The sequence below is a fragment of the [Zimmermannella] faecalis ATCC 13722 genome (assembly GCF_000381765.1).
Lineage (GTDB): Bacteria > Actinomycetota > Actinomycetes > Actinomycetales > Microbacteriaceae > Gulosibacter > Gulosibacter faecalis.
Window position 1 is genome coordinate 1 of record NZ_KB907082.1, and the last position, 57,671, is coordinate 57,671.

A 57,671-nucleotide genomic window follows, 5' to 3' on the forward strand; every position below is an offset into this window, starting at 1 on the left:
CCAATGCCGCCGCGCACGTAGTGAAGGTCGGTGTGGCAGACGCCGGAGGCCTGGATGCGCACGACAGCCTCGCCCGGGCCCGGGTCGGGCACGTTGATCGTGACGAGTTCAACCGGAGCGTCTTTGGCTCGGGAGATCACTCCCTGTACCTGTTGCATGGGGTTCCTTTGTTCGAGATGGGGTCGTGTAACTGGAGAAGGGGCGGGCCGATCGTGTGATCAGCCCCCCACTCTCGTTCAGGGGTTACTTGCCGCGAAGCTTGTCGATGCCGTCCGAGATGCCGTCCTTGACATTCTCGAGGCCCTGCTTGAGGCCAGCGCTGGCCTGGTCGGCCTTGCCCTCGCGCTCAAGGTCCTTGTTGTCGGTTGCGGCACCGACTCCTTCCTTGCCCTGTCCAAGGAGTTCTTCGCCCTTGTTCTTTGCGTCGTCGAGGAATCCCATACGTGCCTCCTTCAATTCGGTTTTCACCACCAAACGGCGTGTCTCAGTGATCGTGTCAGGTCAGTCTGGGCGAAACCTTGGCCCCGCCGGTCAGGCTCACCACAACGGTGAACGCTACTTGGCGGCGGTGTCGCCCCGTGGCTCGTCGTCGTTCCCGAGCTTGCCGTCCTTAATGTCTTCGATGAAGTCGCCGGCCTTCTCCTTCGCGTCGTTCACGAAGTTGCCGACGTTCTCTTTCGCGTCGTCAAGAAATCCCATGGTGTCTCCTTTGATCATGTGGCTCGCCACGTCTGTGACGAGGGCATAGTTCCACGGCGACCTGGGAGCGAAATTGAGATTTGCACACCGATCGAATTGCGCCGCACGGGGGCGCTCACTCAGTACGCTGGTGCGAACCGACGTTCCCTTCACCGAGGCAGGACCACCAAGATGACCCAGTGGCGCATCCGCGATCTTCAGCCCACCGACCTCGACGGGTTCCTTCGGCTCTGGGAGGAGTACACCGCGGCCGGCGTCGAGCCCGTGTACTCCCTCAACGAGGTGCTGGCCTCGACGCGTGCCGACACCGCGGTCGTCGCCGTCGTCGGTGACGAGGTGGTCGGTGCGACGGTGGCTCGAGCCGCACACGACCAGGCCTGGATCGTCTTCTTCGCGGTCGACGCTCGCTGGCGACGCCGCGGGATCAGCGGCGCCATGCTCAGCGCCGTCGAGCGTCGGCTCGCCTCGCAGGGCATCCACCGGGTCTCGGTACTCGTGCCCGACGGCGAGGAGCACGTCGGCTCACTCACGCGCGCGGGCTTCGCTGACAAGCGGCACCTGCGCTATTTCGAGCGCACGATTCCGATTCGGCAGGAGGAGGTGCTCGTGCTTCGCGAGCTCGGCGGGCGGATGCTCGGCCGAGACCGCTGGGACTCGATCGGCGGCATGCGGCACGAGAAGCAGGTGCTCGAACGTCGGCTCGTGCTACCCCTTGCCGACCCGGATCTCGCCGACCAGTTCGGTGTCGTACCGCCGCGCGCGATCGTGCTGTTCGGCCCGCCCGGCACCGGCAAGACGACCTTCGCAAAGGGCATCGCCTCGCGGCTCGAGTGGCCGTTCGTCGAGGTGTTCCCGTCGCGGCTCGCGGCGTCGCCGAAGGGCCTCGCCGGCGAGCTACGCGAGACATTTGAAAAGATCGACGACCTCGACCACGCCGTCGTGTTTATCGATGAGGTGGAGGAGATCGCGGTGCGCCGTGGCGGCGAACCGCCCTCGCCGATGCAGGGCGTCACGAATGAGCTGCTGAAGATCATCCCGGCGTTCCGCGACAAGCCGGGCCGCCTGCTCATCTGCGCGACCAACTTCATCCGCGCCCTCGACCCCGCGTTCCTGCGGCACGGACGCTTCGACTACGTGATCCCGATCGGCCTGCCCGACGCCGAGGCCCGGCGTGCCATCTGGCAGGGCTTTGTGCCGGCGAGTGCGGGCGACGCGCTCGACTTCGACGCGCTCGTCGAGGCGTCAGAGGGATTCTCCCCCGCCGACATCGAGTTCGCGTCGCGGAGCGCGTCGCAGTCGGCGCTCGAGCGTGCCGTGTCCGAAGGCGGCGAAGCGCTGCGCGGTGGGCCCACGCAGGACGACTTCCTCGCGGCAACCAGACAGACCCGCACGACGGTGTCGCGCGAGGTCGCGGCCGAGTTCGAAGAAGACATCGCGTCGATCGCGAGGCTCTAGGCACCGGCATGGATTCAATCCCACAGGCTGGCTCGCACGCCGCCACTCCCCTCGTCTTCGGCGACACCGTCGACTCGCAGACCCGCTGTGTGCACTATCACACCGAGGTCGATGTGATCGCGATCAAGTTCTTCTGTTGCGGGCAGTATTACCCGTGCTTCGAATGCCACGAGGCGCACGCGGGGCATGCGGCGGCACGGTGGCCAGCCGAGCGTTTTCACGAGCGCGGCATTCTCTGCGGTGTGTGCAAGTCCGAGCTGCCGATTGTCGACTACCTGGGCGCACCGTCGTGCCCCGAGTGCGACGCCCGATTCAATGATCGCTGTGTGCTCCACTACCCCCGCTACTTCGCCGTCGACGGCTGAGTCAGGTCGGGAGGACCACTCGTGCTTCGTGCACTTCGTGCGTCCCGGGTAACACTTCACCTTCGAGCACCGCGAGCAGTAGCCGTGCGGCGGACCGACCGTACTCACGCGCACGTAAGTCAGCCCCAACGAGGCCCAGCGTCCCGGGTTCAGCCGCCATGGTCGCCATGATCAACCCGCTCGCGAGATCTGCGGCGAGTGCGCGGAGCACGAGAGACTGCGCGACCCAGACCACGCTGTCGCATCCCGTATCACGTACGGTGCCCAGCGTACGGCGAAGGTCATCCTCATCTGGGTCGAGACTTAAACGAACTACCGTCGATGTCACTCCGCGAGCGGCGCACCAGGCGCTGTATCCACGGCTGACGTCGTGTGCCCAGGCAGGTTCACGGTCCTCGGGCAAACCGATGAGCGCCGGGGTGCGCGCCCCCTGCATGACGATTCCATCAAGCACCTCGCCCACGAGAGCAACGTGGTCAGCGGCGATCCATGCGGCGACTCGATCACTGTCGTCGCCGCGATACTCACCGACCGTAACGATCGGAGCGGAGGCGACGCGCTCGGCCAAGGGACCGAACGATTCCGGTGTCGGATCGACGATGATGACTCCGTCGAGGCTCGGCCGCCTCGCGCCGGCCGGGGCATCGGCCAGCAGCAAGAGGTCACTTCCCGCTTCGGCCGCGGCGGAGGCCGCCCCGAACGCGAGCTCCATGTAGAACGAGAGCTCCCCCACGTCGGCCGGTACGCTCAACCCGATCGCTCCGTGTCGGCCGCCCCGCAGACGCTGCGCAGCGCGGTTTGACACATACCCCATGCGCCGCGCTTCATCGAGTACGCGAATGCGCGTCGACTCCGAGACCCGACCGCCCCCGTGCAGCGCAGCCGACACCGCCGTCTTCGAGATGCCGAGCGAGCGAGCAATGTCGATGATCGTTGCCCCGGTCTTCTCCATAACGACCAGTTTAGGCACCGGCCGCGGGGCTTCGTACTTGTGCGTCAGCGAGCGCCGACGTAGTCTTCAACGCAGTGCGGGAACGTTCCCGCACCTTCGCTGGAACTACCCCGAGCGACCTCAAGAGCCGACAGAGACGAAGGAGTCCCATGTCCACCCAATCTTCAGCGACGGGCAACACCGCCGTACCCCCGGTGAGTGGTCTTGCCGCACTCACTGGACGGGTCATATTCGGATTCGTCGGCACGTGGGTGTTCGCGCTCATGGCGGCGAACCTTGTACCAGTGCTCATCGCGGCCATGCTCAAGGACCTCGGCATCGACATCGCAACGGCGGGCGCACTCGCCACCGGTATGACCGCCGGCTCCGCGCTCGCGATGTTTGTCACCAACCGATTCATCGCCCGTGCAGATCGGCCGAAGCTCGGTCGTCTCGGCCTCTTGCTCATGGTGGTCGGGTACGGCCTGCCCTCGGTGATCCTAACTACCCCAACCGTGATGGTCGGCCTCATCGTGGGAGGGATCGGTGCGGGCATCATGATCGCGACTGGCACGGCCGCGGCCGCATCAACCCGTAACCCCGATCGCACCGTCACGCTCGTCATGGTGATCAACCGCCTCGGCGCCACCGCCCTGCTCGCGATCGCACCTATCTTCCATAATGACCTGCGCACCGTGCTGATCGTGATCACCGCGCTGGGCGTGCTCGGTCTAGTCCTCGCCGGTGGCTTGCCAAACCTGCCCACCAGCGCACTCGAAGCCACCGGAGCCATCTCGACCGCTGACGGCCGCGTGCGTCGCACCATCGGTACCGCAGCCATCGTCTTCGGCGTCTCAATTCTGTTCTGGTCGCTGACCGAAGACATGGTCTATTCGATGACCAGCGTGCTCGCGCAGCAGTCCGGCATCGACCCTGAGACCAATAGCGCGCTTCTCGCAGGCAAGGTGTTCGGCGGTCTCGTCGGTGCTCTCCTCGCTCCACTCGCGCTGCGCTTGTTCGGGCGCAGCTGGTCGCTCGTCGGCATCATCGCCATCAGCACGGTCATGAAATTCATCATGGTAACTAGCACTTCACCGGTGGCCTACATCGTCGGCATTCTCGTGTGGGGCGTGATGTACGGGGCAATCCTCGTGCTGTTCACCGGTCTCGCAGCGATCATGGACGTGACGGGTCGCACGGGCGTATTCGTCTCCGGTTTCTACCTCGGCGGCGTTGCGTTCGGGCCCCTGGTCGGTGGCCAGCTCGTGGGCGTACTCACCCCGCTGCAGTACGCAATCGTCGTCACGGTACCGAGCGTTCTTTTCGCGGCCGCTCTGTTCGTTATCGCTCGCCGGAATCGCAAGTTCGAGCAAGGCAACACCACCGCGGTGCCGGTTGCGCAGGCTGCGGCCGCCGGAACTGAGTCGGGTGCTAGCACCTCTGCCGCAAAGCAATGACCGCCCACGCCCACCTCACCATCCCAGAACTGGAGCTCGCCAGATGACCCCACACACAGTCACCACAATCGCCGATCGTCTCATCCTCGGCGAGCGCGTGCACACCCTCGACCCCCAGGCCCAGAGGGGCGAGGCAACTGCCATCGCCACCCGCGACGGCCGAGTGCTCGCCGTCGGTTCCCACGACGAGCTCGCTCAGTACGTTGATTCCTCAACGGTCGTCGAAGAGCACCCCGGTGCCACCATCGTGCCCGGCCTCGTCGACGGACACACACACATCGTCTTCGGCCTCGAACTCGCGCGGGGGGTCGAACTCACCGATCTCACGCTCGAAGAAGTGCGGGAACGGCTCGCCTCCGCGGCAGCCGAGGCTGCCCCCGGATCCTGGATTTTCGGATGGGGCACCGACCCGAATATCTTCACCGAGACGGGCTTCACCGGGAAGCTGTTCGACGAAGCGACGGATGGCCACCCCGCGTTCCTGCGAATGCGCGACGCACACTCAGCCGTGGTCAACAGCGCCGGCATCGCGGCGTCGGGCCTCACAGGCAAAGAGACCTTCCCCGACGAATCAGCCGTCGGCGTCGACGAGTTGGGAGAACCGACCGGCTATCTGCTCGAACTCGCCGCGATGAACCTCGTGCTCGAGCAGGTTCCTCTCGAGTCTCACGAAGAACTTGCCGACCGACTCGAGGTCGTACTGCACGGCATGGCGTCAACCGGGATCACCGGCACACACGTCATGGATTTCAACGATGGCAGCAGAGAGGTGCTCGAGATTCTCGAGTCGCGTGGTGACCTGCCTATTCGGCTCCGGTTCTCCCCGATGGTGATTCCAGGATCGACTCAAGCGATGCTCGAGGAAATCGCCGCACTCCAGGGCACGCATGGCCGCCGCTGGCGTGTTGAGGGCGTCAAGTTCATGATCGACGGCACTGTCGACAATGGATCGGCCTGGTTGCACGAGCCCGACTGCTATGGGCAGGGGCGGCGGTCGATCTGGACCGATCCCGAGGCCTACCGCCGTGCCCTCCGCTTCTTTGCAGAGCGCGGGATCGCCACCGCAACGCACGCGATTGGCGATCAGGGCGTCTCCTTTGTGCTCGACGCGATCGAATCGCTCGGTGACGTCCGTCAGCGGTCCGCGCACCGCATCGAGCACATCGAGACAATCCCCGACGAGACGGTGCCGCGCTTCGCTCAGCTTGGTGTAGCCGCCAGCATGCAGCCGATCCACGGCACGCGCCACACCCGAGCCGACCGCAGCGACAACTGGTCGGTGCGTCTCGGGAACGAGCGGGCATCCCGGGGCTGGCGCTGCCGCGATATTCGAGACTCCGGTGCCGTGCTGGCGCTCGGCAGCGACTGGCCAGTCACGCCCTACGATCCACGGGTAATGATGGCCGAAGCAATCTTGCGGTACCCCGTCGCTCGGCCTGAGCTCGCTCCGATCCAACCCGAACAGGCACTCACTGTGCGCCAAGCGCTCGAGGGATACACGTCGCAGGCGGCATTCGCCATCGCTTCAGCCGAGGAGGGAGTCATTCGCCCCGGTGCGCGCGCCGCGTTCACGGTGTTCGCCGCGGACCCGCTCACCCTCAGTGCCACCGAACTCGCCGAGATCGGCGTCGTCGGCACTTACGTCGATGGAGAGCCTGCGTACCGAGCCTAAGACGAAACCTGGGGCGTGAGGCGCTCCCAGCACCTCACACCCCTGAGGCGCGCCAGTCGGTTCGTTCTTTGAAGAATCGCGGCATGCCAAGCGAAACGAAGAAACCCGGAGTCGTTATGACTCCGGGTTTCTGTGCCGCATCTGCGGAATTGGTTGCGGGGGCAGGATTTGAACCTACGACCTCCGGGTTATGAGCCCGGCGAGCTACCGAACTGCTCCACCCCGCGGCACAAGAGATAACACTACCGGGTGTTCGCTGGAATGTCTAGTTCGAGTCAGATCGACCGAAAAATACCTGGTCAGCAACGTGGCCGGCCGCCCAATCGAGTTGGGACGACCGGCCACGAGCACGCCAGCCCGGCGACTATTCGCCGCTGTCGATGCGTTCCTGCGCCTCGGCCGCGCGTTCGAGCGCCTCGGTCATGCGCGCATCCGCCTCGGCCGCCGCGACGAGATCGTTGTCGGCGTAGGCCTGCGTGCGATCCTCGAGGGCCTGCGTCGCGTCGGCGAGCGCCGCCTCGAGGTCGGCCTGCGCATCGCCCGAGCTGCCACCCGTACCGCCCTGGGTCGGAGCCGGGGTCTCGGTCGGCTCGGGCGTCTCACTCGGCGAGGTCGTCGCGTCGGGGTCGGTGGTCTCGTCAGGGATGTCCTGCGCGTTGTCACCGCCCGTGTCTGGCACGATGACGTTCGGGTCGTCATCGGTCACCTCGTCGGCGTTCTGGTCGCCCGCGTCGGCGCCCGCATCGCCCGCGAACAGGGTGTCGAGCGCCGCGTCGAGCGTGTCCTCGAACGCGATCTTGTCGCCGAAGGCCACGAGCACTCGCCGCATGAGCGGGTAGCTCGTCTCACCGGTCGACTTCACGTACACCGGCTGCACGTAGAGGAAGCCCTCGCCCACGGGAAGCGTGAGCAGGTTGCCTCGCAGCACCTGTGTCTGCCCGCCACGCTCGAGCAGGTTAAGTTCCTGCGCGACCGTCGCGTTCGAGTTGAAGATGTTCTGCACCTGACCCGGACCATTGACCGAGTCGTTCTGAATCTTCAACAGCGTCAGCCGGCCGTAGTCGTCGGACACCTGCCCCGCCGTGGATCCGGCATTCGCATTCGCCGAAAGATACCCGGTGAGCACGTTTCGCGTGTTCGCGTCACCCGACACCATCGGAATGTAGGTCGAGTAGATCGAGAACGCAGGATCCTGGCCCGGCATCTGCATCGTTAGGTAGTACGGGGGCTGCCGCACGGTCGAGTCTTGCCCCTGCGTCGGGTCAACCGGCAGCTGCCACGCGTTCGTCTGGTTGTAGTACTCGCCCGCGCTCGTGACGTGATAGGTCGAGAGCATCTGGCGCTGCACCTTGAAGTAGTCCTGCGGGTAGCGCACGTGGCTCAACAGGTCGGCCGACATCTCCGACACGGGCTTCAACAGGCCGGGGAAGATCTTGTCCCAGGTCTGTAGAATCGGGTCATCGGTGTCCCACGCGTAGAGCGACACGCTCCCGTCATACGCGTTGACGGTCGCCTTCACCGAGTTCCGCATGTAGTTGATCGGCGAGACGGTGCCCGTCGGGCCGGGGGTGTTCGAGTCGGTCGCCGCCTGCTCGATCGACGTCTGGGTCGAGTACGGATACGCGTCGCTGGTCGTGTAGGCGTCGACGATCCACACGAGCTCGCCGTCGACGACCGAGGCGTACGGGTCGCCGTCGATCGTGAGGTACGGCGCAACCGACTGCACGCGCTGGGCGGGGTCACGGTCGTAGAGAATCTGCGACTCGGGGTTGATCGCGTCCGACAGCAGAATCTGCTCCGACTGGAACTTGATCGCATAGACGAGTCGGTTGAACCAGTTACCAACCGACGGGCCGCCGTTGCCCGAGAACGTGTAGTAGCTCTGCGAGGCGCCATCGGCACCCGAAACGTGGTCGAACTCGACGTCACTCTCGCCGTTGCCACCGACGATCGAGTACTGCGGCGAGTTCTCACCGAAGTAGACGCGGGGCTCGAACTCGTCGAGCACGCCCTCCTGCGGCATGCCGGCCTCGAAGAAGAGCGGCTGGCCGTCGGGGCCGCGCTGCGAACCGTACGACGCGACGAGGCCATAGCCGTGCGTGTAGACGATCGCCTGGTTCACCCACGACTGCGCGTCGGCACCGAGACCCTCGACGTTGATCTCGCGAACCGACATGACCGCGTCCTGGGTCTTGCCGTCGATGTCGTAGCGGTCGACGTCGAGCATGCTCGGGAACGCATAGTACGCGCGCTCCTGCTCGAACTGGGCGAAGGTGTCGCTGATGAGCGCCGGGTCCATGATGCGAATGTTCGCGGTGGTTTCCGCGTCCTCGCGCAGCTGGCCGCTCGAGGCCTCGGTGACGCCGGCGTACTCGACCTCTTCGACCCCGTCGATGTCGTAGGCGTTGCGGGTCGCGTCGATATTGCGCTGAATGTACTCACTCTCGAGCGACTGCTCGTTCGGGCCGACCTGCAGGTTCTGCACGAACCACGGGTACGCGAGCCCGACCACGAGGCCGACCACGAGCAGGCCACCAACACCGACCGCGGGAAGCGTCCACCGCCCGGCAATCGCGGCAAAGAAGAACAACAGCGCCACAATGATCGCGATTCCCGCGAGGATCGTCAGACCGGGGATGCGCGCGTGCACGTCGGTGTAGAGCGCACCCGACCAGCGTCCGTTCGACTCGGTGAGGCTGTTGTAGCGGTCGAACCAGAACGACACGCCCTGCGCGAGCACGAACAGGCCAGCGACGATCGCGGTCTGGATGCGCGAAGCCTTCGAGATGACGACCTCACGGCCCGAGATGTGGATGCCGCCGTATAGGTAGCTCACGGCGACCGTGAGCACGAGGCAGACGAGCAGGGTCGAGCTCACGAAGGTCACCACGCCACGCCAGAAGGGCAGCTGGAAAATGTAGAAGGCGACATCGTGCCCGAACTCGGGGTCGGTCACGCCAAACGGCGTGGCGTTGAAGAACGTGAGCACGGTCTGCCAGCTGCCGGCGACCGACAGGCCGCCGAGGATGCCGAGGAAGACGGGAATCACGATGAAGACGATTCGGCGCACTGGCTCGAGCGCGCGCTGGTACTCGCCGAGCTGCTGCGACAGCTTCGCGTAGGTGGGCCGGTTGCGGTACGCGAGCGCGAGCATGAGGTAGCTCGGCACGGCGAGCCCGAGGAGGCCGAGCACGAACATCGCGCCGGTGGCGATCCACTGCGTGAACAGCACGCGCTCAAAGCCGAGTTGCTGGAACCACAGCACGTCGGCGTAGATGCCGGCAAACCAGAAGAAAACGACGATGATCGCGACGACAATGCCGATCGTGACGATCAGCGGCCCAAATCGCCGCGGGCGTCCCGTCGCCTCACCCCCGTTCCCAGAAGAGCCTGCGGGTGGACGAGGGGCTGCGGTTGCGCTCACTGAGGTCCTGTCATTTCGCTGTCGCCGTCGACACCACAGGCACGTCAGTTCGTCGCGAGCCCGCGGCGTTGTTCTCGGTCAATGATACCGGGCCGTAGGGGCACCGCGACCCGCGGCGATTATGACTGTGGCACGCCCGCCGCGACGGCGTCTTCGCACGTGCGCAGCTCGGCGGTATCGGCGTCATCGGCGTTCGTCTCGACGACCTCGAGCGCCTCGTCGAGGCTGTCGACGGCGTAGACCGTCATGTCGCCCGGAATGCCACCGTCGAGCACCTCGGCGCAGTTCGAATCTGGCGCAATGAAGTAGTCGGCACCGAGCTCGACCGCCTGGTAGAGCTTCTGGCGGATACCGCCGATGGCCCCAACCGTGCCGTCGTCCGAGATCGTGCCGGTGCCGGTGACGTTGTCGCCGCCGGTGAGCGAGCCTTCCGTGAGCTTGTCGTAGGTTGCGAGCGCGAACATCATGCCGGCGCTTGGGCCGCCGACATTCCCGAGCTCGATATCAACGTCGATCGGGAAGTCGTAGGTGAACTGCAGCGTGATGCCGAGAAGGGGCCGCGCCTCGGGGTCAGCGTCGTTCGCCTTCGGCGTGATCGTCTCGGTGACCTCTTCGCCACCGCGCATTACGACGACCTCGGTCGGCTCTTCCGTGAGTTCCAGCGCCTGGAGCTGCTCCATATTCGTCACGGGGGTGCCCCCGATCGTGACGATCTCGTCGCCGACCTTGAGCGCATCCACCGCCGCGCCGTCGTCGGCGACCTCGGCGACCGTCATCTGCTCGCCCACCTCGTACCCGAGCTCGGTCAGCGCGGCCGCGATCGCCGTATCCTGCGCCTGCGTCATCATGAGCGCCGTCTCTTCGTTGCGCTGCTCGATGGTCGTACCGTCGGGGTAGTACGCCTCCACCGGCAGCACATCCTTGCCAGGCGTGAGCCACGCCCCGAGCACCTGCAGCCAGTTCGGCTGCGACTGCGGGGTGCCGACAATGTTCACCGTCATGACGTAGAGCGAGCCGTCACCCGTGTCGTAGGTCTCGGCTCCATCGATCTGAATGACCTCTTGCGAGCCGCCGTCATCGGTCTCTTGTTCACCGAGTGCGTTGAACGCGGGCCCGGGCTGTCGAATGACGTAGGGCGCGGGCGTGAGCGTGAGCACGACAAGCAGCACGACCCCGACGATGAGCAGCCACTTCCCGATGCGCTCGCTCCCCCACCGCCGCCGATTCGGGTGCTCACCCTCGATGGTCGTGAGGGGTGGCCCCTCGGGGCGCGGGTCGCGTTCGGTCATTCGGGATGCTTTCGGGTTTCGGATGATCGCCCTCGGTGAACGCGGCGGTTTTCCCGGCCGCCGCCGATGGCACGCTGGCTACTCTAGAGCGAACCGCTGAGAGGAGCGAAGCCGATGTCGGATCGCGACACCCCGAATAACGACGACAATTCGACTCCCGAGGAGGAGATGCGTCGGATGCTCGAGCAGATGCTCGGGGGCGGCGGTATTGACTCAAGCAAGCTGGCCGGTGCGGCCGGGCTGCCGGTCGATCCGCAGGCCCTCACGCACATGCTCATGCAACTGCAGCAGGCCATGCAGCACCCGAGCGACGGGGTCAACTGGGACCTCGTGCGTGACGCGGCCCGACGGGCTGCCGAACCGAACGTCGAGGTCTCGGCCGACGACGCCCGCGCCTATGACCGCGCGTTCGGCGTCGCGGCGCTGTGGCTCGGCGACGCCACGGGCGACACGATCGGCTCGTTCTCCGGCCTGCCGCAGACGATCACCCGGTACGAGTGGCTCGAGCTGACCCTCGACGGCTGGGCTGAGCTCACGAATCCGGTCGCGACGAGCATCTCGAACGCCCTCGTCGAGGTGCTGAACGAACAGGCGCCCGAAGAGATGCGCGAGATGATCGAGCGCTCGGGCCCCGTCGTGCGTTCGATGGGCCAGTCGATGTTCGCCATGCAGCTCGGCCAGGTGCTCGGGCAGCTCGCGAAAGAGGTGCTCTCGGGTGGCGACATCGGTATGCCCGTACTCCCCGACAACAAGGCGGCGCTCACGCCCCAAAACCTCGACGACTGGTCGGCCGACCTCGAGCTCGACCGCGACGAGGTGCTCATCTACTTCGCGGTGCGTGAGCTGGCGCACGCGCACCTCTTCGCGCATGCCCGTTGGTTGCGCCTGCACCTCGTCTCGTCGATCGCCGAGTTCGCGCGCGGGATTCGCATCGACACCGACCGCATCGAAGAGACGATTCGCGACCTCGACGTGTCGAACCCCGAGGAGATTCAGCTCGTGCTCAAGTCGGGCCAGCTGATTCCGCCCCGCACGCCGGAGCAGGACCAGGCGCTCGAGGGCCTCGAGACGGTGCTCGCCCTCATCGAGGGCTGGGTCGACGTCGTGACCGAGGATGCGACCTCGCGGCTCCCGAACGCGGGCGCGCTCGCCGAAATGGTGCGCCGACGCCGGGCGACCGGCTCCCCCGCCGAGCACGCGTTCGGCTCGCTCGTCGGGCTCGAACTGCGCCCGCGCCGCCTGCGCGAGGCGATGAGCATGTGGCGACTCGTCACCGAGAAGCTCGGCGCCGAGCAGCGCGACCAGCTCTGGGGCCACCGCGACGCGCTCCCCGGCGCGAGCGACATCGACGACCCGTTCGCGCTCGTCGAACGGCTGCAGGGTGGTGCTGGCGAACCCGACGAGCTCGACAACGACCTCGCCCGCCTGCTCGGCGACCCGTCATCGTTCGGCGACGCCCCCGCCGGCGGCGACACGAGCGACAAGGGCCCAGATACCCCACCGAACGCGTAGTCACCGCGACTGGATTCGGTAGTCGCGTCGGCGCCTGTGGAAAACTCCGCGGGCGCCGACGCGGTTTCCGGCATGATGCGGGTGTGCGCTACCGACTTCCTGCCGAGACCCCCGTCACCTGGGTGGGCGAAGACCGACTCCGGGTCGGCGGCGTCGTGCGCGCCGTCACGGTGCCCGACACCCAGGTCACCCACGATCTCATCGGCGAGCTGCGGAAGGGTGCGACGCCCGAGCACCTCCGGCGGATCGCCAAGCTCACGCCGAGAACCGCTGAGAGCGCCACCGACCTCGTCGCCCAGCTCGTCTCAGTGTGCGACCCCGCCCCGCGACGCACCTCGAGGGCGCGCGTCGTTGTGCGGGCTCCCCGCTCCGCCGAGGCGTTCGGCCGCCGCCTCGCCGCGGAGTTTGCTCGCCGTGGCGACGCGGTCGTCTTCGCGGGCGCGGAGTACCGCCCGCCGGCCAACACGAAGCTCGTTGTCGAGGTGGCCGAGCGCGTGCTCTCTCCTCGCCGCTACTTGCCGCTCATGGGCGACGATCTGGCGCACCTCATCGTCGCCCGTGACGACGACGGGCTCCTGCTCGGCCCCCTCGTAATTCCCGGCAGAACACCCTGCCTGCGCTGCGACGACCTGCACCGCGCCGAGGCCGACGCGAGCTGGATCGCGACGGCGACCCAGCTCCACGATCTGCCTACACCGCGCACACCCGAGGAGCTCGAGCTCGTCGCCGCGCTCCTCGCCGCCGACTCCATGCGAGGGTTCCTCAGCGGGGTTGATCCCGAACCCGGCGATGCGCTCACGTTCGTGCGTGAGCGCATCACCTCCCCGGCTCGCGACCGCCTTCCGGTGGAGTTTCAGGTTGGATGCGGTTGCCGAGTTCCGCGAGGAACCGAGTCGGACGCCCCTCAGCCGAGCCGTACGAAAGCTGCAGCCGATCCCGTGCCCGCGTGATCGCGACATAGACGAGGCGCCGCTCCTCACCAACCGCCTCGTCGTCACCAACCGTGCTCGCGGTCGGCACGAGCCCCTCGCGAAGTCCGGACACATACACGCTCGACCATTCCAGACCCTTCGCCGCGTGCATCGTCGAGAGCGTGACCGCATCGATCGTCGGCTCGAACTGGTGCGCCGCACGTTCGCGCAGCTGCGCGTTGAACTCGGCGAGCGACGTGCCCGCGGGAGCTGCATCCGCGAGGCGCATGATCGCATCCATCGCGGCCCAGGCGTCGCGCTCGGGCCCGGGGTTCGCCGGGCGGTCTTGCTGCCAGCCGCGCGACCGCAGCACATTGCTCACGGTCTGGAACAGCGGCCCAGCGTCTTGCCCCGCGACGACGGCGGCGTGGATGCCCGCGACGACGGCCCGCACCTCGGGCCGGTTGAAGAACGTCGGGCCCCCGTTCGTGCGATAGGGCACGTTCGCCTCGCCCAGCGCCCGTTCGAGGGCTGGCACCTGCGCGTTCGTGCGCACGAGCACGGCGATCTCGGCGGGCGCGCGGCCGGCCTCGAGCTCGGCACGGATCCGTTCGGCGACGCCCCGTGCCTCCGCAGCATCGTCGGGGTACGCCGTCACGACGGGCTGGGGCGATCGGCCGGCCGAGGGCCGAAGCGGGTCGAGGGAAATCGCGTGCGGGATGTGCCTCGCGAGCTCGTTCACGGCGGCGATGATCGGCGGGCTCGAGCGATACGACCCATCAACCCGAATGATGCGCGCGTCGCCAAACTCACTCGCAAAATCGGTGAGGTAGCTTGCTCGAGCACCGGCGAAGGAATAGATGGTCTGGGCGGGGTCGCCGACAACGCAGAGTTCGCGCCGGTTCCCGAGCCAAAGCCTCAGCAGCTTGTGTTGGAGCGGCGAGATGTCCTGATACTCGTCGACGACGAAAAACCGGTACTGCTGCCGCACCTGGGCCGTGATCCACGGCTCACTCTCGAGCATGCCGGCAGTTGCGAGCAGGATGTCTTCGAAGTCGAGCTGCCCACGCGACTCCTTTGCACGCTCGTACGCGACGACGAGGTCGTGCACCTGCGCGTCCGCGAGCCCGGTCGCGTGCTGCCGGCGACCGCTCGCAAGGTCGGTCGCGTACTCCTCAAGTGTGCGCTCCGAGACCTTGCGCCACTCGACTTCCTCGGCGAGGGCGCGCAGCTGCGGTGGGCGCAGCCGCACCCCCGTGCGGTCGGCGGCCTCGCTGAGAATCGCCGACTTCCCCTGCACGAGCCCCGGCAGCTTGCCGCCGATCACGGTCGGCCAGAAAAAGCTCAGCTGCCGAAGCGCCGCCGAGTGAAACGTGCGCGCCTGCACCGCCGAAGCACCAAGCGCGCCGAGCCGACCCCGCAGTTGCCCGGCCGCGCGATTCGTGAACGTGAGGGCAAGCACGCGCTCCGGCGCATAGACGCCGGTGCGAACCCCATAGGCAATTCGCCGGGTGATGGTGTGGGTCTTGCCGGTACCGGGCCCCGCGAGGATGCACACGGGCCCGACGACGGCGAGCGCGGCCTCACGCTGGGAGGAGTTGAGGTCGGCGAGCAGGTTCCCGCCCGCGTGGTCAGTCGATGGGCCCGCCATACCACTCTTCGATAATCGCCCGGGCGATCGAGATGCGTCCCGGCAGCTGATCGACGTGGTTGACGATCTCATCGCGGGTGAACCAGCGCACCTCGACGAGCTCGACGCCGTCGCCCGCCACCTCGGCGGGGTCTTGCTCGGGGTCGAGCTCGGCCAAGAAGCCGACCATGAGGCTCGCGGGGAACGGCCACGGCTGCGAGCCGAGATAGCGCGGGTTCACGACCCGAGCACCAGATTCCTCGCGCACCTCGCGAATCACGGCCTGCTCGAGCGACTCCCCCGGCTCGACGAAACCGGCGAGTACCGAGTAGCGCTTCGGGGTCCAGTTCACGTTCGCGCCGAGCAGGATGCGATCGTCGGCGTCGACAACGCCGACGATGATCGCGGCGTCGGTACGCGGGAACGTGGGCGCGCCACCGTCTTCACCACGCACGACCCAGCCGTTGTGTTCGGTTACGGCGCGGGCTCCCGTCGCCGGCGAGAACCGGTGGGCGGCGGTGAAGTTCCGCATCCCGAGCGCCTGCGCCGCGAGTCCGGTGTCGACGTCATCGAAGTCGGCACCGTGCTCGCGGAGGGTGATCCATCGATCCCCATCGGGTTCGAGCTCGCCCGCGTCGAAGTCCGAGATCGCGACGGCGAACACCCGTGTGCCCGCGGGGTCGACCCGGCCGTCGGGGTTGCGGCGGTCGGCGATGAGCCGACCGAGGTAGATGGGTTCGGCCCCGTCGCGCAGCGCCTCGGCCCCGCCGAACTGGCCGACTGCGCGCAGGTCGAGGGTGGGATGCGCATCCGGTTCGCTGCGCCCGACGAGCACGGCGTCGCGGCGCTGCACCAGCAGTCGCGTCCCGTCGGCGTCGAGCAGCGTCGGGTCGTCACGATGGGCATCGTCACGATCGTGGGTTGATCGCGAAAGTGGCAGTCGCTCGAGAAACTCGCTCATGATTCCGTCAGTCTAGGCCGCGAGGGTTGCGAGGCTGCCGACGGTGCTGGGGCGCCGAGTGGCGCGTCGTCCCCGTGGCACGTGCCGGTGTGGCACCGCGGCGCACGCCGCGACACGCCCTAGGCTTGCCGACATGAGTGGTCTGTTCCTTCAGCTTGCCGGCCTCGCGACCGCGGCGATTCCGAACCTGCACGTGACGGAGGCCGCCGACTGGGGTCACGACGACACTCGCGACTACGACTCGGCGCTCCTGCGCACCCGTGAACACGGCAACATTCTGGTGCGTCGGGCGGCCTCGCCCTCGGCCGCGCAGGAACTCCGGAGCCGGAGCGCGGCGCTCACCGCAATTACCGAGGGCGTTCGGGCTCGGCTGCCGTTCGCGGTGCCGAAAGAGGTCGGCACCGGCCTGCGGGCGACGCCGCCGTTCGCCGCCTACACCTTCATTAAGGGCAACTCGGCCGATCGGGTCCCGCTCGACTTCGACTCCGAGCTCGTGCCCGAAATCGGCCGCGCGATCGCGGCGATTCACGGGCTGCCGAAGCAGACGCTGCTCGACGCGGGCCTGCAGCAGTGGTCGGCCGCAGACGTGCGGGAGTCCACCGAGTCGCTGATCGATCGGGCGGATGCGACGGGCAAGCTCCCGGGCGCGCTCGCCGACCGCTGGGGCAGCGCCGTTGACGACCCGCAGCTGTGGGAGTTCTCCCCCACCGTGATTCACGGCTCGCTCGAGCGATCGTCGTTCGTGGTCGCGGGTGCGACGGTGTCGGGCGTGCTCGGGTGGAGCGACCTGCGCGTGGGTGACCCGGCCGCGGATATCCGCTGGGTGCAGACGCTCGACGGCGCCGTCATGCGCGCGCTCCTCGATGAATACACGGATGCCCGCGGCGTCTCGGTCGATCGGCAGCTGCGGCAGCGGTCGCTGCTCTACGCCGAGCTCGAGCTCGCCCGGTGGCTGCTCTACGGCGTCGAGCACCGGAACGCTGACGTGCTCGCCGACGCCGAACAGTTGCTCGACGGGCTCGTGACGCGCGTGCGCGGCCTCGATGACGCCGAGCTGCGGCACGAGACCCTGCCGGTGCTCGACCTGCAGGAAGTGCAGCAGTTGCTCGCCGACGCCGGCGACCGCTCTCGCAGCCAGCAGATTCGTCGGCGCGCCGACGCGCAGGAGGCGCCCGAGGTGCTCGACGACGACCTCACCGACGCGGAGCGCAGCGCCACCGAGGGCTTGACCTCCGAGGGGTTTGGCGCCGAGGGCTCCACCGCGGTTCAGCGCCCCGACTAAGCGCCGACCCGCGCGCACATCACGGCGCCGTGAGCGACCCCTCGGCCGCCCGCAGGCGCTGCAACAGCGCATCCGCACCGAGTACCTCGCGCACCGAGATCTCACGGTCGTGCGCGACGTAGTAGAGCGTCGCGCGGATGCGCTCGAGCGGCACGTCGTACGCGGCGGAGTAGGCGTGGGCATAGCTCATGAGCTGCAGTTCGCGACCCGCGCGCTCGTCGTCGGTCGTGGGCGCGCGGCCCGTCTTCCAGTCGACGATCTCAACCGTGCCGTCGGGTTCCACGTAGACGGCGTCGATCTTGTTCACGATCGTGTACTCGCCGAGCGGGGTATCGACCGGGAGCTCGACCGCGTCCGGGCGGCGGCCGTCGGCCGTGAATCGACTCGCGAGGAACGTCGCCTGCAGCTGCTCGAGCTGCTGCCGATCGTCGTCGCCGAGCTGCGTGAGCTGTGCGTCAGCGAAGTCCGGATCGTCGAAGTCGGCGCCCTCGAGTGCTGCGCCGCCGCCCGCCACCTCGCGATACAGCCCCTCGACCCAGGAGTGAAACAGGTTGCCGACGAGCGTCGCGCGATACGGCCGCTGCGGCATCGGCCTCGCCGCGTTCTGGGCGATCGCCGCGGGATCGTCAAACAGGTCGTGGAGCAGCGACGCACCGAAGCGGCGCGGCAGCTGCAGCGCGGGCCCACGCTCGTCACGCTCGCGTTCCGCGAGCAGCATTGTCGTGAGCTCGTCGTACTTCGATGTCGCCGCATCGTCGCCACGGGCGAGCTCGACCGCGGCCGCGAGTTCGTGGAGCTGCGCGAGGTGATCGGCGCGCATGGGTGGCGCGGGCCACGCGCGCACCTCGGCCTCGCCCGCGAGCGGATTCGCGCTCAGCTGTTTGTTGAGCTCCTTGAGGTCGTCGCTGTCGAGCGCACTCGTGAACACGACCGGCGCGCCGTCGATGGTCGCCCAGGCAGCGTCCCGTTCGGTGTGCTCGAGCTCGATGCTCGGGCGCAGCTCGAGCAGAAATGGCGAGGGCGTGAGCGGCCTCGACTTGCCCTGCTGCCAGCGCGAGCTTGTCAGCAGCAGGCCGTGCTTCGCCCTGGTAAACGCGACGTAGGCGAGGCGGCGGTCTTCGCGCACGAGTTGGAGCATGCGCTGCGTCGAGTACGACGCCTTCGATTCGTCGAGGCTCGTGTCGGTGTCGTCGTCGACCGTCAGCTTGAACTGCGCCTTCAGGTCGTCGAGCGTCTCGATTTTCTCGAGCGGAAAGTGCGGGAGGTCGTCGCGGTCTTCGCGCAGCGCGTTGGGCAGCTCGCCGCTCGAGATGAGGGAATGCTTGCCGTCGGAGTTCGGCAGCTTGCCGTTCGCGAGCTGTACGACGGCGACGTGATCCCATTCGAGGCCCTTCGACGAGTGGATGGTCGTGAGCTGTACGACGCCCCGCTTCGGCGGCGTCGGTGCGAACTCGCTGAGCTGGTTTTCGGCGAACGTGAGCTCGAGCCAGTCGAGGAACTCGTGGATGTCGCTCGACGGCACCGACGACGCGTAGTCGGCGATGGCGTTCACGAACGCGTCGAGGTTCGCCCGGCCCGCGAGGAGGCGCGGGTTCGCCGTGGCCTCGTCGGCGAGCCGCGAGAGCTCGATCGTCTGCGTAACCCAGTCGACGAGCGGGAGGTCCATGCGCGACCGCACCTCGTGCAGCAGCTGGGCCGCTTCGCGAAGCCGCGCGCGGCCCTCGGCGGTGAGGGTCGAAGCCCAGCTCTCGACCGTCGCGTCGCGCGCCGTCCGGACGAATTCGAGCGCCTCGGCGAGCGAGACCCCGGTCTCGCCGTCACGAAGGTCGGCGCGCATTGCCGCGCGTTCCGCGTCAGCGAGTTCCTTCGAGTCGGCGCCGCGCCGCGAGAGCTTCTTCGCGAGGCCCGTGAGCGCGTCGATGTCGGCGAGCCCGAGCTCGAAGCGCGCGCCGAATAGAAGCCGCAGCACCTCGTTGCCCGCGTACTCGTCGGCCGCCGCACGTAGCAGCGCCGTGAGGTCGACGATCTCTGGTGTGCGAAGCAGACCGCCGAGGCCGATGATCTGGTGCGGCACGTCGGCGGCACGCAGTGCTTCGGCGAACATCGACATGGGCCGGCGAGTCCGCACGAGAATCGCCCCGGTGGCCTCCGGGTTCGCCGCGAGGTGCCCCTTGAACCACTCCGCGACCGCAGCGGCCTCGTCGGCGTCGGTCAGCAGGTGCCGCACCGCGACGTCGCCCTTGTCGGCGCTCGGCGAGGCGACGAGCTGCGCACCACGCTCGCCGGCGGGAAGGTTCCCGGCGATCGTGTTCGCGAGCTCGAGCACGGCGCGGTCATTTCGCCACGACGTCGTGAGCGTGTATGCACCGCAATCGCCTCCGCGGGCGAAATCGTACGGGAACCGCTTCATGTTCGCGGCGCTCGCGCCGCGCCAGGCATAGATCGACTGCTTCGGGTCGCCGACCGCCATGACCGCGCGCCCGCGGAACAGGTCAGCAAACAGTGTCGTCTGCCCCACCGAGGTGTCCTGATACTCGTCGAGAATCACCTGTTGCAGCTCGCCGCGCACCTCGGCGGCGATGCCCTCGTCGAGCGACACGATCTGCGCGGCATACGCGACCTGGTCGCTGAACTCGACGTAGCCGAGCTCACGCTTGCGGCGCTGATATTCCTCGCCCAGCCGGGCGCTCAGCACGAGCCGCTCGAAGCGATCGGGCCGCACATTCTTTTCTCGCAGCTCTTTCGTGAAGAGTTCAAAGTCGCTGCCGCCAAGCTCGCGCATCTGGCCAAGCACCTCCTCGGCGTGCGCCTCGACGTCGGCGAGGGTGCGGCCGTTCTCGCGCATCGCGCGGGTGATCCCGAGGGCGCCGCGCGCAATCGATGCGACCGACGTGGTATCGAGTCGGCCGAGGGCCGGCTCGTCGGAGTCGAGCACGACCTGCCGCATCAGCGAGAAGGCGCTCGGCTCGTCGAGCAGCATCGCATCGGGCTCGCGACCGACGAGGAGTGCGTACTGCTGATAGATGCCGCTCGCATACGAGTTGTAGGTCGACACCTGAGGCAGGTTGAACTCGTCGACGTCGATCCGCCCGGCGCGCCGCAGCCGCTCCAGCCCCTGTTCCACGCGCTCGCGGAGTTCGCCCGCGGCCTTGCGGGTGAACGTCAGGCCAAGAATCTGCGAGGGGGCAATTCCGCGGTTCGCGACGAGCCAGAGGATGCGGAGCATCATCGTGTGGGTCTTGCCACTCCCCGCGCCTGCGGTGACGAGCGCCGGGGCGAGCGGTGCGTCGACGATCGCCTGCTGTTCCTCGGTAATCGGATACACCGGCTTGCCGGGTTCGGTCGTGAGCTCGGCGAGCTCGGCAAACGTGAGCGTCATTCGGTGACCTCCGGGAGTGCGTGGATGAGGCAGGGCGACCCGTTCTCGAGGCAGTGGCCCTCGGGGTCGTGCAGAAATGCCGCGGGCGCGTCGACATCGGGTGCGTCGCCGTCGAGGCCGTAGCCGGCCTGCTGAATCGCGATCGTGACGAACTCGTCGATGACGTCGGCGAGGGTCGCGTCGTCGAGGCGCGGCTGCACGTCGGCAGCCCAGGGCACGCGTGCGTTGGGCCGTCCACTCGAGATGCGCGGGTACACGAGCGCGGCGCCCTCAAGGTACTCGTGCTCCGGATCGTAGCCCTCGATACCGCCCCCGAGTGCCGCGACCTGGTAGGCGCGAAGCTGGTCGTTCTCGGCGTACTTCGGCACCTTGAATTTGCCGGTCTTGAAGTCGACGATGCGCACTCCGTCGTCAGCATGGGATTCAATGCGGTCGATGCGTCCGCTCAGCGTCACCTCGACCTCGATGTCGCCCGACCGTCGCAGCTCGTGCTCCATCGCCCGCTCGTTCGCGACGGCGCGCACGCCCTCTCGGCGCACGTAGTCCCAGAGCGAGGCAGCCGCGTCACGAACGATCGTGCGGTTGACCTCGGCGAGCCACGGTGCGTCAAACGTCACGCCCTCGAGCAGGCGCTCGGCGTAATCAACCATCTCTTCGAGGCGTGAGAACTCGGCCTCGTGCTCGGCGGCGGCGTGGAGCACGTTGCCGAGCGTCATGGCGAAGCTACCGGTGCCGCCCGCGTGCCCCTCGACGAACCAGTTCACGCCACACTCCTTGAACTTGGCGATGCCCGAAGGGGAAAGGCGCAGAGAAAGCACGCCGTCGGTGATCGGGACGAGCGGGGCCGTCGTCGTGCGCCCGCGCACGCCGAACCACTTGGTGGGGTCGGCCGCCGCGACGTCGTGGCCCGCGAGCCGTGCGAGTGCCCGTGCCCGCTCGCCGCGCCCGGTCTCGTCGTCGTCGGCCCAGCCGCGCCGGAGTCGTGCCGCGAGCTGCCCGAGGCTGAGCTCGCGGTACGTGACGCCGCCAGCTTCACCAAGTGCGAAGGTCGCTTTGAGCTCCGGGAGGTCGAGGCGGTGCACGAACTGCGATGGCATCGTCTCGTCGTCGCGCACGGCGGTGACGAGCAATCGTTCCGTCGCCCGCGAGACCGCGGCGGTGAGCATCCGCTGCTCGTCGGCGAGCACCTCGGCGCGCCGGTCGAGCGCGGCAACCACTCGGCCGGGAAGCAGCGCCTCGTCGAGCCGACCGGCGCCGAGCAGGGTGTCGCGCACGCGGAGGTTTGGCCAGACCCCATCGTTCATGCCCGCGACGACCACGACGCGCCACTCGCGGCTCACCGCGCCGGCCGGGGTCGTGAGCGTGACCGCGTCGACGGTGCCCCGACGCGCGAGGGAATCGTCAACGACGCTGTCGCGGCGCCAGTCGGCGAGGAACGACTCGAGCGAGACGGTGGGTTCGCGCTCGACGATGCGGCGCGCCCGGTCGAACAGCGCGACGACGGCGTCGAGGCGACGGTTCATCGGGGTCGCCTCGTCGCCACCCGAGAGTGCGACCTCGCGCCACCGTCGCTCACGCGCGTCGTCATGCCAGGCCTCGTAGAACACGGCGTCGATCGTGTCGCCGCGCTCGTGCGCCGCGCGGGTGCGCGTGAGGGCGGCGAGGAGTGCTCGCAACTGTTCGGCGGCGCGCTCGGCGGCGGTGCCCTGCAGCGTATTGAGTGCCTCGACCACAGTGGGGTCTTCACCACCAGCAAGCACCGCGCGCACGTGCGCGACGAGCACCTCTCGCCCGCCTCGACCCGCGACCGCAGTGCCGTCGGCGCTCGAGAAATCCGCCAGGTAGCAGGCGCGGCGCAGCCTGCGTAGCAACAGCGAGTCGACGCGATACAGCGGTGAGGCGAGCACGGCCTCGAGTTCATCTGCCGAGAGCTCGCCGCGGAGGGCGCCCTCGGTGATCGTCAGGAGTGCCCGCACGGTCGCGTCGCTCGCCGCGGCGATCGGTGCCGAGTCGGTCGCCGCGACACCGGCACGGTCGAACCCGCGACTCAGCTGCTCGAGCCGGCCCGCGTTGCGGGCGATTACGGCCATGTCGGCCCACGGCACGCCGTCGACGAGGTGCAGCCGGCGAAGGTAGCCGGCGATGAGCTCGGTCTCGTCACCGGCGGAGTCGAGCACGGCGTGCTGGGCCGCCGGTTCGACCTCGGCCCCTGAGCCGGCCCCAGAGGCATCCTCAGACTCGGCCGCAGACCGCTCCGAGTCGCCGTCACTCGCTTCCGCGAGCCGCCGCTGCGAGGGCCCAAGCGCGGGGAGCCCGTTCGTCGCCGCCCGCACGACGGCGCGCAGCTCGGGCCCATGGCGGTGCACGGCCTCAAGCGTGTGCGTGGGTGGCGCCGCGTCGCCCGCGTCGCGCCAGTTCACGGCAAAGCGTGCCTCGCCGCCGTGGAAGCGACCCGTCGCGACGTCGGGGTCGCCGAAGGTCACGACGCGAGCGCCCGTGCGTTCGAGCTCCGCGACGAGCGCGCGGGCCGACTCGGTGAGTTCCTGTGCGTCGTCAACGAGCACGAGCCGCACGGTGTCGAACACCCGCACCCCTCGGCGCCCGGGCGCGCGCTCGGCGACGAGGCGCCGGGCGAGCGCGAGGGCGCTCGCAACGTCGAACGCTTCGCGCTCGTCGGGGCCCGAAATCGTGCGGTCGAACCGCGAGTTCTCGTAGTCACGAATGAGCTGCGCGGCGGCTGCCCACAGCGCCCGGTGGCGCTGGCCCGCCGGTGGGAGGTCGTTCGGAGGCAGAGCGAGCCGCGCGAGGTCGTCAGCGCCAAGGCCGCGTTCGGTGAGGGCAGTAATGAGGTCGCGCAGCTCGCTGCGGAAGCCGGCGAGCCGCATCGACTCGCCGTGGAACCAGTCCGGCCAGGGAAGCTCGCGGCCGAGGCGCGCCATCGTGCCGTCGAGATACCCCTCGATGAGGTCGGCGAGGATGTCGTCTTGCGCCGAGCCCGTGAGCAGTACCGGCCGTGCGCCGCCCGTGCGGGTGCGCACATCGGCGATGATCTCCATCGCCACCGAGACCGGCGTGCGACCGAGCGTCGCGCCGCGCGTCGCCCGCCCCAGTCTCCGCGTGAGCCTCTCGCGGAGCGCGTCGGCCGCCCGACGGTTCGCGCCGAGCACGAGCACCTCATCGGGCGCGAGCCCCGACTCGACCGACGTCGCCGCGAGTTCGACGAGGGTCGTCGTGCGCCCCGATCCCGGAGCGCCGAGTACGCTGAGTGACCCCTCGGACGCGAGCACCGCGTGCTGACTCTCTTCGAGCATGCGCCTCCCCTTTCGTTCGCCTGCCACGCTAGCGCCACCCTGCGACACGAATTGGTGCACGCCACCGGCGAACGGTGCGCGAGTTTCAAAACTCGGGCAAGTAGGCTTTGGGCGACGCCGCAAACCGGCGATGACGCACAACGAAAGGCTTCCCGTGGAACTCCGCATCGGCATCCTCCACTCCCCCCGCGAGCTCTCGTTCGAGACGAACCAGACGGCCAGCGAGGTCGAGAAGGCACTCGAGCAGGCCATCGCGAGCGAAAACGGAGTCGCCCGGTTCACCGACGACCGCGACCGCGTCTACCTCGTTAACACTGAGAAGATCGCGTTCGTCGAGATCGGCGAAGAGTCGCAGCGCCGCGTCGGGTTCGTCGCGTAGTCATGGAAATCTTCTTCGCCGGTATCTTCGGCATCGTGATCGGCCTCGCCGCCTTGGCCCTTGCACGTCCGCGTGAGGCCGTTGGCAGCGCGCTCCTCCCGGCGCTCGGCGGCATTGTCGCGCTCGCCTGGTGGGTCATTGCGACCTGGGGCGCCGCGCTGCTCGGCCTCGGCTGGCTGCGCTACGACGCGTTCTGGATCTGGGCGCTGCTCGTCGTCATCACGGCGGCCGTCTGCATCCCGACCGCGATCGCCCTGCCCCGCAGCCGCGCCGCTGGCGACGCCGACCTCCTCGATCGACTCAGCCACCGCACCCGCCTGCGTGCGTAGTCTGTTCGCATGGCGAATGACGACGTTGATGCTGTAGCCGCCGCCCGCGAGGCGCTTGAAAAGGCCCAAGCCGAACTGGCCGCCGCGGAGGCGGCCGCAGCGGCCAAGGCACAGGCCGAACCAGAGCCCGAGGCCGCGCCGGACGGCGCTGCCGAACCGGAGGCGGAAGCCGACGCCCAGTCCGCTGACCCGGCGCCGGCCGAGCCGACATCCTCCGAGGGCCCGCTCACGGGTGAGCAGGTCGAGACGATTCGGGTCGGCTACGCGTTCGACGAGCCAGCGCTCGAGCTCGGCGCCCTCGTGAACGGCGATGCCGACGCGTCGGTGCCCGTGCGCATCCCGATCTCGAAGACCAACCGCCACGGCCTCGTCGCCGGCGCCACCGGCACCGGCAAGACGAAGACCCTGCAGGTGATGCTGGAGCAGCTCTCGGCTGCCGGGGTTCCCGTCTTCGCCGCCGATATCAAGGGCGACCTCTCGGGCGTCGCAGCTCCCGGCACGTCGAGCGACGGTCTGCTCGCTCGAACCGAGTCGATTGGCCAGGATTGGCAGCCCCTGGCAGCGCCCACCGAGTTCTACTCGCTCGGCGGCCGCGGCACCGGCGTGCCGATTCGCGCGACCGTTTCGAGCTTCGGCCCCCTCATGCTCGCGAAGGTGCTCGGGCTCAACGAGACGCAGGAATCGAGCCTCGGCCTCGTGTTTCACTACGCCGACTCGAACGGGCTCCCCCTCGTCAACCTCGACGACGTTCGCTCGCTGCTGCAGTACCTGACGAGCGACCTCGGCAAGGCCGAGCTCGAGGGCATCGGCGGCGTCTCCAAGCAGACCGCCGGGGTGATCCTGCGCGAGCTCACGAACTTCGCCGCCAACGGCGCCGACGTGTTCTTCGGTGAGCCCGAGATCGACACGAGCGAGTTCCTCCGCACTGCGGCCGACGGGCGCGGCATTGTTTCGCTGCTCGAGCTCCCTGGCGTCGCCCAGCAGCCGCAGTTGTTCTCGACGTTTCTCATGTGGCTCCTCGCCGACCTCTACGGCTCGCTCCCAGAGGTCGGCGACCTCGACAAACCGAAGCTCGTCTTCTTCTTCGACGAGGCGCACCTGCTGTTTGCCGACGCGTCGAAGGACTTCGTCGCCCAGATCGTGCAGACGGTACGGCTCATTCGTTCGAAGGGCGTCGGCATCTTCTTCGTCACGCAGACGCCGAAGGACGTGCCCGACGACGTACTCGCCCAGCTCGGCTCGCGCGTGCAGCACCAGCTGCGCGCCCACACCCCGAATGACGCCAAGTCGCTGCGGGCGACCGTGTGCACGTACCCGAACTCGGCCTACGACCTCGAGCAGGTGCTCACGCAACTCGCGACCGGCGAGGCGATCATCACGGTTATGAACGAGAAGGGCGCGCCCTCGCCCGTCGCGTGGACGCGCCTGCGAGCACCGCAGGGCTCGATGGACCCGATTCCCGCGAGCGAGATGGAATCAGCCGTTGCGGCATCGCCACTGCTCACGAAGTACGGCACGGCCGTCGACCCCGAGTCGGCGCACGAGATTCTCACGGCGAAAATGAACGCCGCCGCCGAGGCCGAGCAGGCGGCCGCCGAGCGCGAGGCCGCGCAGAAGCAGGCCGACGCCGACGCGAAGGCGCGCGAACGTGAACAGCGCGAGTGGGAGAAGGCGCAGCGGGCCCGCGAAAAGGAAACCCGTTCGCGCACCACCTCGAAGCGCAACAAGTCGGTCGTCGAAGAGGTGCTCGGCTCACGCGCGGCGCAGAACGCCGTGAAAGAGGTCGTGCGCGGCGTCTTCGGCACGCTCTTCAAGAAGCGCTAGCTAGTCGCTCACCGCTGCTGCAGCACATCCTTCGGGTCGTGTAGGTCGACCCGGTGGCCGTCGAGGCCGAGTCGCCGCACACCTTCCGTGAGCATGCGCAGCCCGACCCCATCGGCCGACGACACCCGGGAGAGGTCGATCACGACGTCGCGCCCGTCAACCGGGATGTCCTCGAAGGTGCGCAGCGCGCGCTCGGTCTGCGCAAATCGCAGGGCCCCCTGCAGCGCGACGAGCACGTGCTCGCCCCTCGAATCGTCGGCGAGCCGGAAGGTATGCACGACGCCATCGCCGGCCGGCGGCACCCCCATGATGTGCATACCCATGTCGCGGCTCAGCCGTTCGAAGAGCCGCACGCCGCGCACCGAGTTCCCGAAGCGGTCGAGCCTGGGCGAGAACGTTGCAGCGCCGACCTGCCCCGGCAGCACGCCGAAGATGCCACCGCCGACACCCGACTTCGCTGGGATTCCGACGTCGGTCATCCAGTCGCCAGAGGCGTTATACATCCCGCAGGTACTCATGACCGACAGCACGCGCTGCGCGGTCTCTTCGCTCACGACACGCTCACCCGTGATGGGGTTCACCCCACCCGAGCCAAGCGTCATCCCCATGACGCTGAGATCCCGGGCCGTGACCCGAATCGCGCACTGCCGCGTGTATCCAGCGACAACCTCGCTCGGCTCGAGCGTGAAGTGACCGGTCGAGCGCACGAGGTACGCGAGCGACATATTGCGGTACGAGGTCGCGATCTCGGAGTGGTAGACGTCCGCATCAACCTCGAGCTCGCGGCCCGCAAACGCCGACATGCCGGCGCGGACATGCTCGAAGCGCTCGGCGGCCGACCAGTCGTCGGGGGTTGTGAGTGCGTAGGTCGTGATCGCGCCGATGTTGATCATCGGGTTGTCGGGGCGGCCGTCGAGCTCGTCGACGCTCGCCGAGTTGAACGGGTCACCACTCGGCTCGACGTTCACGTGTTCTTCAACGCCCGCGGCGCCCCGCTGCTCCACCGCGAGGGCGTACGCGAACGGCTTCGATGCCGACTGAATCGAGAACTCGACGTCGGCATCGCCCGAGGCGTACTGCGTGCCGTCGGGGGTACAGATCGCGATGCCGAACTGGTCGGGGTCGACCTCCGCGAGCTCCGGAATGTAGTCGGCGACCGCGCCGCCATCGGCGCAGTCGAGCATTGCCTCTTCGAGGTAGTCGGGCAGTGGAGTTTTCATGCGCGCCGCGGCCCCAGGGTCACGCGGCGAGCGCGAGGCTGTTCATGCGGCGGGAGTGGTTCGCGAACAGCGCCGCGGCGAACCGTTCGGCGTCGGGCTCGGCGCCCTCGGCAACCGTGTCGGCGCTCGCGCCCTCGGGAATCCCGGCAAGGCTCCGCGTCCACAGCACCGCGTCGCCCGCGATGCGCCGGCCCCACATGGCGAGGCGGTCATCAATGTGCTTGTCGCGCTCGAACAGGGCCCGCAAGAGGTTCACGATTTCGTCGTGCCAGCCCGACCAGTCGAGGTCACCTTCAAGGTCGACGACCGGGTCACGCAGCTCACCGTAGGCGACGAGTGCGTCGCGCACGACCCCATCGGCGAGGTAGAGCGACAGCAGCTGTTCGTACGGCGTGCGACCGCTCACGCGGGCCCACAGGGCGTCGAGGTGCGTCGTCGCCTCGTCGGTTTCGTCGTCGCCGGCCTCGGGCAGCGCCGCGAGCACGGCACGAATGTCCTCGCCCTCCGCCGTTGCGTCGAGCTCGCTCGCGAGGTCGGTGAGGGATGCGCGGGCCCGGCGAATCGTGCCGGCGGCGATGCCGCGAAGCAGCTCCGGCGCGGGCGCTAGAGCGGCAAACGCGTTCGGCTCGGCGGCCGCATTCTGGTTCTCGTCGTCAGTGCTCACCGCGAAATCATCTCACGACGCGACTGCGAAAACTGTGGCCAGAGTAGGCTGGTCGGCGGTGCTGCAGACGGCACCCGAGCGCCCTGGAGAATTCGGGCGCCCACGCATCCCAGCTGAATAGGGCTTTTTAGTGAAGTTTTCTGAACTCGGAGTCGCGCCCGATCTCGCCGCGACACTCGCCGACCACGGCATCACCGACGCGTTCCCCATCCAGGAGCAGACGATTCCCCTCGCGCTGCGGGGCCAGGACATCATCGGCCAGGCGAAAACCGGTACGGGCAAGACCCTCGGCTTTGGCCTGCCCCTCCTGCAGCGCCTCGGCGAGAACCCCGAACCGGGCATCCAGGCCCTCGTCGTCGCCCCGACGCGCGAGCTCGCGATGCAGGTGTTCGAGGATCTCGACCGCGCCGCCACGAATCGCGCGACGGTCGTCGTGCCGATCTACGGCGGCAAGGCCTACGAGGGCCAGATCGACCAGATCAAGGAGGGCGCACAGGTCGTCGTCGCGACCCCCGGCCGCCTGATCGACCTCATGAATCAGCGCATCATCTCGCTCCGCAACGTGCGCGAGATCGTGCTCGACGAGGCCGACAAGATGCTCGACCTCGGGTTCCTCCCCGACATCGAGAAGATCTTCGCCGCGGTGCCGCAGGTTCGCCACACGATGCTGTTCTCGGCGACGATGCCGGGGCCGATCCTCAACCTCGCCCGCCGCTTCATGACGCAGCCGGTGCACATCCGCGTCACCGACCCCGACGAGGGCGTGCTGCAGAAAAACATTCGGCACATTGTGTACCGCGCGCACCCGCTCGACAAAGACGAGATGATCGCGCGCATGCTCCAGGCAAACGGCCGGGGCAAGACCGTCATCTTCATGCGCACGAAGCGCGCCGCGGCGAAGCTGCTCGAAGAGCTCCGCGACCGCGGCTTCGAGGCCGCCGCGGTGCACGGCGACATGAACCAGGAGCAGCGCGAACGCTCCATGGCGCAGTTCAAGGGCGACAAGAAAGACGTGCTCATCGCGACCGACGTCGCCGCTCGCGGCATCGACGTCGACGACGTCACGCACGTCATCAACCACACGATTCCCGAAGACGAGAAGGCCTACCTGCACCGCGTGGGTCGCACCGGCCGCGCGGGACGCACCGGTATCGCCGTGACGTTTGTCGACTGGGACGACCTGCACCGCTGGTCGCTCATCTCGAAGGCGCTCGAGCTCGGCGAAGACGAGCCGCGCGAGACCTACTCGTCGAGCCCCCACCTGTACGAAGAGCTCGACATTCCCGAGGGGACGAAGGGCCGTCTCCCCGGCGCCTCGACGCGCGGCAAAGACACGCCGCCCAAGGAGGCGACTCGCTCGCGCTCCCGTTCGCGGTCGCGCAAGCGCACCTCGGGTGACGCCCCGAAGTCGGGCGACTCGGGCTCCGGCGAGGGCTCGAACGCCGAGGGCGGTTCAACCTCCTCGTCGAGCCGCCGTCGCCGCCGTCGCCGCAAGACCTCGGGCGACTCGGCAGCGCCTGCCGCCGAATAGTTCGGCTCGACGCCGCTAGCCGCGAGGCTTCGGATACACGGGCTCGGTGCCCGTCGCACGCGCGATGATCTTCGCGAGTTCGGCGGGCGCCGTCGTGTTTTCCCCGAGCTCGTTCGGCTTTCCGGCGCCGTGGTAATCGCTCGAGCCGGTCACGATGAGGTCGTGCTTGCGGGCATAGCCGCGCAGGAGCGACCGGGCGACGTCATCGTTCTCCCGGTGCGCGATCTCGACCCCGTCGAGACCCGCCTCGACGAGTTTCAGGAAGTTGCCGTCGCTGATCGCCCGCCGTCCGCGGCTCCCGCCGTGCGCGAGCACCGCGACTCCCCCGGCGGCGTGAATTAGCCGAATCGCCTCGGTCGGGTGCGGCGCGCGGTGCGGCTGGTAGTAGCCGCCTCGCCAGTGCAGGATGGTGGCAAAGGCCTCCCCGCGATCGGCGACGAGCCCCTTCCTGGTGAGCGCGTCGGCGATGTGCGGCCGCCCGATCGTCGCGCCCTCCTGCGCCTCGGCGAGCACGTCGTCCCACCGCAGCGGGAAGTCAGCACCGATCGCCTCAACCATGCGCTCGGCGCGCGTGAGGCGGTCGTTACGAATGCGGTCGAGCTCGCTCGCGAACTCCTCGTTGTACCGGTCGGGCAGGTAGCCGAGGATATGCACCGACGCGTACTCGATCTGCGTCGAGAACTCGATGCCGCGGATCAGGGTGAGGCCGAGCTCGCGGGCCCGCGTGCTCGCCGCATCCCACCCCGCCATTGTGTCGTGATCGGTGAGCGCGACCGTGCCGAGGCCCGCAGCCGCCGCATCCGCCATGACCTGGGCGGGCGAGTCGGTGCCGTCGGACTCGTTCGAGTGCAGGTGCAGGTCGATCGGAAGCTCGGCGTCGAAACGGTTCGTGGTCATGCTTCATGGTAGGCCGCGGCGGCGACGCCGAGTTGCACCCACATTCACGCAGTAGCCTGGTGCCGACATGTCGAAACGCAAACGGATCTCGCCCGCCTGGGGCATCATCGGCGGCCTGCTCGCGGTCGCCGTACTCGCCTGTGGCGGCCTGCTCATTTGGCCGCAGGCCGTCGGCCTGCAGCGCACCCTCCCCTTCACGCAGCTTGTGTCGTTCCGGCTCGTCGGGCTGCTCTGCCTCGCCGCGGCGCTCGTGCTAGTACTTATTCTCCTACTCGTGTCGCGGCAGGCTCGCGCGCTGTTCGGCGCGACGGCGATCGTGTTGACGGCACTGCTCGTCGCCGGCAGCGGGATTTATCTCGTGCGCGGCGTCGCGACCGTGGTGCCCGCCTCGAATGCTGACGACGCGATCCGGGTGCTGTCGTGGAACACGCTCGGGAACGAGCCCGGTTCACCGACCATCGCGCAGCTCGCGATCGAGCACGAGGCCGACGTCGTCATGCTGCCCGAGACGACCGAGGAGATGGGCATCGAGATCGCGGGGCTCATGTCGGAGCAGGGACGCCCAATGTGGGTGCTCTCGAACACCGGTGCGCCCGGCTACGCGGCGGCCGAGACGACACTGCTCATCTCGGCCGATCTGGGTGAGTACGAGCTGAACACCGAGCTCGGCGACACCTCGGCGCTCGCCACCGTCATTGCCGAACCGGTCGACGGCGACGGGCCGCGGCTCATCGCCGCGCATCCGATCGCCCCGACGCCGTCGAACATGGATAAGTGGCGCAGCGACCTCGAGTGGCTCTCGACCGTTTGCGACGGCAACACGATCCTCGCGGGCGACCTCAACGCGACGCTCGACCACCTCTGGGGCCTCGGCACCGTCGACGGCGCCCAACTCGGCGAATGCCTCGACGCCGCACAGCAGGCCGGCGCAGCGTCGTCGGGCACGTGGACGAGCGGCCGGCCGACGACCCTCGTGCCCGCGATCGATCACGTCATGGCGACCTCGCAGTGGGAGGTCACGGGCTTCGAGGTCATCACCTCGGCAGACCGTGCCGGGAGCGATCACCGCCCCGTCTTCGCCGAGCTGACGCCCGCGTCGTAGCCGCGCCGCTCCCGACGTCCCGCCGAGATTTCGGTGGGATGATGGAGAAATGAGCGAGACAGCAACCAATAAGTCTGACCAGCGCGCGCCGGAACGGGAGACCCCCGACAACGCGGCGAAGAACGCGAATCGCAGCACGACCCCCGCGTCAAACTACTTCCGCGAGTTTCTCTCGCAGGGGTGGGATGTGCGGCACGACGAGCCGGTCGAGGAGGCCGAGGTCGCGAGCTACGCTCGCGCGCGTCGCGCGGCAATCTCGGCGCTCCACACGGGCGAACGGCTCGTGATCGCCGCGGGCGACACGAAGGTTCGGTCAAACGACGACGACTACCCCTATCGGGCTCACTCGGCGTTCGCCCACCTCACGGGGTGGGGTTCGTCGACCGTGCCCGGCTCGCTCCTCGTGTTCGAGCCGGCGGCCGACGGCCACGACGTCACCCTCTACTTCCGCAAGACCGCGGGCCACGACACCGACGAGTTCTACGCGAACTCGGCGATCGGCGAGTTCTGGACCGGCCCGCGCCCCACGCTCGAGCAGGTGAGCGTCGAGCTCGGCATCGCGACGCGCGACCTCACCGAGTTCGAGTCGCGCCGGGGCGACCTCACCGAGACCGACCCGCAACTCGCGCAGGAACTCAGCGAGCTTCGACTCGTGAAGGATACGTGGGAGGTCGACGAGCTGCGTCGGGCGGTTGCAGCAACGTCGAACGGATTCGACGATATCCTCGCGCATCTCGACCGCGCCAGCGCGCATCCTCGTGGCGAGCGCGTCGTTGAGGGTGCGTTCCACGCCCGCGCACGCCTCGAGGGCAATCACGTCGGCTACTCCACGATCGCGGCGTCGGGCCCGCACGCCTGCTACCTGCACTGGTCGACAAACGACGGCCCCGTGCTCCCAGGCGACCTGATTCTCGTCGACGCCGGCGTCGAGGTCGACTCGTACTACACGGCCGACATCACCCGTACCGTGCCGATCAGCGGCACGTTCACGCCCGTGCAGCGCCGCGTCTACGAGGCCGTGCTGCGCGCCGCCGACGAGGCATTCGCGATAGTACGACCCGGTATCACGTTCCGCACCGTGCACGAGACGGCACTCGCTTCGATCGCGCGCTCCCTTGACGAGTGGGGCGGCATTCTGCCGATGTCGCTCGAAGAGGCGCTGAAGCCCGAGCACCAGCCGCACCGGCGGTACATGGTGCACGGCACGAGCCACCACCTCGGCCTCGACGTGCACGACTGCGCACAGGCACGACGCGAGATGTACCTCGACGGCGTGCTCGAGCCCGGCATGGTGTTCACGATCGAACCGGGGCTCTACTTCCACCCGGGCGACCTCACCGTGCCCGAGGAACTGCGCGGCATCGGCGTGCGGATCGAAGACGACATCGTCGTCACCGACACGGGCGCCGAGAACCTTTCGGCGGGCATCCCCCGCTCGGTGGCCGACGTCGAGGCCTGGCTCGCCAACCGCCCCTCCTAAGAAAAACACCAGTTCAGTGGTCGATTTTTGCTGTTTTGCGGCCGCAAAACAGCAAAGATCGACCACTGAACTGAGAGTGGATGGGCAGGGTTAGCGGGCGTCGTTCGTGTTGCGGATGCTGTTGACCAGCACCGAGACGAAGGCGAACAGCACGCCCGCGACCGGCCAGATAATCCAGCTGCGCCCCCAGGCATCCCAGCCGAAGCTCCACACGAGGAACACCGCGACGGTGAGGAGCCAGTAGGGCCCCGCGATTCGACCGATGATGCTGTTCGAGCGCTCCTGCTCGGGGCTGACCGGCGCAAACTCCCCGGCACCGAGCAGGCGGTCGAGCGAGGCACGGTGCACACCGGCGTGCACGAGCAGCGGCACACCCAACGCGACGCCGACGAACACGGTGGCCGCGCTGTAGCTCTCAACCCCGAGGCCCGAGAGAATCGGCGTCGCCGCAACCCCGAGAATGATCAGGATGACGCCCGCGGCAATCTGGAGGGCGAACCCGAGCTGGCCCCCATCGCGGCGGTGTTGCAGCTCGCGCTCGTAGTCGTCCGCGATCCGCACGCGCTTTTTCTCGAGCTCGCGAAATCGGTTCCCCGTAAACCCGCCGAGGATGAAGAAGCCGACGGCGACCGCGACAGTCACAAGGAAGATGCCGCCCGTGAGCCCGTCGGGCGCGAGGTCGCCCTCGTTCAGCAGGATCGTCGCGATGAGTCCGAGCATGATCACGACGATGCCGCCGCCGATCAGGAGCGCCATCGTCGTTCGGTCGCCGAGGAATCGCTCCCCGGCCTCGCGGCTCACGAACAGCGATTCGTCTGGGTCGTCGGCGCGATCGACCTGCTCCCGAATGCCGAGGTCGTCGGCGAGGTCGTCGAGGTTGCCAAACTGCGAGATCACGCGGCCGACGGCCTCGTGCTCGCTCACACCTTCGGCGAGGAGCTCCTGGTAGCGATCGAGACTCATCTGCTCGAGCTCGCCCCGGGCCCGCATCACCTCAGCAGTGCGCGGCAGTCCTCGGAACATGTGGTCGAGGTAGGTGGTGATGGCGTCCATGATTAGGCTCCCTGTTCCTGTGTGGACATGCGGTCATGCGGCAGGTCGTGAATGAAGCGGCGAATGAGGTCGACGGTGCGGTACCACTCGTCAACCTTCGCGCGGTAGTGGGCGACGCCCGCGTCGGTGAGGCGGTAGTAGGTGCGCGCCCGGCCGTGGGTCTGCCCACCTTTGAACGACGTGATGAGTTCGTTCTTCTCGAGTCGGCGCAGCGCCGAGTAGAGCGTGGTTTCTTTCAGCTCGTACTCCCCCTGCGCGAGCAGCTCGATGCGACGCGAGATCGCGTACCCGTACGACGGCTCTTCGAGCAGTGCCTCAAGCACGAGCACGTCGACGTAGCCGCGAATAACATCTGCGCTGATCATGCTGGCTCCTATGTCTGACGTAGTAGTTACCCTGTCACACGTACTACGTCAGGTCAAGTAATTCTTCAACGCCTCGCAACTTCTCCCCGGAAACGGCAGGTGCGCCGGCGGGAACTCGTGGTCCCACCGGCGCACCGTCTTGCCTCGCGTGCCGCGCCCGCTATGACTCGGGGCTCGCGTCGCCGCGCTCCTCGCGGCGACGCAGCTCGTCTTGCATCTCGCCGTACGTCTTCGGCGGACCCGCCGGTGCCGTTGGCGCCGGTGTCGCAGCTTCGCCTGCCCCCTGCGCGGTCGGCGTCGGGGCCTGCCCCGACGCACCAGCCTGCGGTTCGCCCGACGGCGGCACCGCGTGGCCGAACGGATGCTGTGGCACCTGCGAGGCGTGCGCCTGACCGTCGTGCAGGTGGTTGCCCGCGGCGCCCGCGCCCCGAAGGATCTCGGCGGCCTGACGCGCGATTTCGTTCGGCACGACGAGATCGAACCGCCCCGCAGTGAGCTGCATCGCTGAGGTGAATTCGCGCTTGTTCCGCGTGAACGTGTACACGACGAGCGACCAGATCACACCGAACGCGATCGAGAGCAGGAACACCCCGACGATCACGAGGAAGTCACTGATCGGGTTGACGATCATCCACATGAGCGACATGAAGAGGCCGATCATGACGCCGGTCATGACGCCGTTCAGCGCGGCGCGGCCAGCGCTCATCCGCCCCGTCACCCGCTCGACCGAGCGCAGGTCACTGCCGACGACCGAGATCTGGTTCACCGAGAACCCCTCGTTCGCGACGAGCGCGTCGACGGCGGCTTTCGCCTGCTCGTACGTCGAGTACGACCCAACGGACGTGCCCTGCGGGAGGGTGGGGAACTGTGAGCCGAGGCCGACGCCGGGAGATGTCATACCCGAATTATCGCGCCTCACCAGGTTAAGTTGCTGAGGGCGGCACTACGATTGGGCGAGTGAGTGCTTCGAAGGTTTTTGTTGCTCGCCTGGCCAATACTTCGGTGTTCGATCCGAATGGTGACCGGGTGGGCCGACTTCGCGATGTCATCGTGAACTACCGTTCGGAGCACGCCCCGCACGTCAATGGGTTGCTCGTCGAGCAGTCGGGCTCGCGCCGTCTCGTGTTTGTGCCGATGCAGCACGTCGTCGCGATCGGCTCGGCGCAGCTCATCGTCGAGTGGGATGAGATCGATCAGCGCACGTTCGAGCAGCGCGGCGAAGAGGTGCGCGTGCTCTCCGACCTGCTCGACCGCACGGGCGTGCTCGCGGACAAGCGCGTGCGCGCGACGATCGAAGACGTCGCGATCGAGGAGGACGACGCGGGCGACTGGTCGATCGGTGAGCTCTACCTGCGGCTCCCCCGCACCTCAAAGTTCACGTTCGGGAAGGCGCCGACGCGCCGCGCGACCTGGGACGAGCTCGAGCTCGACCTCGAGCCGGGCGAGGGCGCGCAGGCGACACAGTTTCTCACCGCGCACTCCGAAATGGAACCGAGCGACCTCGCGGATGCGCTGCTTGAGCTCCCGGAGGATCGTCGCCTCGCAGTGGTCGAAGAGATGCCCGACGAGCGCCTCGCCGACGTGCTCGAGGAAATGCACGAAGACGATCAGCTCGTGATCATTGAGCACTTCCCGCAGGAACGCGCGGCTGACGTGCTCGACCAGATGCAGCCCGACGACGCGGCCGACCTCATCGGTCGCCTCGACTCCGCGAAGTCGGCGGCCCTGCTCGAACTCATGGAGCCCGAAGAGGCCGAGGACGTGCGGATGCTCCTCGAGTTCGAGCCGAACACGGCGGGTGGCCTCATGACGACCGACCCGATCATCGTGTCGGCCGACGCGACGATCGCCGAGGCGCTCGTGCTCATTCGCCGCGCCGAAATCGCGCCCGCGCTCGCCACCGCCGTCTTCGTTACTGCCTCGCCGTACGAACCGCCGACCGGACGCTATCTCGGGCTCGTGCACTTCCAGCGGCTATTGCGCTACCCGCCGCACGAGCGCGTCGGTTCGATCCTCGACAACCGTGTCGAACCCGCGCACACGTCGACCCGAGACATCGATGTCGTGCGCTCACTCGCCCGCTACGACCTCGTGATTCTGCCCGTCGTTGACGACGATGACCGCCTCGTCGGTGTCATCACGGTCGATGACGTGCTCGACCACATCCTGCCCGACGACTGGCGCGCATCCGCCGCCGCCGACGAGCAGCGCGAGGTGGGGCCGATCACGTCGGCAATCACCCTGCCGACCCACCAGACGAATCCGACCCCGGTCGCCACCGAGGTGCGCAAGCGCCACGGCGGCACCGGCCGACCGCCGGGAGGTGACCGTGGCTGAAATCGACCGGAATGACGCGCTCCTGAGTCTTCCCAAGAGCGAGAAACCGTCGCGTCGCCGCTCCCCGAAGTCGAAGTCGCCGCGCGATCGCGGCGAGGCGAAAGACCAGCGGCAGGGCGACCTGCTCGGCCGAGTCATGGAAGCGATCGCCCGAGGGATGGGAACGCCCGCGTTCCTCATCATTCTCACGGTGTTCGTGGGCGCCTGGATTTCCTGGAACTCGCTCGCTCCTGAGGCCTGGCGCTTCGACTCGGCGGCGCTCGGCTTCATCGCCCTCACGCTCGCGCTCTCTCTGCAGGCCTCGTACGCGGCCCCCATGCTGCTGCTCGCACAGAACCGGCAGGATGACCGCGACCGCGTGCAGATCGAGCAGGACCGCCAGCGTGCCGAGCGCAACACCGCGGACCTCGAGTACCTGACCCGCGAGGTGGTCGCGCTTCGGATGCTCGTGAACGAGCTCGCGTCGAAGGACTTCATTCGCGCCGAGATTCGTGCACTGCTCGAAGACATCGAGGAGCTCGGTGACGTCGATGACATCGTCGAGCCGGGCGCAGGTTCCGCCAATGGGTCGGCGGCGACGGGCCGCGCGGCGACCGCGCCCGGCACCCGACCGTCGCCGCGTGATGACTAACCAAGCCTCCGAGACCGACCGGGTCGCGCGCATCCGTGCCGCGCTCGGCGAGGTCATCGATCCCGAACTGCGTCGGCCGCTCACCGAGCTCGACATGATTGGCGAGGTCACCGCCCCCGTCGGCGGCACCGCGACCGTCGAGCTGCGGCTCACGATCGTCGGTTGTCCCGCGGCAAGCCGCATCGAGCGCGAGGCTCGCGAGGCGATCGAGGGCGCGCTCGGCGACGAGCCGTACGACCTCAGCGTCGGCGTCATGACCCGCGAGCAGCGGGATGCGCTCACCCAGCGCCTGCGCGGCTCGCGACCCAAGACGCATCCGTTCGGCCCCGAGTCACTCACCCGCGTCATCGCCGTGACGAGTGGTAAGGGCGGCGTCGGCAAGTCGACGGTGACGGCAAACCTCGCGGCGGCGATGGCGGCCGACGGGCTCGCGGTCGGCGTCGTTGACGCCGACGTGTTCGGATTCTCGATTCCCGGGTTGCTCGGCATGCCCCCGGGCACCCAGCCGACGCAGGTCGGCGAACTCATGCTGCCGCCGGTCGCGCACGACGTGAAGGCGGTCTCGATCGGGATGTTCCTTCAGAATCCCGACGAGATCGTCGCCTGGCGCGGGCCGATGCTGCACCGCACACTCGAGCAGTTCCTGCGCGACGTGTTTTTCGGAGACCTCGACGTGCTGCTGCTCGATCTACCGCCAGGCACGGGCGACGTCGCGATCTCGCTCGGGCAGCTACTGCCCGGCAGCGAGGTGCTCGTCGTCACGACCCCGCAGCCCGCCGCGGCCGAGGTCGCGTGGCGGTCGGGGGCACTTGCGACCAAGACTGGGCAGCGGGTCGTCGGCGTCATCGAGACGCTCTCGCCGGCAGTCGGCCCCGACGGCGCGACGCTCGACCTGTTTGGTTCGGGCGGCGGCGAGCAGGTTGCCGAGCGGCTCCACGCGCCCCTCCTCGCGCAGGTGCCGATCTCGGGCGCGCTGCGTGCCGACGGTGACGCCGGCACCCCCGTCGTGCTCGCGCATCCCGACGATGCCGCCGCGATCGCCCTGCGCGATGCGGCACGAGCCCTGTCGCGGCGACCCCGCGGCCTCGCGGGTCGGTCACTCGGCCTTCGCCCCACATCCGCGAACTGACGGCAATTCGCGGCATTTCCGCTGGAAATGCCGCGAATTGCCGTCGGCTCGTGATGGAGTCCGCGACGATCTTCGCCCGGATGCCCGCCGCGGCTAGGTCGCTTCGTTATCGAAGGGCGCCTGGCCGGGCACGAGTTGCTCGGCCCCCGCGGAGCCCGTCATCGAGTTCGCCCAGGCCGGTTTGGAGTCGGTCGCCGGCTCCCCTGACTTCGTGGCGCCCGCAACCGCGGTCGCCGTCGCGCCGCCCACGGCGGCCGTGCCGGCGTCGTTCCAGGCGTCGCGCACGATACGGCGCGGGTCGTACTGGCGCGGGTCGAGCTTGCGCCAGTCTTCCTTGGTGAAGTCCTCACCGAGCTCGCTCGACACGCGTTCCTTCGTGTCATCGACCCAGTGACGGGCGCGCTTGACGAGGCCGGCGGCGCTCTCGGCAATCTTCGGCAGGCGGTCGGGGCCGAAAATGAACATGGCGATGATCCCGATCACGAGAATCTTCTCGAAAGTCAGTCCGCCCATACGCTTCAGGGTAGCCTGGTGCAATGGCCGAATTCGAACTGGCGAGGCGCTATCTCGACGAACAATCTGTCGAGACCAAGGCTCAGCTCGCGGCCCGACGCTACGCGCTCGCCGAGGGATTGCCGGCGCTGTCGCCGACGCTCTCGAGCCACCTCGCGTTTCTCGCCGCGGCGACGAGCGCGTCGCAGATCATGCAGATCGGCACGACCGCGGGCCAGTCAAGCTGCGCGTTCCACCGCGGCGCCCCCGAGGCGACGGTCACGTCAATCGACGACGACGCCGAGCGGCTCGATCAGGAGCGGCGAGCCCTCCTCCAGGCGGGCCACGCCCCCGCGTGGATCCGCAATATCAGCGGCGACCCGCGCATCGTGCTTCCCCGCATGAGCGAGTCGAGCTACGACCTCGTGCTCATCGCGAGCAACCTCGAACACATCGCGGCGCACCTGCAGCACGCGCTGCGCGTCATCCGCCCCGGCGGCAGCATCATCGCCCTCGACGCACTCAACTCTGGCCGTGTCGCCGACCCCGCGCGGCGCGACCCCGTCACCAACTCGCTGCGCGCGCTCATCCGCGAGTTCGAACGGCAGCCCGACCTCGTCTGCTCGGTGCTCCCGCTCGACGGCGGCGTGCTCCAGCTCACCACGCCGGCCCGCCGCTAAGACCCCGCCGCTCGGGCCCCGACGCTACGGCGGAAAACGGGGCGGGGCGCGCATCGCTCGGATACGCGCCCCGCGAGGTTGCCCCAACTGCGCTAGTTCGAGACGGCGCCCGAAAGCGCCGCAGCAAGCTCCTTGGCCTCGTCATCGTTCACCGACACCACGAGTCGTCCGCCACCCTCGAGGGGCACCCGCACGATGATCAGTCGACCCTCACGAACCGCTTCCATGGGTCCGTCGCCAGTACGCGGCTTCATTGCAGCCATGAGTCCTCTGCCTTCCGTAGATGTAAGAACGCTGTCCATTATCTCACTTCCCAGCAATGGCGCGGATGCGGCCGTCATAATCCCCCGCAAAACCATGCGATGGAATGATTTTGCTCGCGTGCGGGTTGCATCAAGTGGCAGGCGATAGTCTCGGTGAGGTCGCGTGAACGGCAAGTGTTTCCGACGGCCCACGTGACAACCGCGTCTCGCGAACTACGAAAGGAATTGCCTCATGGCTGAGTTCACCCTTCCCGATCTTCCTTACGACTACAGCGCGCTGGAGCCGCACATCTCGGGTCGCATCATGGAGCTGCACCACGACAAGCACCACGCGACCTACGTCAAGGGCGCGAACACCGCCCTTGAGCAGCTCGCGGATGCCCGTGACAAGGGCGACTTCGCGAACATCAACAAGCTTGAGAAGGACCTCGCGTTCAACGTCGGTGGCGTGAACAACCACTCGATCTTCTGGACGAACCTCACCCCCGACTACGCCGAGCCGACCGGCTCGATCAAGGAGCTCCTCGACAACGAGTTCGGTGGCCTCGAGAAGTTCCAGGCGCAGTTCACCGCCGCTGCCCTCGGCATCCAGGGCTCCGGCTGGGCCGTGCTCGGCCGTGACGACGCGACCGGCAACGTCTCGACGTTCCAGCTCTACGACCAGCAGGGCAACGTGCCCTTCGGCGTGACGCCGCTGCTCATGCTCGACATGTGGGAGCACGCGTTCTACCTCGACTACGTCAACGTGAAGCCCGACTACGTCAAGGCGTTCTGGAACATCGTCAACTGGGCGAACGTCGCCGAGCGTCTCGACGCCGCGAAGTAACCCGGTAAACAACGCGCGAAGGGCGGGTGGTGCGGCAGTTGCCGCGCCACCCGCCCTTTCTTGCTGCAGGGCTTCCGAATCAGCCCTTGAGCTGCGGGAAGTCGAGGTCGCGGTACTCGCCCTCGATGCGCTCGCCACGCTCCGCGAACTCGCGCTCGCGATTGCGCAGGTCAACGCGGCGGATCTTGCCACTCACCGTCTTCGGCAGCTCGGCAAACTCGACACGGCGCGCACACAGGTACGGCGGCAGGGTCTCGCGAGCATGGCGGAGGATCGCGAGGGCGACCGCGGGCCCGGGCTCGAACCCGCTCGCGAGCTGCACGTAGGCCTTCGTGATGAACTGGCGGGTGTCGTCGGGTGCGCCGACGACGGCCGCCTCGGCGACCGCCTCGTGCGTGATGAGCGCCGACTCGACCTCAAACGGCGACACCTTGAAGTCGCTCGACTTGAAAATGTCGTCAGTGCGGCCGACAAACGTGAGCATCCCGTCGTCGTCGCGCTCGGCGACGTCGCCCGTGTGGAACACGCCGCCAGCTCGGCGCTCGGCCGTCGCCGCGTCGTTGCCCGCGTATCCCGTCATGATCGACACCGGAACCCCGCCCGCGAGGTCGATGCACACCTCGCCCTCGACGCCGACGGCGTCGTTCGGCAGGCGCTCGCCCGTCGCCTGGTCGACGAGCACGATCTCGAGGCCCGGCAGCGCTCGCCCCATCGACCCGGCCTTGACGATGTCGCCGGGCGCGTTCCCCACCGCCGCGGTCATCTCGGTCTGGCCGTAGCCGTCACGAATCTCGAGGCCCCACCAGTCGCGGATGCGGTCGATCACCTCGGGGTTGAGCGGCTCCCCTGCCGAGATCGCCTCGTGCAGCCCGCGAGGCTTCTCGGTGCGGCCGTGCTTGATGAGCATGCGCCACACCGTCGGGGGCGCGCAGAACGTGTTCACGTCGGCGCGGTCGAGGTGTCGCAGCAGCTGTTCGGGGTCGAACCGGGCGTAGTTGTCGACGTAGATGGTCGCCTCGGCGTTCCAGGGCCCGAAGAACGAGCTCCACGCGTGCTTCGCCCAGCCGGGCGAAGAGACAACCATGTGCGTCTCGCCCGGCTGCACGCCGATCCAGAACATCGTGCTGAGGTGCCCGACGGGATACGAGCGGTGGGAGTGGATCACGATCTTCGGCTTCGACGTCGTGCCCGACGTGAAGTATGCGAGCGCGGGCTCGTCGCCGCCCGCACGGCGCGCGATCGGCGCATCCGATGCCGAACCCGCAGCCGCGTAGTCGAGCCGTGGGCGGGCGCCCTCGCCCGGGGCCGCGGCTTCGTTCGCGCCGGGCACCGTGATGACGCCGAAGTCCCCCGCGATGCCATCGAACTTCGCGGCATCGCCCGCGTCGGTGATGACCCACTTCGCGCCGCCGCGCCTCACGCGGTCGTCGAGGTCGTGCGGCGCGAGCACGGTCGCGGTCGGCATCACGACAGCACCGATCTTCAGCACGGCGAGCATCGACTCCCACAGCTCGACCCGGTTCGCGAGCATGAGCAGCACGGCGTCACCTGGCGCGACGCCGAGCTCGAGCAGCCAGTTGCCCACCTGGTTTGAGCGACGGCGCAGCCCGTCGAACGTGTACTTTGCCTCGCGCTCGTCATCTTCGACGATCCACAGCGCGGTGGCGTCGTTGCCCTGCGCGATGACGTCGAACCAGTCGAGCGCCCAGTTGAACTGGTCGCTCACCTCCGGCCAGGTGAATCGCTCGCGCGCCGTCGCGGCGTCGGTGCGGTGCGCAAGCAGAAGGTCGCGCGCGGCTCGAAACAGCGCGGTATCGGGGGTTCCCTCGGGTGAAGTGGAATGCATTGCGTCATTCTAGGTCGCCCAATGCGGAGTGGGCCGATGGCGTTGCGTGGGCCGAGGTGGCGAGTGGGCCGGAGCCTACGGCGGGGTCCAGTCGCGGCCGATGACGAACCACATCCAGTGCAGCCACAGCACCTGCGCGAGGAACGCGCCGAGCGAGACGAGCACGCGGTACAGCGGCGATCGCGGCAGCGCGACGACCGCCGCGGCGGGGAACAGCGGGAAAAGGATGCGGAAGGTCGATGACTGCGGGAAGAACACTGCGAAGATGTAGCTGAAGTAGGCAATGCTCCACAGCCGAATCTCGATACCGAAGCGGCTCAGCGTGCGCGACCCGAGCCACACCGCCATGAGTGCGACGATCGCGAGCACGAGGATCGCCCCCATGATCGGCCCGAACCAGAAGTCGGCGCCGTAGAACCACGAGGTGAACGGCGGCGTGTGTTCGCCTCCCGTGTAGTGGCGCCGCCAGGCAAACTCGGTCTCGAGGTACGCCTCGGGGAATCGGGTGACGACGCCCGCGATGATGAGCCAGGCGAGGCCCATGAGCCCCGAGAAGACCGCGACGCCCCAGAGCTGTTGCTGCTCACGCTTCGGGAACGCCTCGAGCCGCGCCCGATACCGGTTCCAGTAGCGATAGAGGATGTAGAGGAACAGGGTGAACGCCCACGCGAGCCCTGTCGGCCTCGTAAACGAGGCGATGGCGACGAGCGGAATCATCGCGAGCCACCGGCGATCGACGAGCTGCTGCAGCAGCACCGTGAGCATCCAGAAGTGGAGCGCCTCGGCGTAGCCCACCTGGAACAGCGGCGATACCGGGCCGATGCAGAGCAGGAACACCGCGAACATCGAGACGTTCTGGCTCGCGAACCGGCGCAGGAGCGAGAACAGCCCGTACGCGCATCCGAGGCCGGCGACGAGCGACACGAGCACCGTGCAGACCCCGAACGGCAGCGTCGTCACGATCGAGATTCCGCGCACGAGGAACGGATACACGGGCATGAACGCCCACGAGTTCTCGGTGACGAGCCCCTGCTCGTTGATGGGCAGATCGACGGGATACCCCGCCTGCGCAATGTAGCGGTACCAGTCGCCGTCCCAGATATTCGCGAACGTGAAGTAGTCGGGGTTCGCGGGCGTCTGCCAGGTCTCCTCCTGGTTGCCCGCGTAGATGAGCATGACGACGGTCGTCACGATGCGCGAGAACACGTAGATGAGCAGCACCTGCAGCCAGGCGGGCACGCGGCGCCAGGCACCGACCGCGGGCCCAAAGACGGGCTGCCGCGTGAAATCAAAGTCGTCGCGGGTGATGGCCGGCGACGTGTACCGCTCCGGGAGTTTCGGCAGCGCGGCGCGCACGCTCACGCGCTGGCTCCCGCCGGGGTACCGGATGCGCCCGTCAGCCAGGCGCGCAGGCCCGCCTCGACGGCGCGGATCTCGGCAAGCAGCACCCGTTCGTCGTCGGCGTGCGCCTTCTGCGGGTCGCCGGGGCCGTAGTTCACGGCCGGTACGCCGAGCGCGCTAAAGCGCGCGACGTCGGTCCAGCCCATCTTCGGCACGGCGTCGCCGCCGACGCTCGCGAGAAACGCCTGCGCGAGCGGTGCGTCGAGGCCGGGCCGGGCTGCTGGAGAGAGGTCGAGATACTCGAGCTCGAAGCCGTCGAATACCGACTCGAGGTGTGCCCGCGCCTGCGCGAGCGACTTGTCGGGGGCGAACCGGTAGTTCACGTGCACGCGGCACTCGTCGGGAATGACGTTGCCGGCGACCCCGCCGCGAATACCGACCGCGCTGAGGCCTTCACGGAACGTGAGCCCCTCAACCGGTACCTCGGCCGGCGTGTAGTCATCGAACCGACGCAGGATCTCCCCCGCGGCGTGCACGGCGTTCTCGCCGGTCCACCAGCGCGCCGAGTGGGCGCGTCGGCCGCGGGTGATGACCTCGGCACGGATCGAGCCGTTGCAGCCGCCCTCGACGCGGGCGTTCGTCGGCTCCCCGAGAATCGCAAAGTCGGCCTCAAAGAGTTCTGGATGCGCGGCGGCGAGCTTCCCGAGCCCGTTGCGCTCCGCCGACACCTCCTCGTTGTCATACCAGAGCCACGTGACGTCCACGACCGGTTCGGTGAGTTCCGCCGCGAGCTTCAACTGCGCCGCGACGCCGGCCTTCATGTCGACCGTGCCACGCCCCCAGAGGTACTCGCCCGGCTTCGTGCCGGGCGCATCCTCGGCTGCCTGTTCGGGCGAACGTGTCTCGTACCGGGTCGGCAGGTTGTCGTTGATCGGCACCGTGTCGACGTGCCCCGCAATCGCGACACGCTGCCCGCGCCCGAGCTCGGTGCGCGCGGCAAGCGTGTTGCCGAACCTCGTCACCGTGAGGTGCGGGAGCCGCCGCAGTGCCTCCTCGATCGCATCGACGAGGCGAGACTCGTCGCCCGACTCGGAGGGGACGTCGCAGATGGTCTGCGTGAGGTCCACAACGTCTGCGGTGAGGTCGAGCGATCCATCCGACGTGAGAGCGGGCATGCACTCCAGTCTAGGGCTTCGACCACGGGTGAGGTCTGGACGCCTGGCACCTCGCGAGGCTGCGCGTTCTCGGTAGGCTCGTGGGCATGACCGAAACCCCAGCCGCCTCTGCCGACTTCCCCGCCGACGCCACCACCGCATCCACTCGCCGCGCGTGGGGCGACGGACTCGCCACCTTCACCGACGACGGCGTCATGCTCGACTGCTGGTTCCCAGCTCCCCAGCTCGGCACCGTGCCGGAGGGGCGCGACCGGTCGATCGCGCCGCGTGAGCTCGAGGATGCGGCGGGCATCGACGCGCGCCGCGGCGTGCGCCAGACGCCGGTGTTCGTGGAGATCGACCTCGACGCGCCGGTCGCCTCGACTCAGGATGCCTACCTGCGCCTGCACCTGCTCTCGCACCTGCTCGTGCGCCCGAACGAGCTGAGCCTCGACGGGGTGTTTGGGCACCTGCCGACGAACGCCTGGACGGCCGTGGGCCCGACGAGCCCCGAATTCGCGGCGACGCGACGTGCGACCCTGCGCCGCGAGGGCATTCAGGTGTACGCCGTCGACAAGTTCCCCCGACTGCTCGACTACGTGATCCCCGCCGGCGTGCGCATCGGCGACGGCGGTCGCGTGCGGCTCGGCGCCCACCTCGCGCCCGGCACGGTCGTGATGCACGAGGGCTTCGTGAACTTCAACGCCGGAACGCTCGGCGCCTCGATGGTCGAGGGCCGGATCTCGCAGGGCGTCGTCGTCGGCGAGGGCAGCGATATCGGTGGCGGCGCCTCGATCATGGGCACGCTCTCGGGCGGCGGCACGCAGCGCATCACGATCGGCGAGCGCTCGCTGCTCGGCGCGAACTCTGGCGTCGGCATCTCGATCGGCGACGACTGCGTCGTCGAGGCCGGGCTCTACGTCACCGCCGGCACGAAGGTGCGCCTGCCCGATGGCGAGTCGGTCAAGGCGGTCGAACTCTCGGGCGTCGCGAACATCCTCTTCCGTCGCAACTCCCTCTCTGGCGCGGTCGAGGCGGTCACCCGCGACGGCCGCGGCATTGAGCTCAACTCGGCCCTGCACTAACCACTCGCACGGCACGCGCCCGCGAAGGCAAACGGCTCGGCCCCCAGTCAAAACTGGGGGCCGAGCCGATTGCGTTGGTTGTCAGCGCCTAGCGCGTGATGAAGGTACGCCCCTCGGGATACGCGCGCTCGGTCTCGCCCGTGTAGAGCTGCTGCGGGCGACCGATCTTCGACTTCGGGTCGAGGTTTTGCTCGCGCCACTGGGCGATCCAGCCGGGCAGGCGACCGATCGCGAACAGCGGGGTGAACATGCGGGTCGGGAAGCCCATCGCCTTGTAGATGATGCCCGTGTAGAAGTCGACGTTCGGGTAGAGCCGGCGCTCCTGGAAGTAGTCGTCATTGAGCGCGACCTGCTCGAGCTCCATCGCAATCTCGAGCAGCGGGTCTTTGACACCAAGCGCGGCGAGCACCTCGTCGGCCGACTCCTTCACGAGCTTGGCCCGCGGGTCGTAGCTCTTGTAGACGCGGTGGCCGAAGCCCATGAGCCGCACGCCGTCTTCCTTGTTCTTCACGCGCTGGACGAAGCGGTCGACACCCTCGCCCGAGTCGCGGATCTCACCGAGCATCGTGAGCACAGCCTCGTTCGCGCCGCCGTGGAGCGGGCCATACAGGGCCGAGATCCCGGCCGAAATCGAGGCGTAAATGTTCGCCTCGGTCGAGCCGACGAGGCGCACGGTCGACGTCGACGCGTTCTGTTCGTGGTCGGCGTGGAGAATCAGCAGGCGGTCGAGCGCCCGCGAGAGTACCGGGTTTACCTCGTACGGCTCGGCGTAGTTGCCGAAGTTCAGCTTGAGGAAGTTCTCGACGAAGCTCAGTGAGTTGTCGGGGTACATGAACGCCTGGCCGATGGACTTCTTGTGCGCGTAGGCCGCGATGACGGGCAGCTTCGCGAGCAGGCGAATCGTGTTGATCTCGATCGCCTCGGGGTCTTTCACCGAGAGCGAGTCTTCGTAGTACGTCGCGAGGGCCGCGACGGCGCTCGACAGCACCGACATGGGGTGCGCGCTGAACGGCAGCGCGTCGAACAGCATCTTGAGGTCTTCGTGAAGCAGCGTGTGGCGGGTCACCCGGCGCTCGAAGTCGTCGTACTCCGACTCGCTCGGCAGCTCACCGTAGATCAGCAGGTAGGCGACTTCGAGGAACGTTGACCCCTTCGCGAGCTGCTCGATGGGATACCCGCGATATCGGAGGATGCCGTTGTCACCGTCGATGTAGGTGATGTCCGACTGCGTCGACGAGGTGTTCACGAACCCGTAGTCGAGGGCCGTGTACCCGGTCTGCTTCATGAGGGTCGACACGTCGAACGCGCCGCGGCCTTCGCTGGCCGCAAGGATCGGGAATTCGGCAGTGCCACCGGGGTAACTGAGGGTCGCAACATTCTTTGGTGCGTTGGGCTGCGCGTTCTGCTCGCTCACAAAACCTCCTGGATAGGTGGGGCAAGGCTGGCACCTTTTCCGCTGGTGGCGGGCAGCGCCTCAACTAGCCTACTCGGTCGCCAGTTGTGTTCACGGCGTGCACAACAGGTCCCCGCAAGTGATTGACGTTCACTACAACGCGTGCTGACGAAGTCGCCACGCGGCCTCAGAAATCGCGGCGTCGGGGGCCGTGAGCGTGAGCCGAACGTGCCCGCTTCCCGCATCCCCGTAGAACTCTCCCGGGCCCGTGAGGATCGCGAGCTCGGCGAATGCCGCGACGGTCGACCAGCAGTCTTCGCCCCGCGTCACCCAGAGGTACAGCCCCGCCTCGGAGTCGTCGATGCGCAGGCCCGCGTCGCGCACGGCGGGGGCGAGCACCTCGCGACGCGACTCGTACCGTTCGTACTGTTCGCGCGCATCCGCGGTGTCGCCGAGTGCAACCGCAAGGGCGTGCTGCACGGGCGACGGCATCATGAGGCCTGCGTGCTTGCGGCCGACGAGCAGCTTCGCGAGCACCTCCGCGTCGCCCGCAACATAGGCGGCGCGGTACCCGGCAAGGTTCGAGCGCTTCGACAGCGACGAGCACGCGAGCACGCCCGTGTGGTCGTCGCCCACCACGTCGGGGTCGAGAATCGACGGGATGCGCCGATCGGCCCAGGCATCCCACCCGAGCTCGGCGTAACACTCGTCGTTGATGATGATGGCCCCGAGCTCACGCGCCCGCGCGACGGCTCGACGGAGGAAGTCCGCGTCGAGGACGCGCCCCGTGGGGTTGCCCGGCGAGTTCAGCCAGACCAGCTTCGTGTGCGCGGGCCAGTCGTCGGGGTCGTCGGCCCGCACGAGCTCCGCGCCCGCGAACACGGCGCCCATCTCGTAGGTGGGGTACGCGACCTCGGGCTGCACGATCGCGTCACCGGCGCCGATACCGAGGAAGAACGCGGCCGAGGCCACGAATTCCTTCGACCCGACCGTGAGCAGCACATCGTCGCGGGTGAGCCCCGGAACACCGCGGTCGCGCGCGAACCACTCGGCCACCGCATCCCGTGCCTCGGCCGTACCGGCAGTGGTCGGATACCCGTGCGCGTCGGTCGCCTCGACGAGCGCGTCGCGAATGCGCTGCGGCGTCGGGTCGACGGGCGAGCCCACCGTGAGGTCAACGACGTCGACCCCGAGCTCGGCCGCGCGTTCGGCGGCACGGGTACGGATAGGGTCGAGGCGATCCCACGGATACGCCGGCAGCGCCTGCAGCCCCACGCCTACTCCTCGCCCTGCGGCGGGAGCGCCGCGATCATCGGCACGTCGAAGCTCTGCGGGCCGAGCTTCGCGGCGCCGCCGGGCGACCCGAGCTCCTCAAAGAAATCGACATTCGCCTGGTAGTAGTCGGCCCATTCCTCCGGCAGGTCATCCTCGTAGTAAATGGCCTCGACGGGGCACACCGGCTCGCACGCGCCGCAGTCGACGCATTCGTCGGGGTGGATGTACAGCGACCGTTCACCCTCGTAGATGCAGTCAACCGGGCATTCATCAACGCACGCGCGGTCTTTGACATCGACACAGGGCAGGGCGATCACGTAGGTCACGACGCTCAGGGGCTCCTCGGGGGTCGGGGGGGGACGGATGCGCGTGCGACGACGCGCGTCACCTCCGAGTTTATCCCGCCGAGGCGTCGCGCTGGCGCTTCGCGCCGCGCAGGTCGGGCCAGATCACGGGGCCGAACGCTGCGATCGCGCTGCCGAACGTCCACAGCTCACCGACGCCGAAGCCCGACGAGCTCGCGGGCACGAGCACCGAGTGCTCAGCGCCCGACAGGCTGAGGACGAATACCGCGACCACAACGCCGATCGCGAAGGCGAGCGTCCAGGTGCGCTCGCCGAGGTACGCCCGCAGGCCGACGCCCACGAACAGCACCGCGACGAGCGCGCCGACGAGGCCGAGCCAGAGGTCGACGCCGCCGACCTCGACACGGGCGCGGTGCGCGACCGTGCCGATCGCCCCCGCAAGCACCCCGAAGACGAGGTATGCGGCGAACGATCCGACCCGCTCGAGCACCTGCCGTGCGCGCATCCGTCTACGCCTCGCCCCGCTTCGCCCGCGATGCCGCGCGAGCGCGCGTCGTCGCGTCGAGGTTGATCTTGCGAATGCGCACCTTCTCGGGCGTCACCTCGACACACTCGTCTTCGCGAGCGAACTCGAGCGACTCCTCGAGTGTGAGCTGGCGCGACGGCGTGAGCTTCTCAAGCTCGTCGGCGGTCGACGAGCGCATGTTCGTGAGCTTCTTTTCCTTCGTGATGTTCACGTCCATGTCGTCGGCGCGCGAGTTCTCGCCCACGACCATGCCCTCGTACACCTCGTCGGTCGGCTCCACAAAGAACGACATGCGCTCCTGCAGCGCCATCATCGCGAACGGCGTCGCAACACCGGCGCGGTCGGCAACGATCGAGCCGTTCGTACGGGTCGTGATCGTGCCGGCCCAGGGCTCGTACTCGCCGGCGATCGAGTTGACGATGCCGGTGCCGCGAGTGATCGTCATGAACTCGCTGCGGAAACCGATGAGGCCGCGAGCGGGCACCGTGAACTCCATGCGGATCCAGCCCGAACCGTGGTTCTCCATCGAGTCCATGCGGCCCTTGCGCGCCGCCATGAGCTGCGTGATCGCGCCGAGGTGCTCCTCGGGCACGTCGATCGTCGCGTGCTCGAACGGCTCGTAGGTCTTCCCATCGATCTGGCGCGTCACGACCTGCGGCTTGCCCGCCGTCAGCTCGAAGCCCTCGCGGCGCATGTTCTCGATGAGAATCGCGAGCTGCAGCTCGCCGCGGCCCTGCACCTCCCACGCGTCGGGCCGGCCGATGTCCTGCACGCGAATCGAGACGTTACCGATGAGCTCGCGGTCGAGGCGATCCTTCACCATGCGCGCCGTGAGCTTGTGGCCCTTGACCTTGCCGACAAGCGGCGAGTTGTTCGTGCCGATCGTCATCGAGATCGCGGGCTCGTCGATCGAGATCTGCGGGAGCGGGCGCACGTCGTTGAGGTCGGCGATGGTGTCGCCGATCGTGATGTCTTCGATGCCCGCGATGGCGACGATGTCGCCCGGGCCCGCCGACTCGGCCGGCACTCGGTCGAGGCCCTTCGTCTCGAGCAGCTCGGTGACGCGCACGTTGCGGGTCTCGCCCTCGTGCACCCACGCGACGGTCTCGCCCTTGCGGAGCGTGCCGTTGTGGATGCGCAGCAGGGCGAGGCGGCCGAGGAACGGCGACGAGTCGAGGTTCGTCACGTGCGCCTGCAGCGGGGCGCCCTCTTCGTAGGTCGGGGCCGGGATGTTCTCGAGAATCGCCTTGAACAGCGGCTCGAGGTTGTCGTTGTCGGGCAGCTCGCCGTTCGCCGGCTGCGTGAACGACGCGGCGCCGGCGCGGCCCGAGGCGTAGAGCACGGGCAGCTCGAGCAGCGAGTCGATGTCGAGGTCGGGCACCGCGTCGGCGAGGTCGCTCGCGAGGCCGAGCAGGAGGTCCTGCGACTCCCCCACGACGTCGTCGATGCGCGCATCCGGCCGGTCGGTCTTGTTCACGAGGAGGATCACGGGCAGCGTCGCCTCGAGTGCCTTGCGGAGCACGAAGCGGGTCTGCGGCAGCGGGCCCTCCGAGGCGTCGACGAGCAGCACAACGCCGTCGACCATCGAGAGCGCGCGCTCGACCTCGCCGCCGAAGTCGGCGTGGCCCGGGGTGTCGACGACGTTGATCGTCACGGGACCCTCGGGCGCGTGCTCGCCGTCGTAGCGAATCGCGGTGTTCTTCGCGAGAATCGTGATGCCCTTCTCGCGCTCGAGGTCGTTCGAGTCCATCACCCGGTCTTCGCCCTCGTGGGCGGAGTGCGCACCGAAGGTTCCGGTCTGCTTGAGCATTGCATCAACAAGCGTGGTCTTGCCGTGGTCAACGTGGGCCACGATGGCGACGTTACGGAGATCCTGTCGGCGGGCGAGGGGTGAAGTCATACGCGAAAGCTTTCGTTCTTGCAAGAGGCGGACGCTTCAGTCTACGCGTACCGGGAAACGGCGGCTGCGCGGCGTCGTGTGATCTCTAGAAAATGTCGGGAAACAGGGCCAGCGCGAGTGGATACCCGAGAAACGACGCCGCGTCGAGCAGAAAGTGGGCGATGACAAGCGGGAGCACACGGCTACGCCTCGGTTCAGTGCTCGGCTGCCCGGGCTGCGGCTTCGGACGCAGGAGCCAGAGGAACGCCGAGGCGAACACGATGCCCATGACGACGTTACCGAGCGCCATCGGCACGCCCTGATAGAGGTGGTACGAGCCGCGCAGGAGGGCGCTCGCCGCGACGATCGCCACCGGGTGCCACCCGAGCGCGCGCAGGCGCAGCGCGAGGTAGGCGACGACGATGACCTCTTCGACGAGCGCCGCGCGCACGGCCGCGAGGAGCAGCGCGATGACGGTGTCCCATTGGAACGTTGGGTCGCCCGCGACCACTTGCACCGTGAGGCCGAGCAGGCGCGAGACAGCGTAGAGCGCGAGTCCGGGCACGCCGATCGCGGCGGCGAGCAGTGCGCCGCGGCCGAGGTCGCCCGCGCTGCGCCAGCGCAGCCCAAGCCGCGCGAAGCCGGTCTCGCGCCGGCTCCAGAGCAGCCAGATGACGAGCGCGACGGGCGCGATACCGGCAAAGAACCGCACGACCCGCGTCAGCGTATCCAGCAGCGCGGTGTCAGAGACCACCGGGTTGAGCTGCGTTTGCGCGTCGGAGATCGGCGCCGGCGCGAGGGCGAGTTCGACGAGGTCGAGCACCGCGTAGAGCGCCGACGGCAGTAGCGAGAGTGAGAGCACGATCGCGATCTCCCACCACACGCGCTGTCGCGTACCCCGCATATCCACCTCGCCACCCTACTTCTCCCGCACTCACCCCCAGTTGAGAGGTCGATTGTTGCTGTTCTGAAGCTTCAGAACAGCAACAATCGACCACCGAACTGCGGGGGTGTGGATTGGCGGGGTGGGGTTTTCGGCGACGGGGATACGGTGCGCGCATGAAGCTGCCAAAACCACTCCCGCTCGGGCTGCCGGAGCACGGCTTCACGGTCGCCGCCGCGACGAGCATCGGCGTCACGCCAGCCCAGCTGCGCCATCCGCGGCTCGCCCGGCCGTTTCACGGCATGCGTGCGACCGAGCTGCCGGGCGACCTGCTCGCGAAGTGCCACAGCTATGCACCAAACGTGCGCGCGAACGAGGCATTTTCGGGGCTCACGGCGGCGGTCATCTGGGGGCTCCCGACGCCCTCGCGCTGGGTCGCAGCTCGCCACGTGCCCGAGCTCGTCGTGCCGAAGTCGGCAGCACGGGCGCGCAGCGACGGGCTGAAGCCCAGGCGCATCCTCGACTCACGCTTCGAGCGCGTGCTGCACCTCGGCCTGCCGGTCGTGCCGCCGCTGCTCGAGTTCCTCACGTCGTGCCGTGATCTCGGCCCGATCGAGGCGACGATGATGGCCGACGCGCTGCTCGCCGAGGCGAGCCACTACCCCGGGCTCACGATTGACGATCGCCCGCTCGTCACCGAAGACGAGCTGTACGCCGCGCTCAAGACGTGGCGACGCACGCCGGGCATGTCCGTGTTGCGGCAGGCGGTCGAGCGGATGCGCGCCGGCGTCGAATCGCCGATGGAGACGCGGCTGCGGTGCAAGCTCGCCGACGCGGGGTTCGATTGCCTCGAGATTCAGCCCGAGATCACCCTGCCCGACGGCACGAGGTTCCGGGCCGACCTTGGGCACCGCGAATCGGGCACGTACCTCGACTACGAGGGCGAGCATCACTGGGCCGATGACACCACGATTCGCGCCGACCTCACGCGAACGCGGCTGCTGCAGTCGCTCGGCCTGCGCCACATTCGCCTCACGAAGGACGATTTCGAGCCCGCCCCGTGGGGTTCCCTCGTCGCGGAGCTCGCCCGCCGCCTCCCCCGCACCAACAGTTGAGTGGTCGAATGTTGCTGTTCTGAAGCTTCAGAACAGCAACATTCGACCACTCAACGGGAGGGGGGTGGAGGGGTGGGGACTAGCCGAGCTTGTCCGAGCCCTCCACGTAGCCGACCATCGTCCAGTCGGTAACCGACTCGAAGCCGGGCGCACCGTAGTTCGCCAGGTCGGGGTTCGTGACGATGAAGTCGTACGCCTGGAACAGCGGCAGGTTACCGGCAACCTCCCAGACCATCTTGTCGGCCTCGTTCTGCAGGGTCACCTGCTGGTCGGCGTCGGTGGTCGCGTTGAGCTCGTTGAGCACCTCGTCGAGCTCGGGGGTACCGACCTGCGAGAAGTTCTGCTCCCCGTCCGAACGCCAGATCGAAACGCTCGAGGTCGGGAACGGGTTGCCCGCCCAGCCGAACAGCGTCACGTCGTAGTCACCGGGAATGACGTACTTCGAGAAGAGGTCGGTCGGCGGCACCTGCTCGATCTTCAGCTCCATACCGGCAGCCTTGAGGTTCTCGGTCGCGATCGGCGCAACGGTGCCGTTCGTCTGCGAGCCCGCGTTGTAGACGTAGCGGATGGTCAGGCGCTCGCCGTCCTTCGCGTAGTAGCCGTCGTCGCCCATCGTCCAACCGGACTCCTCGATGAGCTCCTTCGCCTTCTCGACGTCGGCGGTGCCGTAGTCGCCAGCGTTGTCCTCGTAGCCGTTCTGGTTCTGCACGAGGAGGTGGTTGCCGAGCAGTTCGTCAGCCATGCCGTCGGGGTACGGCATCGTGCCGTTGAGCGCCTGGAAGATGCTCTTGCGGTCGATCGCGTACATGAACGCCTGACGCAGGTTCTGGTCGGCGAGAATCTGGCCCTCGCCACCGTTCAGCGTGAAGTGGGTCCAGTCGGGGCCGGCGGCCGAGCGGAGGTCGGCTTCGCCCGACTCCACCTGCGGCGCGACGACGGTGTAGACCGCCTGCACGCCCGCGTCGATCACGTCGAGCTGGCCATCCTGGAACGCGGTCGCGCTCGCCTGCGGGTCTTCGTACGTGGTCCACGAGATGCGGTCGAGGCGAGCCTGACGGTCGCCGTTCCAGTTCTCGTCGGGCACCATCGTGACGACCTTGTTCGCGAGGTCGGCCTTCTCGATCTTGTAGGGGCCCGCGGTCACGAGGGGCTCTTCGATCCAGCCCTCGTTGAACATTTCGGCCGACTCGACGAGCGCGTCGGGCATGACCTGCGCGAGGCCCTGCCAGTCGGCGTAGATCTCGCCTTCCTTGAGGGTGATGATCGCGGTCTGCTCATTGTCGCCCTGCTCGACGGTGTCGACGAGGTTGAAGCCCTCGCGCGAGGCGACGTTGAAGTCGGGGTTGACCATGGCCTCGACGCCGTTCTTCACCGACGTCCAGTCGATCGGCGTGCCGTCCGACCAGGTCAGGCCCTCCTTGAGCACGACCTCGACCGTCATCGGCGACTCATTCGTGAGCTCGAGGCTCTCGGTGTAGAGGTCGTTCGCGATGATCTGGCCGTCGGCAGTGTACGTGTACAGCGACGGGTAGATGGCCTCCATGATGTTCGTGGTGTTCACCTCGTTCCCGTCGCTGTGGAACGTGTTGAAGTTTGCCGGATAGGCGTTGATGCCAAGGCGGAGGGTTCCGCCCTCGCCGACCGCGTCATAGTCCTGTGCGTTGATGTCGTTCTGTCCGATTTCGATGTGTTCGCCACCGGAACCGGAAGTGTTGCTGGGGTCTTCGTCAGCACGCGAGCAGCCGGTCAGTACAAGACTGAACGCCGCAATCGCCGCAATGCCTCCGAGAATCCGCTTCTTCATGGTGCCTCCTTATGAGAGCGCGGTCGGAATTTCTGTAGGGGTAGGTTCGTACTCTGCGGTCAGCTCGGGGTAGTAGCACGCGACCGCGTGGTCGCGCTCCCCTCGAGCCTCGAGCGGAGGCATGCTGCTATCGCACTGTTCACGCTGCGCATCACTAAGCAGGTGCTGGTACACGTAGCAACGGCTGACGAACCGACAGCCGGTCGGTGTGTCAGCGGGCGACGGCAGGTCGCCGCTGAGCACGATTCGTTCCCGTTCCCGCTCCACCTTGGGGTCGGGAATCGGAATCGCTGAGAGCAGGGCGCGGGTGTACGGATGCGACACCTCACCCGCGAAGACTTGCTCGGTTTCGCCGAGCTCGACGATCGTGCCGAGGTACATGACGGCGATGCGATCGGAGATGTGCTGCACGACCGAGAGGTCGTGCGACACGAAGAAGTAGCTGAGCCCGAGTCGGTTCTTCAGGTCGTCGAGCAGGTTGATCACACCGGCCTGAATCGACACGTCGAGCGCCGAGACGGGCTCGTCGAGCACGATGAGCCGGGGGTCACAGGCGAGCGCGCGGGCGATACCGACGCGCTGGCGCTGCCCGCCCGAGAACTCGGTGGGGTACCGCGACGCCTGCTCGGGCAGAAGCCCGACCGTCTTCAGCAGCCAGTCGACGCGATCATCCATCTGCTGCCGAGTGAACTTGTGCACCTCCATGGGCTCGCGGAGGATGTCGCCGATCGGCATGCGCGGGTCGAGCGACGCCATCGGGTCTTGGAACACCATCGCCATCTGGGCGCGCAGCTCGAGCTTCTCGCGGCGGCTGAGCGTGCCGACGTCGCGACCATCGATGCGGATGCTCCCGGCCTGCGGCTTAAGGAGCTTCATGATTTCCATGATCGTCGTGGTCTTGCCAGAGCCCGATTCGCCGACGAGCGCGAGCGTCTCGCCCTCACGAAGGTCGAGCGTGACGCCGTCTACGGCACGCACTTCGCCGACCTTGCGGCGCACGAGGGCGCCCTTCGTGAGCGGATACACGCGCTCGACGTTGTCGAGTTCGAGCACGACGTCGCGCTCCTCGCGCGGGGTGCGGATCTTCGACTCGGCGATCTCGGGCCGCGGGAAGATTTCCTCCCCCGCGACGAGCTCGTTGCTGTGGTGGCAGGCCGCGAGGTTGCCCTCGACGTTCGTCGGCTCGAGGTCGGGCTCAACCGTGTGGCAAAGGTCGGTCGCGATCGGGCACCGGGCCGCGAACGGGCACCCCTGGGGCAGGCGCACGAGCGATGGCGGGGTGCCCTCGATCGGGGTGAGCGGGCCCTGGTTGATGTTGTCGATGCGGGGCACCGACGCGAGCAGTCCCTTCGTGTACGGCATGCGCGGGTCGGCGTAGATCGAGTCGACGTCGCCGAACTCGACCGCCTTGCCCGCGTACATCACCATGATGCGGTCGGCGAATCCACTCACGACGCCGAGGTCGTGCGTGATGAGCACGGTCGCGGCCCCGGTCGCCTCTTGCGCGGTCTCGAGGAGGTCCATCACCTGTGCCTGGATCGTCACGTCGAGGGCCGTGGTCGGCTCGTCGGCGATGATCAGCTCG

Annotated in this window: 48 protein-coding genes and 1 tRNA gene (1 of these 49 running past the window's edge); 19 read left to right on the forward strand and 30 right to left on the reverse strand. The window is 68.0% G+C overall.

The genetic code is table 11. From position 1 onward, the window contains the following. From G328_RS16385 to G328_RS16520, 3 genes are all read right to left on the reverse strand, one after another. Nucleotides 1-158: alcohol dehydrogenase catalytic domain-containing protein (locus tag G328_RS16385; RefSeq protein WP_154651570.1), on the reverse strand; the 158-nt coding region annotated here is incomplete at its 3' end. A gap of 85 nt (nt 159-243) precedes the next feature. After that, complete coding sequence (locus G328_RS0110720; RefSeq protein WP_019619354.1) at nt 244-441, reverse strand: CsbD family protein; 198 nt, start codon at nt 439-441, stop codon at nt 244-246. A gap of 114 nt (nt 442-555) precedes the next feature. After that, complete coding sequence (locus tag G328_RS16520) at nt 556-699, reverse strand: hypothetical protein (RefSeq protein WP_019619355.1); 144 nt, start codon at nt 697-699, stop codon at nt 556-558. 171 nt (nt 700-870) lie between these two features. Here G328_RS16520 and G328_RS0110730 point away from each other — a divergent pair, with 171 nt between their 5' ends. Next, nucleotides 871-2,154: an ATP-binding protein gene (locus tag G328_RS0110730; protein ID WP_019619356.1), complete on the forward strand. Its 1,284-nt coding sequence runs from the start codon at nt 871-873 to the stop codon at nt 2,152-2,154. Nucleotides 2,155-2,162: 8 nt separating this feature from the next. Next, on the forward strand, nt 2,163-2,519 hold the full coding sequence (locus tag G328_RS0110735; protein ID WP_019619357.1) for a CHY zinc finger protein: 357 nt from the start codon (nt 2,163-2,165) through the stop codon (nt 2,517-2,519). Between the two features lies 1 nt (nt 2,520). On the opposite strand, the gene G328_RS0110740 is transcribed toward G328_RS0110735, so the two are convergent. Then, nucleotides 2,521-3,471: a LacI family DNA-binding transcriptional regulator gene (locus tag G328_RS0110740; RefSeq protein WP_019619358.1), complete on the reverse strand. Its 951-nt coding sequence runs from the start codon at nt 3,469-3,471 to the stop codon at nt 2,521-2,523. Nucleotides 3,472-3,620: 149 nt separating this feature from the next. On the opposite strand from G328_RS0110740, the gene G328_RS0110745 reads away from it, so the two are divergent. Both G328_RS0110745 and G328_RS0110750 read left to right on the forward strand, forming a co-directional pair. Next, nucleotides 3,621-4,907, forward strand: coding sequence for an MFS transporter (locus G328_RS0110745; RefSeq protein ID WP_083919630.1), 1,287 nt, complete (start codon nt 3,621-3,623; stop codon nt 4,905-4,907). Between the two features lie 247 nt (nt 4,908-5,154). Further along, complete coding sequence (locus tag G328_RS0110750; RefSeq protein WP_235619877.1) at nt 5,155-6,579, forward strand: amidohydrolase; 1,425 nt, start codon at nt 5,155-5,157, stop codon at nt 6,577-6,579. A 150-nt stretch (nt 6,580-6,729) separates the two neighbouring features. Here the strand turns inward: G328_RS0110750 and G328_RS0110755 are convergent. The 3 genes from G328_RS0110755 to G328_RS0110765 all read right to left on the reverse strand — a co-directional run bounded on the left by G328_RS0110755 (nt 6,730) and on the right by G328_RS0110765 (nt 11,292). After that, a tRNA-Met gene (locus G328_RS0110755) sits at nt 6,730-6,806 on the reverse strand. 137 nt (nt 6,807-6,943) lie between these two features. Further along, entirely contained in the window at nt 6,944-10,003 is a 3,060-nt protein-coding gene (locus G328_RS0110760; RefSeq protein ID WP_019619361.1) for a UPF0182 family membrane protein, read from the reverse strand. A gap of 119 nt (nt 10,004-10,122) precedes the next feature. Next, complete coding sequence (locus G328_RS0110765; protein ID WP_019619362.1) at nt 10,123-11,292, reverse strand: YlbL family protein; 1,170 nt, start codon at nt 11,290-11,292, stop codon at nt 10,123-10,125. A gap of 114 nt (nt 11,293-11,406) precedes the next feature. Between G328_RS0110765 and G328_RS0110770 the strand changes: the two genes are divergently transcribed. Next, nucleotides 11,407-12,804, forward strand: a complete 1,398-nt coding sequence (locus G328_RS0110770) for a zinc-dependent metalloprotease (RefSeq protein ID WP_019619363.1) — start codon at nt 11,407-11,409, stop codon at nt 12,802-12,804. Nucleotides 12,805-13,620: 816 nt separating this feature from the next. On the opposite strand, the gene G328_RS15160 is transcribed toward G328_RS0110770, so the two are convergent. Both G328_RS15160 and nudC read right to left on the reverse strand, forming a co-directional pair. Beyond that, nucleotides 13,621-15,366 (reverse strand): ATP-dependent helicase, encoded by a 1,746-nt coding sequence (locus G328_RS15160; RefSeq protein WP_019619365.1) that lies wholly within the window; start codon nt 15,364-15,366, stop codon nt 13,621-13,623. Continuing rightward, nucleotides 15,347-16,306 carry an NAD(+) diphosphatase gene (gene nudC / locus G328_RS0110785; RefSeq protein ID WP_019619366.1) on the reverse strand — a complete coding sequence of 320 codons (960 nt, stop codon included), beginning with the start codon at nt 16,304-16,306 and terminating at the stop codon, nt 15,347-15,349. Before nudC ends, G328_RS15160 begins: the two co-directional genes overlap by 20 nt. A gap of 133 nt (nt 16,307-16,439) precedes the next feature. On the opposite strand from nudC, the gene G328_RS15165 reads away from it, so the two are divergent. After that, on the forward strand, nt 16,440-17,588 hold the full coding sequence (locus G328_RS15165; protein ID WP_019619367.1) for a phosphotransferase: 1,149 nt from the start codon (nt 16,440-16,442) through the stop codon (nt 17,586-17,588). Between the two features lie 19 nt (nt 17,589-17,607). Here G328_RS15165 and G328_RS0110795 read toward each other — a convergent pair whose 3' ends face one another. Both G328_RS0110795 and G328_RS0110800 read right to left on the reverse strand, forming a co-directional pair. Then, a complete protein-coding gene (locus G328_RS0110795; protein WP_019619368.1) occupies nt 17,608-20,967 on the reverse strand; it encodes an ATP-dependent helicase in 3,360 nt (1,119 codons plus the stop codon). After that, complete coding sequence (locus G328_RS0110800; protein WP_019619369.1) at nt 20,964-24,278, reverse strand: PD-(D/E)XK nuclease family protein; 3,315 nt, start codon at nt 24,276-24,278, stop codon at nt 20,964-20,966. The genes G328_RS0110795 and G328_RS0110800 overlap by 4 nt, the downstream gene beginning before the upstream one ends. A gap of 154 nt (nt 24,279-24,432) precedes the next feature. Here G328_RS0110800 and G328_RS0110805 point away from each other — a divergent pair, with 154 nt between their 5' ends. The 3 genes from G328_RS0110805 to G328_RS0110815 are packed head-to-tail and all read left to right on the forward strand — an operon-like array spanning nt 24,433 to nt 26,810. Beyond that, nucleotides 24,433-24,657, forward strand: coding sequence for a DUF3107 domain-containing protein (locus tag G328_RS0110805; RefSeq protein WP_019619370.1), 225 nt, complete (start codon nt 24,433-24,435; stop codon nt 24,655-24,657). A 2-nt stretch (nt 24,658-24,659) separates the two neighbouring features. Continuing rightward, complete coding sequence (locus G328_RS0110810; RefSeq protein ID WP_019619371.1) at nt 24,660-24,986, forward strand: hypothetical protein; 327 nt, start codon at nt 24,660-24,662, stop codon at nt 24,984-24,986. 9 nt (nt 24,987-24,995) lie between these two features. Continuing rightward, nucleotides 24,996-26,810: a helicase HerA-like domain-containing protein gene (locus tag G328_RS0110815; RefSeq protein ID WP_019619372.1), complete on the forward strand. Its 1,815-nt coding sequence runs from the start codon at nt 24,996-24,998 to the stop codon at nt 26,808-26,810. An 8-nt stretch (nt 26,811-26,818) separates the two neighbouring features. On the opposite strand, the gene glsA is transcribed toward G328_RS0110815, so the two are convergent. Further along, a complete protein-coding gene (gene glsA, locus G328_RS0110820) occupies nt 26,819-28,030 on the reverse strand; it encodes a glutaminase A (RefSeq protein WP_019619373.1) in 1,212 nt (403 codons plus the stop codon). A gap of 19 nt (nt 28,031-28,049) precedes the next feature. Beyond that, nucleotides 28,050-28,694, reverse strand: coding sequence for a ferritin-like fold-containing protein (locus G328_RS0110825; RefSeq protein WP_019619374.1), 645 nt, complete (start codon nt 28,692-28,694; stop codon nt 28,050-28,052). A 130-nt stretch (nt 28,695-28,824) separates the two neighbouring features. Here G328_RS0110825 and G328_RS0110830 point away from each other — a divergent pair, with 130 nt between their 5' ends. Further along, nucleotides 28,825-30,225 carry a DEAD/DEAH box helicase gene (locus G328_RS0110830; protein WP_019619375.1) on the forward strand — a complete coding sequence of 467 codons (1,401 nt, stop codon included), beginning with the start codon at nt 28,825-28,827 and terminating at the stop codon, nt 30,223-30,225. 15 nt (nt 30,226-30,240) lie between these two features. On the opposite strand, the gene G328_RS0110835 is transcribed toward G328_RS0110830, so the two are convergent. Continuing rightward, nucleotides 30,241-31,122, reverse strand: a complete 882-nt coding sequence (locus tag G328_RS0110835) for a PHP domain-containing protein (RefSeq protein WP_019619376.1) — start codon at nt 31,120-31,122, stop codon at nt 30,241-30,243. Between the two features lie 67 nt (nt 31,123-31,189). Between G328_RS0110835 and G328_RS0110840 the strand changes: the two genes are divergently transcribed. Together G328_RS0110840 and G328_RS15170 are read left to right on the forward strand one after the other, a co-directional pair. After that, a complete protein-coding gene (locus tag G328_RS0110840) occupies nt 31,190-32,224 on the forward strand; it encodes an endonuclease/exonuclease/phosphatase family protein (protein ID WP_019619377.1) in 1,035 nt (344 codons plus the stop codon). Nucleotides 32,225-32,273: 49 nt separating this feature from the next. After that, entirely contained in the window at nt 32,274-33,704 is a 1,431-nt protein-coding gene (locus tag G328_RS15170; RefSeq protein ID WP_019619378.1) for an aminopeptidase P family protein, read from the forward strand. 90 nt (nt 33,705-33,794) lie between these two features. Here the strand turns inward: G328_RS15170 and G328_RS0110850 are convergent, their stop codons facing one another. The 3 genes from G328_RS0110850 to G328_RS15985 form a co-directional block, all read right to left on the reverse strand. Next, a complete protein-coding gene (locus G328_RS0110850) occupies nt 33,795-34,757 on the reverse strand; it encodes a permease prefix domain 1-containing protein (RefSeq protein WP_019619379.1) in 963 nt (320 codons plus the stop codon). Between the two features lie 2 nt (nt 34,758-34,759). Continuing rightward, a complete protein-coding gene (locus G328_RS0110855; RefSeq protein ID WP_019619380.1) occupies nt 34,760-35,122 on the reverse strand; it encodes a PadR family transcriptional regulator in 363 nt (120 codons plus the stop codon). Nucleotides 35,123-35,282: 160 nt separating this feature from the next. Continuing rightward, nucleotides 35,283-36,020: a YflT domain-containing protein gene (locus G328_RS15985; RefSeq protein WP_019619381.1), complete on the reverse strand. Its 738-nt coding sequence runs from the start codon at nt 36,018-36,020 to the stop codon at nt 35,283-35,285. 104 nt (nt 36,021-36,124) lie between these two features. Here G328_RS15985 and G328_RS0110865 point away from each other — a divergent pair, with 104 nt between their 5' ends. From G328_RS0110865 to G328_RS0110875, 3 genes are read left to right on the forward strand one after another with little or no spacing between them, the layout of a single operon-like run. Further along, nucleotides 36,125-37,459 carry a magnesium transporter MgtE N-terminal domain-containing protein gene (locus tag G328_RS0110865; RefSeq protein WP_019619382.1) on the forward strand — a complete coding sequence of 445 codons (1,335 nt, stop codon included), beginning with the start codon at nt 36,125-36,127 and terminating at the stop codon, nt 37,457-37,459. Then, nucleotides 37,452-38,090 (forward strand): DUF1003 domain-containing protein, encoded by a 639-nt coding sequence (locus G328_RS16390; RefSeq protein ID WP_019619383.1) that lies wholly within the window; start codon nt 37,452-37,454, stop codon nt 38,088-38,090. Before G328_RS0110865 ends, G328_RS16390 begins: the two co-directional genes overlap by 8 nt. Beyond that, the gene (locus tag G328_RS0110875) at nt 38,083-39,219 is read left to right on the forward strand and encodes a P-loop NTPase (protein WP_026339827.1); all 1,137 of its coding nucleotides are present in this window, start codon (nt 38,083-38,085) and stop codon (nt 39,217-39,219) included. The genes G328_RS16390 and G328_RS0110875 overlap by 8 nt, the downstream gene beginning before the upstream one ends. A 93-nt stretch (nt 39,220-39,312) precedes the next feature. On the opposite strand, the gene G328_RS0110880 is transcribed toward G328_RS0110875, so the two are convergent. Beyond that, a complete protein-coding gene (locus G328_RS0110880) occupies nt 39,313-39,732 on the reverse strand; it encodes a twin-arginine translocase TatA/TatE family subunit (protein WP_019619385.1) in 420 nt (139 codons plus the stop codon). Between the two features lie 23 nt (nt 39,733-39,755). Between G328_RS0110880 and G328_RS0110885 the strand changes: the two genes are divergently transcribed. Continuing rightward, nucleotides 39,756-40,391, forward strand: a complete 636-nt coding sequence (locus G328_RS0110885; RefSeq protein ID WP_019619386.1) for an O-methyltransferase — start codon at nt 39,756-39,758, stop codon at nt 40,389-40,391. Nucleotides 40,392-40,483: 92 nt separating this feature from the next. On the opposite strand, the gene G328_RS16220 is transcribed toward G328_RS0110885, so the two are convergent. Next, nucleotides 40,484-40,654: a DUF3117 domain-containing protein gene (locus G328_RS16220; RefSeq protein WP_083919633.1), complete on the reverse strand. Its 171-nt coding sequence runs from the start codon at nt 40,652-40,654 to the stop codon at nt 40,484-40,486. Nucleotides 40,655-40,886: 232 nt separating this feature from the next. Between G328_RS16220 and G328_RS0110895 the strand changes: the two genes are divergently transcribed. Further along, nucleotides 40,887-41,480 carry a superoxide dismutase gene (locus G328_RS0110895; protein WP_019619388.1) on the forward strand — a complete coding sequence of 198 codons (594 nt, stop codon included), beginning with the start codon at nt 40,887-40,889 and terminating at the stop codon, nt 41,478-41,480. 79 nt (nt 41,481-41,559) lie between these two features. Here G328_RS0110895 and G328_RS0110900 read toward each other — a convergent pair whose 3' ends face one another. From G328_RS0110900 to dapE, 3 genes are all read right to left on the reverse strand, one after another. Further along, nucleotides 41,560-43,326, reverse strand: a complete 1,767-nt coding sequence (locus G328_RS0110900; protein WP_019619389.1) for an AMP-binding protein — start codon at nt 43,324-43,326, stop codon at nt 41,560-41,562. Between the two features lie 75 nt (nt 43,327-43,401). Then, complete coding sequence (locus tag G328_RS0110905; protein WP_019619390.1) at nt 43,402-44,688, reverse strand: hypothetical protein; 1,287 nt, start codon at nt 44,686-44,688, stop codon at nt 43,402-43,404. Continuing rightward, nucleotides 44,685-45,842, reverse strand: a complete 1,158-nt coding sequence (gene dapE, locus G328_RS0110910; protein ID WP_019619391.1) for a succinyl-diaminopimelate desuccinylase — start codon at nt 45,840-45,842, stop codon at nt 44,685-44,687. The genes G328_RS0110905 and dapE overlap by 4 nt, the downstream gene beginning before the upstream one ends. Nucleotides 45,843-45,928: 86 nt before the next feature. Here dapE and dapD point away from each other — a divergent pair, with 86 nt between their 5' ends. Beyond that, nucleotides 45,929-46,906 carry a 2,3,4,5-tetrahydropyridine-2,6-dicarboxylate N-succinyltransferase gene (gene dapD / locus G328_RS0110915; RefSeq protein WP_019619392.1) on the forward strand — a complete coding sequence of 326 codons (978 nt, stop codon included), beginning with the start codon at nt 45,929-45,931 and terminating at the stop codon, nt 46,904-46,906. A gap of 88 nt (nt 46,907-46,994) precedes the next feature. On the opposite strand, the gene G328_RS15180 is transcribed toward dapD, so the two are convergent. The 6 genes from G328_RS15180 to G328_RS0110945 all read right to left on the reverse strand — a co-directional run bounded on the left by G328_RS15180 (nt 46,995) and on the right by G328_RS0110945 (nt 53,188). Then, on the reverse strand, nt 46,995-48,320 hold the full coding sequence (locus G328_RS15180; protein ID WP_019619393.1) for a citrate synthase: 1,326 nt from the start codon (nt 48,318-48,320) through the stop codon (nt 46,995-46,997). Nucleotides 48,321-48,452: 132 nt separating this feature from the next. Further along, nucleotides 48,453-49,574, reverse strand: a complete 1,122-nt coding sequence (gene dapC, locus G328_RS0110925) for a succinyldiaminopimelate transaminase (RefSeq protein ID WP_019619394.1) — start codon at nt 49,572-49,574, stop codon at nt 48,453-48,455. A gap of 2 nt (nt 49,575-49,576) precedes the next feature. Further along, complete coding sequence (gene fdxA / locus G328_RS0110930) at nt 49,577-49,900, reverse strand: ferredoxin (RefSeq protein WP_019619395.1); 324 nt, start codon at nt 49,898-49,900, stop codon at nt 49,577-49,579. Nucleotides 49,901-49,970: 70 nt separating this feature from the next. Then, nucleotides 49,971-50,384 (reverse strand): hypothetical protein, encoded by a 414-nt coding sequence (locus G328_RS0110935; RefSeq protein ID WP_019619396.1) that lies wholly within the window; start codon nt 50,382-50,384, stop codon nt 49,971-49,973. Between the two features lie 4 nt (nt 50,385-50,388). Further along, the gene (gene typA, locus G328_RS0110940; RefSeq protein ID WP_019619397.1) at nt 50,389-52,305 is read right to left on the reverse strand and encodes a translational GTPase TypA; all 1,917 of its coding nucleotides are present in this window, start codon (nt 52,303-52,305) and stop codon (nt 50,389-50,391) included. 85 nt (nt 52,306-52,390) lie between these two features. Continuing rightward, nucleotides 52,391-53,188 carry a CPBP family intramembrane glutamic endopeptidase gene (locus G328_RS0110945; RefSeq protein WP_019619398.1) on the reverse strand — a complete coding sequence of 266 codons (798 nt, stop codon included), beginning with the start codon at nt 53,186-53,188 and terminating at the stop codon, nt 52,391-52,393. Nucleotides 53,189-53,343: 155 nt separating this feature from the next. Between G328_RS0110945 and G328_RS15990 the strand changes: the two genes are divergently transcribed. After that, nucleotides 53,344-54,282, forward strand: coding sequence for a hypothetical protein (locus G328_RS15990; protein WP_019619399.1), 939 nt, complete (start codon nt 53,344-53,346; stop codon nt 54,280-54,282). A gap of 79 nt (nt 54,283-54,361) precedes the next feature. Here G328_RS15990 and G328_RS0110955 read toward each other — a convergent pair whose 3' ends face one another. After that, nucleotides 54,362-56,086 (reverse strand): ABC transporter family substrate-binding protein, encoded by a 1,725-nt coding sequence (locus tag G328_RS0110955; protein WP_019619400.1) that lies wholly within the window; start codon nt 56,084-56,086, stop codon nt 54,362-54,364. Between the two features lie 9 nt (nt 56,087-56,095). Next, nucleotides 56,096-57,671, reverse strand: the 3' portion of a protein-coding gene (locus G328_RS0110960) for an ABC transporter ATP-binding protein (protein ID WP_019619401.1). Its footprint extends 551 nt past the window's final position; only the last 1,576 of its 2,127 coding nucleotides appear in the window; its start codon lies beyond the right edge, outside the window; the stop codon is at nt 56,096-56,098.

Excerpts from the sequence above, each read along its gene's own strand:
- G328_RS0110720 (WP_019619354.1), bottom strand. The coding sequence starts at position 441 with ATGGGATTCCTCGACGACGCAAAGAACAAGGGCGAAGAACTCCTTGGA.
- G328_RS16520 (WP_019619355.1), bottom strand. The coding sequence starts at position 699 with ATGGGATTTCTTGACGACGCGAAAGAGAACGTCGGCAACTTCGTGAAC.
- G328_RS0110730 (WP_019619356.1), top strand. The coding sequence starts at position 871 with ATGACCCAGTGGCGCATCCGCGATCTTCAGCCCACCGACCTCGACGGG.
- G328_RS0110735 (WP_019619357.1), top strand. The coding sequence starts at position 2,163 with ATGGATTCAATCCCACAGGCTGGCTCGCACGCCGCCACTCCCCTCGTC.
- G328_RS0110740 (WP_019619358.1), bottom strand. The coding sequence starts at position 3,471 with ATGGAGAAGACCGGGGCAACGATCATCGACATTGCTCGCTCGCTCGGC.
- G328_RS0110745 (WP_083919630.1), top strand. The coding sequence starts at position 3,621 with ATGTCCACCCAATCTTCAGCGACGGGCAACACCGCCGTACCCCCGGTG.
- G328_RS0110765 (WP_019619362.1), bottom strand. The coding sequence starts at position 11,292 with ATGACCGAACGCGACCCGCGCCCCGAGGGGCCACCCCTCACGACCATC.
- G328_RS0110770 (WP_019619363.1), top strand. The coding sequence starts at position 11,407 with ATGTCGGATCGCGACACCCCGAATAACGACGACAATTCGACTCCCGAG.
- G328_RS15160 (WP_019619365.1), bottom strand. The coding sequence starts at position 15,366 with ATGGCGGGCCCATCGACTGACCACGCGGGCGGGAACCTGCTCGCCGAC.
- nudC (WP_019619366.1), bottom strand. The coding sequence starts at position 16,306 with ATGAGCGAGTTTCTCGAGCGACTGCCACTTTCGCGATCAACCCACGAT.
- G328_RS15165 (WP_019619367.1), top strand. The coding sequence starts at position 16,440 with ATGAGTGGTCTGTTCCTTCAGCTTGCCGGCCTCGCGACCGCGGCGATT.
- G328_RS0110795 (WP_019619368.1), bottom strand. The coding sequence starts at position 20,967 with ATGACGCTCACGTTTGCCGAGCTCGCCGAGCTCACGACCGAACCCGGC.
- G328_RS0110800 (WP_019619369.1), bottom strand. The coding sequence starts at position 24,278 with ATGCTCGAAGAGAGTCAGCACGCGGTGCTCGCGTCCGAGGGGTCACTC.
- G328_RS0110810 (WP_019619371.1), top strand. The coding sequence starts at position 24,660 with ATGGAAATCTTCTTCGCCGGTATCTTCGGCATCGTGATCGGCCTCGCC.
- G328_RS0110815 (WP_019619372.1), top strand. The coding sequence starts at position 24,996 with ATGGCGAATGACGACGTTGATGCTGTAGCCGCCGCCCGCGAGGCGCTT.
- glsA (WP_019619373.1), bottom strand. The coding sequence starts at position 28,030 with ATGAAAACTCCACTGCCCGACTACCTCGAAGAGGCAATGCTCGACTGC.
- G328_RS0110835 (WP_019619376.1), bottom strand. The coding sequence starts at position 31,122 with ATGACCACGAACCGTTTCGACGCCGAGCTTCCGATCGACCTGCACCTG.
- G328_RS0110840 (WP_019619377.1), top strand. The coding sequence starts at position 31,190 with ATGTCGAAACGCAAACGGATCTCGCCCGCCTGGGGCATCATCGGCGGC.
- G328_RS15170 (WP_019619378.1), top strand. The coding sequence starts at position 32,274 with ATGAGCGAGACAGCAACCAATAAGTCTGACCAGCGCGCGCCGGAACGG.
- G328_RS0110850 (WP_019619379.1), bottom strand. The coding sequence starts at position 34,757 with ATGGACGCCATCACCACCTACCTCGACCACATGTTCCGAGGACTGCCG.
- G328_RS0110855 (WP_019619380.1), bottom strand. The coding sequence starts at position 35,122 with ATGATCAGCGCAGATGTTATTCGCGGCTACGTCGACGTGCTCGTGCTT.
- G328_RS15985 (WP_019619381.1), bottom strand. The coding sequence starts at position 36,020 with ATGACATCTCCCGGCGTCGGCCTCGGCTCACAGTTCCCCACCCTCCCG.
- G328_RS0110875 (WP_026339827.1), top strand. The coding sequence starts at position 38,083 with ATGACTAACCAAGCCTCCGAGACCGACCGGGTCGCGCGCATCCGTGCC.
- G328_RS0110880 (WP_019619385.1), bottom strand. The coding sequence starts at position 39,732 with ATGGGCGGACTGACTTTCGAGAAGATTCTCGTGATCGGGATCATCGCC.
- G328_RS0110885 (WP_019619386.1), top strand. The coding sequence starts at position 39,756 with ATGGCCGAATTCGAACTGGCGAGGCGCTATCTCGACGAACAATCTGTC.
- G328_RS16220 (WP_083919633.1), bottom strand. The coding sequence starts at position 40,654 with ATGGCTGCAATGAAGCCGCGTACTGGCGACGGACCCATGGAAGCGGTT.
- G328_RS0110895 (WP_019619388.1), top strand. The coding sequence starts at position 40,887 with ATGGCTGAGTTCACCCTTCCCGATCTTCCTTACGACTACAGCGCGCTG.
- G328_RS0110900 (WP_019619389.1), bottom strand. The coding sequence starts at position 43,326 with ATGCATTCCACTTCACCCGAGGGAACCCCCGATACCGCGCTGTTTCGA.
- dapE (WP_019619391.1), bottom strand. The coding sequence starts at position 45,842 with ATGCCCGCTCTCACGTCGGATGGATCGCTCGACCTCACCGCAGACGTT.
- dapD (WP_019619392.1), top strand. The coding sequence starts at position 45,929 with ATGACCGAAACCCCAGCCGCCTCTGCCGACTTCCCCGCCGACGCCACC.
- G328_RS0110935 (WP_019619396.1), bottom strand. The coding sequence starts at position 50,384 with ATGCGCGCACGGCAGGTGCTCGAGCGGGTCGGATCGTTCGCCGCATAC.
- typA (WP_019619397.1), bottom strand. The coding sequence starts at position 52,305 with ATGACTTCACCCCTCGCCCGCCGACAGGATCTCCGTAACGTCGCCATC.
- G328_RS0110945 (WP_019619398.1), bottom strand. The coding sequence starts at position 53,188 with ATGCGGGGTACGCGACAGCGCGTGTGGTGGGAGATCGCGATCGTGCTC.
- G328_RS15990 (WP_019619399.1), top strand. The coding sequence starts at position 53,344 with ATGAAGCTGCCAAAACCACTCCCGCTCGGGCTGCCGGAGCACGGCTTC.
- G328_RS0110955 (WP_019619400.1), bottom strand. The coding sequence starts at position 56,086 with ATGAAGAAGCGGATTCTCGGAGGCATTGCGGCGATTGCGGCGTTCAGT.